General features: G+C 38.4%; 44 protein-coding genes and 3 tRNA genes. 35 read left to right on the forward strand and 12 right to left on the reverse strand.

Going from position 1 to position 46,081, the window contains the following annotated elements; genetic code table 11:
• Positions 1 to 128: 128 nt before the first annotated feature.
• From AC4BHP_RS17780 to AC4BHP_RS17790, 3 genes are all read left to right on the forward strand, one after another.
• Positions 129 to 203 (forward strand) — tRNA-Gln (locus tag AC4BHP_RS17780).
• Between the two features lie 4 nt (positions 204 to 207).
• Positions 208 to 280 (forward strand) — tRNA-Lys (locus AC4BHP_RS17785).
• A 4-nt stretch (positions 281 to 284) separates the two neighbouring features.
• A tRNA-Gly gene (locus AC4BHP_RS17790) sits at positions 285 to 359 on the forward strand.
• Between the two features lie 716 nt (positions 360 to 1,075).
• Here AC4BHP_RS17790 and AC4BHP_RS17795 read toward each other — a convergent pair.
• Positions 1,076 to 1,240: an aspartyl-phosphate phosphatase Spo0E family protein gene (locus AC4BHP_RS17795; protein ID WP_077247995.1), complete on the reverse strand. Its 165-nt coding sequence runs from the start codon at positions 1,238 to 1,240 to the stop codon at positions 1,076 to 1,078.
• Between the two features lie 154 nt (positions 1,241 to 1,394).
• Here AC4BHP_RS17795 and sigW point away from each other — a divergent pair, with 154 nt between their 5' ends.
• The 17 genes from sigW to AC4BHP_RS17880 all read left to right on the forward strand — a co-directional run bounded on the left by sigW (position 1,395) and on the right by AC4BHP_RS17880 (position 19,276).
• Positions 1,395 to 1,967 carry an RNA polymerase sigma factor SigW gene (gene sigW, locus AC4BHP_RS17800; RefSeq protein WP_375138423.1) on the forward strand — a complete coding sequence of 191 codons (573 nt, stop codon included), beginning with the start codon at positions 1,395 to 1,397 and terminating at the stop codon, positions 1,965 to 1,967.
• A 15-nt stretch (positions 1,968 to 1,982) separates the two neighbouring features.
• Positions 1,983 to 2,582, forward strand: a complete 600-nt coding sequence (locus tag AC4BHP_RS17805) for an anti-sigma factor family protein (protein ID WP_140462300.1) — start codon at positions 1,983 to 1,985, stop codon at positions 2,580 to 2,582.
• Positions 2,583 to 2,763: 181 nt separating this feature from the next.
• Entirely contained in the window at positions 2,764 to 3,588 is an 825-nt protein-coding gene (gene cdaA / locus AC4BHP_RS17810; protein ID WP_066102658.1) for a diadenylate cyclase CdaA, read from the forward strand.
• Positions 3,581 to 4,831 (forward strand): CdaR family protein, encoded by a 1,251-nt coding sequence (locus AC4BHP_RS17815; protein ID WP_066102655.1) that lies wholly within the window; start codon positions 3,581 to 3,583, stop codon positions 4,829 to 4,831. The genes cdaA and AC4BHP_RS17815 overlap by 8 nt, the downstream gene beginning before the upstream one ends.
• 81 nt (positions 4,832 to 4,912) lie before the next feature.
• Positions 4,913 to 6,259 (forward strand): phosphoglucosamine mutase, encoded by a 1,347-nt coding sequence (glmM, locus tag AC4BHP_RS17820; protein ID WP_066102649.1) that lies wholly within the window; start codon positions 4,913 to 4,915, stop codon positions 6,257 to 6,259.
• 423 nt (positions 6,260 to 6,682) lie between these two features.
• Positions 6,683 to 8,485: a glutamine--fructose-6-phosphate transaminase (isomerizing) gene (gene glmS / locus AC4BHP_RS17825; RefSeq protein ID WP_490553598.1), complete on the forward strand. Its 1,803-nt coding sequence runs from the start codon at positions 6,683 to 6,685 to the stop codon at positions 8,483 to 8,485.
• A 476-nt stretch (positions 8,486 to 8,961) separates the two neighbouring features.
• The gene (locus tag AC4BHP_RS17830) at positions 8,962 to 9,177 is read left to right on the forward strand and encodes a DUF378 domain-containing protein (protein WP_066102643.1); all 216 of its coding nucleotides are present in this window, start codon (positions 8,962 to 8,964) and stop codon (positions 9,175 to 9,177) included.
• Between the two features lie 404 nt (positions 9,178 to 9,581).
• A complete protein-coding gene (locus AC4BHP_RS17835; protein ID WP_066102639.1) occupies positions 9,582 to 10,562 on the forward strand; it encodes a LacI family DNA-binding transcriptional regulator in 981 nt (326 codons plus the stop codon).
• Complete coding sequence (gene rbsK / locus AC4BHP_RS17840; protein WP_490553600.1) at positions 10,559 to 11,458, forward strand: ribokinase; 900 nt, start codon at positions 10,559 to 10,561, stop codon at positions 11,456 to 11,458. The genes AC4BHP_RS17835 and rbsK overlap by 4 nt, the downstream gene beginning before the upstream one ends.
• Positions 11,436 to 11,825 carry a D-ribose pyranase gene (gene rbsD / locus AC4BHP_RS17845; protein WP_066102633.1) on the forward strand — a complete coding sequence of 130 codons (390 nt, stop codon included), beginning with the start codon at positions 11,436 to 11,438 and terminating at the stop codon, positions 11,823 to 11,825. The genes rbsK and rbsD overlap by 23 nt, the downstream gene beginning before the upstream one ends.
• A 21-nt stretch (positions 11,826 to 11,846) precedes the next feature.
• On the forward strand, positions 11,847 to 13,334 hold the full coding sequence (locus tag AC4BHP_RS17850) for a sugar ABC transporter ATP-binding protein (protein WP_139892853.1): 1,488 nt from the start codon (positions 11,847 to 11,849) through the stop codon (positions 13,332 to 13,334).
• Position 13,335: 1 nt separating this feature from the next.
• Positions 13,336 to 14,268 (forward strand): ABC transporter permease subunit, encoded by a 933-nt coding sequence (locus AC4BHP_RS17855; protein WP_490553624.1) that lies wholly within the window; start codon positions 13,336 to 13,338, stop codon positions 14,266 to 14,268.
• Between the two features lie 15 nt (positions 14,269 to 14,283).
• Complete coding sequence (rbsB, locus tag AC4BHP_RS17860) at positions 14,284 to 15,201, forward strand: ribose ABC transporter substrate-binding protein RbsB (RefSeq protein ID WP_066102624.1); 918 nt, start codon at positions 14,284 to 14,286, stop codon at positions 15,199 to 15,201.
• Between the two features lie 219 nt (positions 15,202 to 15,420).
• Entirely contained in the window at positions 15,421 to 17,076 is a 1,656-nt protein-coding gene (locus AC4BHP_RS17865) for an FAD-dependent oxidoreductase (RefSeq protein ID WP_175354242.1), read from the forward strand.
• A gap of 269 nt (positions 17,077 to 17,345) precedes the next feature.
• Complete coding sequence (locus AC4BHP_RS17870; protein WP_139892855.1) at positions 17,346 to 17,789, forward strand: YrvL family regulatory protein; 444 nt, start codon at positions 17,346 to 17,348, stop codon at positions 17,787 to 17,789.
• Between the two features lie 83 nt (positions 17,790 to 17,872).
• Positions 17,873 to 18,517, forward strand: coding sequence for an alpha/beta fold hydrolase (locus AC4BHP_RS17875; RefSeq protein ID WP_490553603.1), 645 nt, complete (start codon positions 17,873 to 17,875; stop codon positions 18,515 to 18,517).
• A gap of 135 nt (positions 18,518 to 18,652) precedes the next feature.
• Positions 18,653 to 19,276: a DUF305 domain-containing protein gene (locus AC4BHP_RS17880; RefSeq protein ID WP_066102612.1), complete on the forward strand. Its 624-nt coding sequence runs from the start codon at positions 18,653 to 18,655 to the stop codon at positions 19,274 to 19,276.
• A 61-nt stretch (positions 19,277 to 19,337) separates the two neighbouring features.
• Here the strand turns inward: AC4BHP_RS17880 and gsiB are convergent, their stop codons facing one another.
• Entirely contained in the window at positions 19,338 to 19,703 is a 366-nt protein-coding gene (gene gsiB / locus AC4BHP_RS17885; protein WP_490553605.1) for a glucose starvation-inducible protein GsiB, read from the reverse strand.
• A gap of 403 nt (positions 19,704 to 20,106) precedes the next feature.
• Here gsiB and AC4BHP_RS17890 point away from each other — a divergent pair, with 403 nt between their 5' ends.
• Positions 20,107 to 21,831, forward strand: coding sequence for an ABC transporter ATP-binding protein (locus tag AC4BHP_RS17890; RefSeq protein ID WP_490553607.1), 1,725 nt, complete (start codon positions 20,107 to 20,109; stop codon positions 21,829 to 21,831).
• Positions 21,832 to 21,926: 95 nt separating this feature from the next.
• On the opposite strand, the gene AC4BHP_RS17895 is transcribed toward AC4BHP_RS17890, so the two are convergent.
• Both AC4BHP_RS17895 and AC4BHP_RS17900 read right to left on the reverse strand, forming a co-directional pair.
• Positions 21,927 to 23,921, reverse strand: a complete 1,995-nt coding sequence (locus tag AC4BHP_RS17895; protein ID WP_262366037.1) for a M14 family zinc carboxypeptidase — start codon at positions 23,919 to 23,921, stop codon at positions 21,927 to 21,929.
• Positions 23,922 to 24,365: 444 nt separating this feature from the next.
• A complete protein-coding gene (locus tag AC4BHP_RS17900) occupies positions 24,366 to 25,628 on the reverse strand; it encodes a cation:dicarboxylate symporter family transporter (protein WP_066102597.1) in 1,263 nt (420 codons plus the stop codon).
• Positions 25,629 to 26,107: 479 nt separating this feature from the next.
• On the opposite strand from AC4BHP_RS17900, the gene AC4BHP_RS17905 reads away from it, so the two are divergent.
• Both AC4BHP_RS17905 and manA read left to right on the forward strand, forming a co-directional pair.
• Positions 26,108 to 26,674 (forward strand): superoxide dismutase family protein, encoded by a 567-nt coding sequence (locus tag AC4BHP_RS17905; protein WP_066102594.1) that lies wholly within the window; start codon positions 26,108 to 26,110, stop codon positions 26,672 to 26,674.
• Positions 26,675 to 26,849: 175 nt separating this feature from the next.
• On the forward strand, positions 26,850 to 27,797 hold the full coding sequence (gene manA, locus AC4BHP_RS17910; protein WP_066102591.1) for a mannose-6-phosphate isomerase, class I: 948 nt from the start codon (positions 26,850 to 26,852) through the stop codon (positions 27,795 to 27,797).
• A 25-nt stretch (positions 27,798 to 27,822) separates the two neighbouring features.
• Here the strand turns inward: manA and AC4BHP_RS17915 are convergent, their stop codons facing one another.
• Complete coding sequence (locus AC4BHP_RS17915) at positions 27,823 to 28,503, reverse strand: N-acetylmannosamine-6-phosphate 2-epimerase (RefSeq protein WP_066102587.1); 681 nt, start codon at positions 28,501 to 28,503, stop codon at positions 27,823 to 27,825.
• A gap of 137 nt (positions 28,504 to 28,640) precedes the next feature.
• Between AC4BHP_RS17915 and AC4BHP_RS17920 the strand changes: the two genes are divergently transcribed.
• Positions 28,641 to 29,177: a GNAT family N-acetyltransferase gene (locus AC4BHP_RS17920; RefSeq protein ID WP_066102583.1), complete on the forward strand. Its 537-nt coding sequence runs from the start codon at positions 28,641 to 28,643 to the stop codon at positions 29,175 to 29,177.
• A gap of 260 nt (positions 29,178 to 29,437) precedes the next feature.
• Positions 29,438 to 30,343, forward strand: coding sequence for an AEC family transporter (locus tag AC4BHP_RS17925; protein WP_490553610.1), 906 nt, complete (start codon positions 29,438 to 29,440; stop codon positions 30,341 to 30,343).
• Between the two features lie 56 nt (positions 30,344 to 30,399).
• Here AC4BHP_RS17925 and AC4BHP_RS17930 read toward each other — a convergent pair whose 3' ends face one another.
• The 6 genes from AC4BHP_RS17930 to AC4BHP_RS17955 all read right to left on the reverse strand — a co-directional run bounded on the left by AC4BHP_RS17930 (position 30,400) and on the right by AC4BHP_RS17955 (position 34,805).
• On the reverse strand, positions 30,400 to 31,383 hold the full coding sequence (locus tag AC4BHP_RS17930; protein WP_066102578.1) for an ABC transporter permease: 984 nt from the start codon (positions 31,381 to 31,383) through the stop codon (positions 30,400 to 30,402).
• Positions 31,380 to 32,282, reverse strand: coding sequence for an ABC transporter permease subunit (locus tag AC4BHP_RS17935; protein WP_139892861.1), 903 nt, complete (start codon positions 32,280 to 32,282; stop codon positions 31,380 to 31,382). The genes AC4BHP_RS17930 and AC4BHP_RS17935 overlap by 4 nt, the downstream gene beginning before the upstream one ends.
• 12 nt (positions 32,283 to 32,294) lie before the next feature.
• The gene (locus AC4BHP_RS17940; protein ID WP_140462293.1) at positions 32,295 to 32,831 is read right to left on the reverse strand and encodes a hypothetical protein; all 537 of its coding nucleotides are present in this window, start codon (positions 32,829 to 32,831) and stop codon (positions 32,295 to 32,297) included.
• 151 nt (positions 32,832 to 32,982) lie between these two features.
• Entirely contained in the window at positions 32,983 to 33,840 is an 858-nt protein-coding gene (locus AC4BHP_RS17945) for a manganese catalase family protein (RefSeq protein WP_066102570.1), read from the reverse strand.
• A 30-nt stretch (positions 33,841 to 33,870) separates the two neighbouring features.
• Positions 33,871 to 34,380 (reverse strand): DUF3231 family protein, encoded by a 510-nt coding sequence (locus tag AC4BHP_RS17950; protein WP_490553613.1) that lies wholly within the window; start codon positions 34,378 to 34,380, stop codon positions 33,871 to 33,873.
• A gap of 119 nt (positions 34,381 to 34,499) precedes the next feature.
• Positions 34,500 to 34,805: an iron-sulfur cluster assembly accessory protein gene (locus AC4BHP_RS17955; RefSeq protein WP_066102565.1), complete on the reverse strand. Its 306-nt coding sequence runs from the start codon at positions 34,803 to 34,805 to the stop codon at positions 34,500 to 34,502.
• A 125-nt stretch (positions 34,806 to 34,930) separates the two neighbouring features.
• On the opposite strand from AC4BHP_RS17955, the gene AC4BHP_RS17960 reads away from it, so the two are divergent.
• From AC4BHP_RS17960 to gshAB, 3 genes are read left to right on the forward strand one after another with little or no spacing between them, the layout of a single operon-like run.
• Positions 34,931 to 35,278 carry an ArsR/SmtB family transcription factor gene (locus AC4BHP_RS17960; protein WP_066102562.1) on the forward strand — a complete coding sequence of 116 codons (348 nt, stop codon included), beginning with the start codon at positions 34,931 to 34,933 and terminating at the stop codon, positions 35,276 to 35,278.
• Positions 35,279 to 35,298: 20 nt separating this feature from the next.
• Positions 35,299 to 36,648 (forward strand): MATE family efflux transporter, encoded by a 1,350-nt coding sequence (locus AC4BHP_RS17965; protein WP_490553615.1) that lies wholly within the window; start codon positions 35,299 to 35,301, stop codon positions 36,646 to 36,648.
• 26 nt (positions 36,649 to 36,674) lie between these two features.
• A complete protein-coding gene (gene gshAB, locus AC4BHP_RS17970) occupies positions 36,675 to 38,909 on the forward strand; it encodes a bifunctional glutamate--cysteine ligase GshA/glutathione synthetase GshB (RefSeq protein ID WP_066102556.1) in 2,235 nt (744 codons plus the stop codon).
• A gap of 79 nt (positions 38,910 to 38,988) precedes the next feature.
• On the opposite strand, the gene AC4BHP_RS17975 is transcribed toward gshAB, so the two are convergent.
• Positions 38,989 to 39,318: a four-helix bundle copper-binding protein gene (locus AC4BHP_RS17975; RefSeq protein ID WP_066102553.1), complete on the reverse strand. Its 330-nt coding sequence runs from the start codon at positions 39,316 to 39,318 to the stop codon at positions 38,989 to 38,991.
• 174 nt (positions 39,319 to 39,492) lie between these two features.
• On the opposite strand from AC4BHP_RS17975, the gene AC4BHP_RS17980 reads away from it, so the two are divergent.
• The 7 genes from AC4BHP_RS17980 to AC4BHP_RS18010 all read left to right on the forward strand — a co-directional run bounded on the left by AC4BHP_RS17980 (position 39,493) and on the right by AC4BHP_RS18010 (position 45,536).
• A complete protein-coding gene (locus tag AC4BHP_RS17980) occupies positions 39,493 to 40,245 on the forward strand; it encodes a MerR family transcriptional regulator (protein WP_490553618.1) in 753 nt (250 codons plus the stop codon).
• Between the two features lie 211 nt (positions 40,246 to 40,456).
• On the forward strand, positions 40,457 to 40,999 hold the full coding sequence (locus AC4BHP_RS17985; protein ID WP_066102679.1) for a helix-turn-helix domain-containing protein: 543 nt from the start codon (positions 40,457 to 40,459) through the stop codon (positions 40,997 to 40,999).
• A gap of 28 nt (positions 41,000 to 41,027) precedes the next feature.
• Positions 41,028 to 42,134, forward strand: a complete 1,107-nt coding sequence (locus AC4BHP_RS17990; RefSeq protein WP_066102548.1) for an ABC transporter ATP-binding protein — start codon at positions 41,028 to 41,030, stop codon at positions 42,132 to 42,134.
• Positions 42,124 to 42,915, forward strand: coding sequence for an ABC transporter permease (locus tag AC4BHP_RS17995; protein ID WP_066102545.1), 792 nt, complete (start codon positions 42,124 to 42,126; stop codon positions 42,913 to 42,915). The genes AC4BHP_RS17990 and AC4BHP_RS17995 overlap by 11 nt, the downstream gene beginning before the upstream one ends.
• A gap of 10 nt (positions 42,916 to 42,925) precedes the next feature.
• Entirely contained in the window at positions 42,926 to 43,726 is an 801-nt protein-coding gene (locus tag AC4BHP_RS18000) for an ABC transporter permease (protein ID WP_066102542.1), read from the forward strand.
• Positions 43,723 to 44,796 (forward strand): ABC transporter substrate-binding protein, encoded by a 1,074-nt coding sequence (locus AC4BHP_RS18005; RefSeq protein ID WP_490553621.1) that lies wholly within the window; start codon positions 43,723 to 43,725, stop codon positions 44,794 to 44,796. Before AC4BHP_RS18000 ends, AC4BHP_RS18005 begins: the two co-directional genes overlap by 4 nt.
• Before the next feature lie 197 nt (positions 44,797 to 44,993).
• Complete coding sequence (locus AC4BHP_RS18010) at positions 44,994 to 45,536, forward strand: REP-associated tyrosine transposase (RefSeq protein ID WP_066102534.1); 543 nt, start codon at positions 44,994 to 44,996, stop codon at positions 45,534 to 45,536.
• Positions 45,537 to 46,081: the final 545 nt, after the last annotated feature.

Raw genomic sequence — 46,081 nt, forward strand, 5'->3', positions numbered from 1 at the left:
GCGAAGTGGCTAAACGCGGCGGACTGTAAATCCGCTCCTTCGGGTTCGGCAGTTCGAATCTGCCCCCCTCCACCATTATTTTAATAAGCTTTGAGTAATGGACAAGATATTGTCCCTTTTTTTCTTTTTGGGCTATAGCCAAGCGGTAAGGCAACGGACTTTGACTCCGTCATTCGTAGGTTCGAATCCTGCTAGCCCAGCCATTTAGAGCCATTAGCTCAGTCGGTAGAGCATCTGACTTTTAATCAGAGGGTCGAAGGTTCGAGTCCTTCATGGCTCATTTTGCGGAAGTAGTTCAGTGGTAGAACATCACCTTGCCAAGGTGGGGGTCGCGGGTTCGAATCCCGTCTTCCGCTCCAAAATTTTATACGACTATTTTAAACCTTAAATGCATTGCATTTTAAGGTTTTTTTTATTATAAAAACCATTAAGCCCTGCGATAAGAAGAATTGGCACGCATCAAAAGCAAGAAATTAAACTATTCAGCTACCGTTTTATTGGTACTAAAGAGGCTCTTTACTCTTGAGAAACGATTTGCGAGACTGAACTAAGCTAATAAGGTATGATAGAAGTTAAGTGTGTACTTTTAAAACCATTATATAAGCGATCTATAGATTAAAGAGTATTAGCATAAAGGTTCGGTGAATGACATTGCCTGATCGATAGGGGAAAAGGTGCTCTTTAAGTAATGCCAGTACGTTTGAAGAAGTTAATCTGGTTATGATATATATCAACAAATCCTGTCGATTATATATAGATGTTTTATAAAGAATCTACGGTTTGTTTGAGAGGTAGGTTAATTCAAGAATAAGGCATGGGGTCAAACGTAAAGAAAAACGACATTGAATGATAAATAGTGAAGGGCACAGGAGAAAATTTATATGACTGTCTCCTGGCTGTATACTTAGTACAGTAAAAGTTGACCCTTATCCGGAATGGATGAGGCAATGAATAGGGCCTATTCATTCTGGGTCTAAATATAATGAGTGAAACTAATACCAATTGGGATTTTGTTAGCCGTCAGTGGATACCAGAGATCATCATTCCACAAAGAAAAGCAGCAACCTTTTTAGGATTACTGCTTTACATATCTTGTGTGAGTTTGATAGAGATTGATTAATGAGTCCAGTTCAGTACTTGCTTTGATGACATCAGAGTCAAGCATTGAAGTTGAAGAGGCAAGTAGTATCATTCTTTGGCGGCATTGTTCAATATCCTTCATAAGTATATGTAGTTCCAAGTCTTCACTCCTATCTGCAAGAGGTTTTGTTACCTTTATTACCCATATTTATAAAGATTAAACAGTGTGTCAATGTAAAAAACAAAAATTATTTTTTATTGAAACTTTTCTCAAGGCCAGTGCGTATAAATGCTGAAGGCCGCCAATGCGGAGGATGGACAATTTGGAAGGACTTATTAAAGAAAGAATACAGGAAGTGCTGGGTGGTAAACAACAGGCATATGAAGACATCGTTCAGTTTTATAAAGACAGAGTATTTCAATTGTGCTATCGCATGCTGGGTGACCGCCATGAAGCAGAGGATGTGGCACAGGAAGCTTTTTTACGGGCATATATGAATATACACACTTTCCAGATGAACCGAAAGTTCTCCACCTGGTTATACCGGATTGCTACAAATTTATGTATAGACCGTATACGTAAAAAGAAGCCGGATTATTATCTCGATGCAGAAGTAGCAGGTACAGAGGGGCTTGATATGTATTCACAGATTCCATCGGATACAAAGTTACCTGAGGATGAACTGGAGAGTTTAGAGCTTAAAGAAAAAATGCAAAAGGAAATTCAGAATCTGCCTGAAAAATACCGCTCAGTTATTGTATTAAAATATGTGGATGAGTTATCTCTGAAAGAAATTAGTGAAATCCTTAATTTACCGGTAGGAACCGTGAAAACACGAATTCATAGGGGAAGAGATGCACTGAGAAAATCGATGCGATCTATATAAATGAGGTGGATTAAAATGAAACAATGCCCAGAAAACATCGCAGATTATATGCATGATTATCTCGACGATGACATTAATGAAGAACATTCCAATGTGCTTCTTTCGCATATAGCAGAATGTGATGAGTGTAAGAAAACCTTTCACGAGTTGAGTAAAACAGTTGCCTTTCTTCAAAGTAACCATATTACAGCACCTAGCGGATTTACCGCAAATGTAATGAGAAATCTACCTAAACAATCGAAAAGGCGAAGGTTTGAAAAATGGCTGCAGCGCAATCCAGTGTTAATTGCCGCTTCGCTCTTTATTCTATTGATGGGCAGTAGCTTATTTTCCTATTGGGGAGAGGATGAACAGTTCTCATTCTCTAAAGACCCTAACTTGGTCGTCGAAGGACAAACTGTGATTGTTCCGGAAGGAAAGACGGTCAAAGGGGACCTTGTTGTCAAAAATGGAGATATAAAAGTTGAGGGCAAAGTCAATGGGAACGTAACGGTTATTAATGGAGATAACTATTTAGCAGGAGCTGGTGAAGTGACTGGAAATATAGAAGAGATTGATCAACTGTTTGAATGGATTTGGTTTCATACTAAGGATATAGCATCAAGAGTTTTTTAATCTATAGATAGAAATAGACCTATTTAAGGCAATCCACCGCGGATGGCCTTTTTCTTTTTCTATCAATGAATTTGGGACTGAATTCTTAGAGTTTGTGGAACAGTATGTTATAATAGTGGGGTTATACAACATAGCGGTATATACACCGTTCATGGGAAAGGACATGACTGGAGGAAATGACATGCCGTTTCTAAACAACTTTTCTTTATTAGATTATATTATAAACATAACCGACATCTTTCTCGTTTGGTTTGTTTTTTATAAATTATTGCAAATTATTAAAGGGACAAAAGCCGTACAGCTATTACGTGGAATCCTTTTAATTGTGATTGGACGCTTTGCGAGTGAAATCCTTGGCTTAAATACAATGAGCTATTTAATGGAAAATGTAATGACTTGGGGAGTTTTAGCCATCATTATTATCTTTCAGCCTGAATTACGACGAGCGCTCGAACAGTTGGGGAGAGGCCGTTTATTTTCCAGGACAAATTTTCAGGAAGAGAATGTGCAGGAGCAAACAATTGAAGCTATTATTAAATCGACAACCTATATGGCCAAGCGCCGGATTGGTGCCCTTCTTTCAATTGAAAGAGAGACGGGTCTTAATGATTATATTGAGACAGGTATACGTCTCGATTCCAGAGTGTCATCTGAGTTATTAATTAATATTTTTATACCGAATACACCACTGCACGATGGAGCGGTAATTCTGCAAAATGGCACAGTTGCTGCAGCAGCATGTTATCTTCCTTTATCTGAAAGCCCATTTGTTTCAAAGGAACTGGGAACAAGGCACAGGGCGGCGCTGGGAATAAGTGAAGTTACCGACAGCTTGACAATCGTTGTTTCGGAAGAGACAGGGAATATTTCTTTAACGAAAAACGGAGAGCTTTATCGGAATCTTTCGTTAGATGAACTGCAAAATATGCTTGAAAATGAATTGTCCATAAATAATAAAACGACCTCTTCGAATCTTTGGAATTGGAGGTCGAGAAAAGATGGATAAACTTATTTCTAGCAGTTGGTTTATGAAAATTGGGGCTTTTCTGATTGCACTATTCCTGTTTTTCTCTGTCAATAGTAACCCAATCAATAATTCCAGTAATCCTTATAATACACCTTCAAGCACAGAAACAGCCACAATTAAAAACGTGCCTGTTGAGGTTTATTATGATACCGATAATTTAATTGTCAGCGGGATACCCGAAACTCTGGATATTACGATTGAGGGACCTAAGAGTATAGTTATAACTGCTAAATCTACAATGGACTTTGAGATTTATGTAGACTTATCCGATCCTAAAATTGGTTCTCAAAAGGTACCAATCAAGGTAAAGAATTTATCGGATAAAATTAACTATACACTGACACAGGCCAATGCAACAGCAGTGGTAGAGGAGAAGGTAACAGAGAACTTCAAAGTCGAGGCTGAATTTGATAAAACACTATTAGCAGAAGGATATTCATCAGACCCGCCATATCTAAGTCCAACAGAAGTGGAAATAACGGGTGCCAAGAGCCATGTCGATAAGGTTTCTGTTGTAAAAGCAACTGTTAAAACGGACTCACATGTAACGAATGATATTCTAACTGAAGCAACAGTACAGGCATTTGATAGCAATATGAACTTGTTAGATGTGAATATTGAACCTAGTACAGTTGATATCTCGATAAATGTAAACAGTCCTTCAAAAGAGGTCAGCCTATCTGCTAAAGCTACAGGAGCACCGCCTGAAGGAGTTAAAATTGAAAGTATTAAAATTGATTCGGAGACAGCTACCATCTATGGAGGAGAATCCATTCTTAAAGATATAAAGGAGATAACGGTACCTGTTGATGTCAGCAATATTGATGAGGATACTGTAATTGAAATTCCAGTCAGCTTGCCTGATGGAGTGGTTGGATCTTCTATAGATACGGTTAAAGTGACAATTAAGATAAAGAAGGAAAATACTCAAACAATCTCGAATATACCTATTGAAATAAAGGGACTAGACAATGAGAAATATGAGGCGGAAATTCTTAATCCTTCAAAAGGGATGGTGGACCTGGCCATTGAAGGCGAGGCATCTAAGATTAAATCCCTGAAATCCAGTGATTTTGATATATTTATCGAGGTAAAAGAGTTAAATGTAGGAAACCATACAGTACCCTTAAAGGTGAATGCACCAGATGAGGTACATTGGGAACTGCCTAACAATAGTAAGACAATTACAGTGGAAATCTCAGAAAAAAGTTCAGATGGATAACAACCTACACTCTTTCATAAGACAGTTAGGTATATATAGGCAATAAAATATGAAGTGTATTAGTAGAAGGAGAGATTTTTAATGGGTAAATATTTCGGTACAGATGGTGTGAGGGGTGTAGCAAATAGCGAACTGACACCGGAGCTTGCTTTTAAGCTAGGCCGATTTGGAGGATATGTGTTAACAAAACATAATGAAAACCGTCCAAAAGTAATCATTGGCCGTGATACAAGAATATCCGGCTTCATGCTGGAAAGTGCCCTTGTAGCAGGTCTGCTCTCAATTGGAGCGGAGGTCATGCGCTTGGGAATCGTTTCAACACCTGGAGTTGCTTATTTAACAAAAGCATTAGGCGCAGAAGCAGGTGTAATGATTTCTGCCTCCCATAACCCTGTAGCGGATAATGGTATTAAATTCTTCGGATCTGATGGGTTTAAGCTTTCAGATGATCAGGAAGAAGAGATTGAAGCATTATTAGATATGGAAGAAGATCAACTCCCAAGACCAATCGGAGAAAACATTGGTAGAATCAATGATTACCTCGAAGGTGGGCAAAAATATATTCAATACTTAAAACAAACGGCGGACGAGGATTTCACAAATATCCATGTAGCCCTCGATTGTGCACACGGAGCTACTTCTTCTTTAGCAACACACTTGTTTGCTGATTTAGATGCTGATGTTTCGACTATGGGTGCTTCACCAAATGGTCTTAATATTAATGAAGGAGTCGGATCCACGCATCCAGATAAGCTGGCTGAATTTGTTCTCGAAAAGGGAGCGGATGTTGGTCTGGCTTTTGATGGAGATGGAGATCGATTAATAGCTGTCGATGAGAAAGGTAAAATCGTTGATGGAGATCAAATTATGTTCATTTGTGCAAAATACATGAAAGAACATAACCGCCTTAAGCATAATACAGTTGTTTCAACAGTTATGAGTAATATGGGATTTTATAAAGAATTAGATGTAAACCAAATCTTAAGTGCGCAGACAGCTGTTGGAGATCGGTATGTTGTAGAAGAAATGAAAAAAGGTGGATATAATCTTGGCGGAGAGCAATCAGGGCATATTATTTTCCTTGATTACAATACAACAGGAGACGGATTGCTGACAGGTGTACAGCTCATTAATATTATGAAGCTGACAGGTAAGCCACTTTCAGAACTTGCAGGCGAAATGAAAGTTTATCCACAAAAACTTGTTAATATCCGTGTAACAGATAAGCATCATGTAACGGATAATGATAAAGTGAAGGCAATTATTGATCAAGTGGAAGAGGAAATGAGCGGAAACGGGAGAATTCTTGTTAGACCGTCCGGAACTGAACCACTCGTTCGTGTAATGGCTGAGGCACCTACACAGGAACAATGCGATCAATACGTTGAGAGAATTGCCGATGTTGTAAGGGCAGAGATGGGCTTATAATAATAATCAATAACAATTAATGCATAAGGGGAACAGTTCTTCCTCTTATGCATATTTTATATATGTATAGCTGAATTATGAGATTTAAATGTATATTTTTGTAAATGTTGACGGAATGAGAGCAAATAGTGTATGCTGAAAATTGAGTTCAAAATAGAAGAGGAGGGAAGATGTTATTTAGTTATTAAAGCGCCAGGACTGGAGTAACCCAGTTGACGAGGTGGAGGTTATCGATCTTTCGGCGGATGCCTTCCGGTTGCATGCACAACTGACCCTCTTTTTACTAAATCAGTTTGGTGACAAATTGGACAGAATAAAAAGAGATGCATATATCAACTAAAAATTATTCAGAGATAAGGGGGCAAGTGTGCCCCCCTGGGCATTCTTGTTCCCTTCATCTTTTTTATAGGAGGATAAACAAGTATGTGTGGAATCGTAGGATATATTGGACATCAAGATGCTAAAGAAATTTTACTAAAAGGCTTAGAAAAGCTTGAATATAGAGGATATGATTCAGCTGGTATTGCTGTTATGAATGAGAACGGTGTACATGTGTTCAAAGAAAAAGGAAGAATAGCTGATTTACGTGAAAGCGTAGATTCATCTGTACAATCTTCTAAAGGAATTGGACACACTCGCTGGGCAACTCATGGAGTACCAAGCATAAGAAATGCTCACCCTCACCAAAGTTCGAATGGACGTTTTACGATCGTTCATAACGGTGTAATTGAGAACTATGAATTATTAAAGAGGGAGTACCTTCAAGATACTGATTTAGTGAGTGATACGGATACTGAGGTAATCGTTCAGCTTATCAGCAAATTTGTTGAAGAAGGACTTAACGTAGAAGTAGCTTTTGCAAAGGCTCTGGGTCTATTGCATGGTTCATATGCAATTGGCTTACTGGATGCACAAGATGAAGAAATCATTTATGTAGCTAAAAATAAAAGCCCATTATTAGTAGGTGTAGGTGCTGATTTCAATGTAATCGCTAGTGATGCGATGGCTATGCTGCAAGTAACAGACCAGTTTGTTGAACTTATGGATAAAGAAATTGTTCTTGTTACAAAAGATCAAATCACCATTAAACAATTGGACGGTACAGTAGTTACTCGTGAGCCTTACACAGCACAGCTGGATGCAAGCGATATTGAAAAAGGAACGTATCCGCACTACATGCTAAAAGAAATTGATGAGCAGCCTTTAGTAACTCGTAAAATCATTCAAGCTTATCAGAATGAAGCGGGTGAGCTAAAAATAGACGACGCAATTATTAATGCGATAAATGAAGCGGATCGTCTGTACATTGTTGCTTGTGGAACAAGCTATCATGCTGGCCTTGTTGGAAAACAAATGTTTGAAAAAATGGCGAAAGTACCGGTAGAAGTTCATGTAGCTTCCGAATTTGGCTACAATATGCCTTTACTATCAGAAAAACCATTGTTCATTTTCATTTCCCAAAGCGGAGAAACAGCAGATAGCCGTGCCGTACTTGTGCAAGTAAAAGAGATGGGCTACAAAGCCTTAACGATTACTAATGTACCTGGGTCAACATTGTCTCGTGAAGCTGACTTTACGTTGTTATTACATGCTGGTCCTGAAATTGCGGTTGCATCTACTAAAGCATACACAGCACAAATGGCTGTATTAACAATCCTGGCGGCTGTTGTGGCGAAAGAAAAAAATCAATTAGCAGATTTTGATGTAGTAAAAGAATTGGGAATCGTTGCGAACGCAATGGAGGCTCTATGTGATGACAAAGATAAATTCGAAATGATTGCACGCGAATATCTTGCTGTTACACGTAATTGTTTCTTTATTGGACGTTCTGTCGATTATTTCGTTGGCCTTGAGGGTGCGTTGAAGCTAAAAGAAATTTCCTATATTCAAGCGGAAGGCTTTGCCGGCGGTGAACTAAAACACGGTACAATTGCCTTAATTGAAGAAGGAACACCTGTTATTGCTTTGGCAACACAGGAAGCTGTAAACTTAAGCATCCGTGGTAACGTAAAAGAAGTGGTTGCACGTGGCGCTAACCCTTGCATCATTTCCATGAAGGGACTTGATCAAGAAGGAGACGCATACGTACTTCCAGAAGTTAACCCAATGTTAACACCTCTTATCTCTGTAATACCATTACAACTAATTGCTTACTATGCATCTCTTCACCGTGGCTGTGATGTGGATAAACCTCGTAATCTAGCAAAATCGGTTACGGTTGAGTAAGGAATCAATATAGTATAAACTCAATACCCAGCTACTCTTCGTTTGAAGGGAGCTGGGTTTTTTGAATTTGATAGAGGAAATTTTAGATGTACAATTAGTAAACTCATCCTTACTAGGTTATTTCTAAAGGTTAAGACTAAATGGGCTGTACACAAGAGCAAGTATATCTGGCTTCCCAGTACAGCCTATTTGTATATTCATACTCCCTAATTTACGAAAAATATAGAGGAGAATACAAATATAAGTTTGATAGACTAATGAGTCTGCACATTTTACATATTACTAAGCCGGTAATGATTTAATTTTGTTGAAGAGTTAGTAACTGTTTTCTCAAACAAATCACTCTTATAACGGAATACTATCCTTTAATAAAATTATACAAAACTTATATTTTTTCTATATATTTTGGTTTAAGTATCCGTGATTACGTGAATATAGTAAATGATTACAAAAAACTTACAAAGGGGAAATGAAAATTGAGTATTCTACAGAAAATAGCACTTGTATTAACGATCATTGGAGCTATAAATTGGGGGCTGATAGGTTTGTTTCAATTTGATCTTGTAGCAACTTTATTTGGAGGACAGGATGCCATTCTTTCTCGAATCGTCTATGCGTTAGTAGGTATTGCTGGTTTAACTAATATTGGGTTGCTCTTTGCTCCATCAAAGGAATCACGTATTGCGGCTTAATGATAATTTTAATCTCCCCCCTCTTTAAAGAGGGGGGGTGTTTATGGGAAGATAGATGAGCTGACCAAAGATGAGGTCCTTTTCCTTGGACCTCTATTTGCCTAATGGGTGAACCTCAGGTGAGCTAATGAATTTTTATAGAGAAGAACGTAAGCGGTATATACATATTCTTGTTTAAGTTAGAAAATGGATAAAAAGTTCAAAATTGAGTAAGACACAGATAGCCCCGTGTAGTATCTTTTTATAGCTTCCCTCTTCATCCTCCTTTTAGCATAAATTTAAAAAGGTCGGCATATCGACCAAATTCATAAATGAAAATGATTGACAACATTCTGTAAAATCATGTAATGTATTATGTAACCGGTTACATGTGGTACCGGTACCATATTTTGTTTGGAGATAAAATGGCTACTATAAAAGATGTTGCAAAGTATGCAGGAGTTTCTGTAGCGACTGTATCGAGATATTTAAATCAAGGCTACATAAGCGAAAAGGCACGTATGCAAGTAGAGGATGCAATTAAAGAATTAGGATATCGGCCCAGTATAATTGCTAGATCCTTGAATACAAAGCAGACAAATGCAATTGGGCTCATCATACCAGATATAACAAACCCTTTCTTTCCAGAGCTGGCAAGAGCAGTGGAAGACGCAGCATATGAAAATGGCTACACGGTTATTCTCTGCAATACAGATGAGCAGGCGGAGAAAGAACGCCAATACATTGAAACACTAACGAGAAAGTATATAGCAGGTATTATTTTGGCAACAAACGAGTTGGATAAGGAATATTACAAAAGCCTTAATGTCCCATTAGTGGCGCTTGATCGGTCAATTGGCGAAGGTTTTCCTACAGTAATGACCCAGAATATAGAAGGGGCGAAACTCGGATCTGAATTTTTGCTTAGGCAGCAAATCAATCATCTTGTTTGTTTACGCGGCCCAGATGGACTGAAGCCGGCTGATGATCGATTGAAAGGATTTTTACAAGCTACTGAAACCAGCCAGATTAAAACTACTATACTTGAGTGTCCATTTGATTTTAATGAGGCTGAGCAGATTGTTTTTAAATTATTGAAGGAGGACTCATCGATTGATGCAATTTTTGCCTGCAGTGATGTTTCGGCAATAGGAGCATTAAAAGCAGCCCATTCTCTCAAAATAACAGTGCCCGATCAATTGCAAATTCTCGGATTTGATGGGATTATGCTTGGACAGATGACGACACCTGGGTTATCGACAGTAGCACAAAATATTTATGAGCTTGGTTCTAAAGCAACTAAATTACTGATTAAACAAATTGATGGAGAATTACTCGAACAAATGACTGAATTTGTAGCTCCGCAATTAACCATAAGAGATTCAACAAAGGGGGCAATTCAATGATTACCATAATAGGAAGTATAAATATGGACTTAGTTTGCCAATCAGGGCTATTTCCTCAGCAGGGTGAAACAGTACTGGGAGAGTGGTTTGAAACAATTCCTGGTGGAAAAGGAGCTAATCAAGCAGTTGCTGCAGCCCGCTTAGGCAGCCAGGTTGCGATGATCGGTGCAGTGGGTAACGATAGCTTTGGTGACATGCTGATTGATAACCTTGAAAAAGAAAAAATTGATACAAATGGTGTAAGCAAGGTATCTGAAAGCACTGGTATAGCTAATATCATTGTGCATAATCAGGATAACCGCATTATTGTTGTGCCAGGTGCGAATTTTAAAGTAGATAAGACCTTGATAGACAAACACCGCAGGACAATTGAACGGTCAAAACTGGTCATCATGCAGCTTGAAATTCCGGTGGAAACAGTAGAATACACTTTGGATTTATGTTCCGAATTAAAGGTTCCCGTAATTGTAAATCCTGCTCCAGCCCAAAATTTCCGAGTGGAATGGATGGATAAGATTACGTTTTTAACACCTAATGAAACAGAATGCAATGTAATATGGGGTCTTTCAGCAGAACAAGCAGTTAGAGAGTACCCAAATAAATTAATAGTGACCTTGGGAGATAAAGGAGCTATGTATAGTGATGGTAATGAGATTATCCATGTAGAAGGATACAGAACGACCCCGGTTGATACGACGGGTGCAGGCGACACATTTAATGGCGCTTTTGCTCATGCCTATGTAAACGGAAAATCTCTTAATGATGCAACTCATTTTGCCAATATTGCAGCTTCGTTATCGGTTGAAGGATTTGGCGCTCAAGGCGGAATGCCTGGAATAGATGCGGTTGAGGCAAGGTTAAGGGGGAAGCTTGATGAAGAAAAAGGGAATCATTAATCGTGAATTAGCCGGTATTTTTGCCAAGCTTGGCCATACAGATCAGATTGTGATTGCTGATTGCGGACTTCCAATTCCAGATGGAACTGTATGTATCGACTTAGCCTATAAGCTCGGAGAACCAGGATTCATTCCTGTTTTGGAAGAGGTTTTAAAAGATTTGGAAGTAGAGCAGGTCTTTATAGCAGAGGAAATGAAGGAAACAAATCCTGATATAAACCACTACGTTCATGAATGCTTCAATGATATACAGAAGGTAACGCATGAGCAATTTAAAATACAAACAAAGGCAGCTAAAGTAATCATTCGTACCGGTGAAGCTTCGCCATATGCAAATATTATTTTACAGAGTGGCGTTATTTTTTAACAGAGGGTGGGTGAACGGCAAATGATTCAGATGTCCGGTATTTCAAAAGCATTCAGTGGTAATGTCGTACTCAGGGATGTCCAATTTGAATTGCTTAACGGAGAAATTCATGCGCTTATGGGAGAGAATGGAGCAGGAAAATCTACACTGATGAAAATCATGTCAGGTATTTATACGAAGGACAGCGGAGAGGTAAGAGTCGACGGTCAATTGATGGATTTTAAGTCGGCGAAGGATTCTGAGAACCAGGGTATCCATGTGATTCATCAGGAGTTAAATATTTTACCTGACCTTACCGTGGCCGAAAATCTATTTCTCGGCAAGGAACTAGAGTATGGACTTGGAGTTTTGAAACGTAAAGAAATGGAACAGGAAACAAAAAGGCTATTGAAAAAGCTAGGCCTGGATGTTCATCCACGGACCAGAGCGGGAGACTTATCGGTCGGGAAGCAACAAATTATTGAGATTGCAAAAGCGATTGCTTCTGAAGCCAAATATATTGTTATGGATGAACCTACTGCTGCCTTGACAGACCGTGAAATCCAAACCCTGTTTAAAACAGTTAGAGAGCTGAAAAGCAAGGGAATTTCATTCGTCTATATTTCCCACCGTATGGAAGAGATATTTGCAATTTGTGATCGGATTACGGTATTGCGTGATGGAGAATATGTAGGAGTGAAGGAAATCTCGGAGACAACATTCGATGAAATCGTTGCTATGATGGTTGGACGTCAGTTAGGAGAACGATTCCCTTCCAGAAATGCCAAGATAGGCAACAAGAAGCTGGAGGTGAAGGGTTTAAGTGCGGATAATGCCTTTCAGGATGTGTCATTTACCTTGCATCAAGGGGAGGTATTGGCACTCTCAGGATTGATGGGGGCTGGTAGAACTGAAATAGCAGAAGCTCTATTTGGACATAGGAAATCTACCCAGGGGGAGATTTTTATTGATGGTCAGAAGGTCCAAATTAAAACTCCCATAGAAGCTATGAAGCTTGGAATTGGTTTGGTGACAGAGGATCGAAAATCAAAGGGATTAATATTAGATTTCTCAATTAAAGAGAATATTATGTTGGCAAATTTAGAAAAGGGCTCTAAAGCTAGCGTTATACAGCCAGGCAAGGAGAATGAGTTTGTTCAAAATTACATAAATCAGTTACGAATACGCTCCTCTGGTGCAGAACAAATCGTTAAGTCTCTATCAGGCGGTAATCAACAAAAGGTTGTTATTGCCAAGTGGCTCGGCACTCAACCAAAAATTCTGATTCTGGATGAACCGACACGAGGGGTTGATATTGGCGCTAAGAAGGAAATCTATCACATTATCAATCAATTAGCCGAGGCTGGGGTAGCTATTTTAATGATTTCTTCAGAACTACCGGAAGTCATAGGTATGGCGGATAGAGTGCTAGTGATGCAGGAAGGTAAATTGACAGGGGTAGTAGAGAAGAAAGATATGACACAAGAAAGAATCATGCATTTTGCGACAGGGGGAGAGAAGATTGTCTAAAGTGAACTACAAAAAGTGGCTTTCCAAGCTAGGTCCGCTATTTGGTCTATTGTTATTAATTGTGGTAATTACAATCATGAATCCGAGTTTCTTGACGGTCTCAAATATTTTAAACGTTTTACGACAAGTTACAATTAGCGGGCTGATTGCATTTGGGATGACATTTGTGGTCTTGACTGGGGGAATTGACCTTTCTGTCGGCTCTACATTGGCATTGACCGGTGCAGTGGCAGCAAGCCTTCTTGCCAGTGGTACAGATCCAATCATAGCAATGGGTGCTGCTCTAATACTTGGGTTAATCCTGGGTGCAATTAATGGAGTGATCATTACAAAAGGAAAAGTTGCCCCATTTATTGCTACTTTAGCAACAATGACTATTTATCGCGGATTAACGCTTGTTTATACGGAAGGAAAGCCAGTTTCGGGGCTGGGTGACTCTCTTACTTTCCAAATGTTTGGTAAAGGATATTTATTAGGAATTCCTGTTCCTGTTGTTACAACAATTTTGGCCTTCATTATATTATATTTCATTCTCCATAAGACAACTTTTGGCCGCCGAGTTTATGCTGTAGGTGGAAATGAAGACGCTTCCAAGCTATCTGGAATCAATACGGATCGAGTGAAAATTTGGGTTTACGCAATTACAGGTCTTTTAGCCTCTGTCTCAGCATTAATTTTAACATCACGTCTGAATTCAGCTCAGCCGACTGCTGGAGAATCCTATGAGTTGGATGCGATTGCCGCAGTTGTTTTAGGGGGTACTTCGCTAACTGGAGGACGTGGTTGGATATTCGGTACATTAGTAGGTGTATTGATAATCGGAATACTGAATAATGGAATGAATTTAATTGGGGTTTCATCATTCTTCCAACAGGTTGTGAAGGGTGCAGTTATATTAATGGCAGTTCTTTTAGATCGCAAAAAACAAGCATAAAAGGGAGTGTATTAAATGAAAAAGTATTCATTAATTCTGTTGGCAGCAATGTTATCTGTTGTGTTGGCAGCCTGTTCAATGGAATCAGGAAGCAAATCAGAATCCAAGTCATCCAAGGAAAAAGGAGATATGGTTATCGGGTTCTCAGTATCTACATTAAACAATCCGTTCTTCGTGTCACTAAGCGAAGCTGCTGAAGAAAAAGCGGATAGCCTTGATGCAAAGATAACAGTAGTAGATGCTCAAGATGATGCTTCTAAGCAAGCGTCTGACGTAGAGGATTTAATTCAGCAAAAAGTTGATATGATCATGATTAATCCTGTAGATTCTTCTGCGGTTTCTTCAGCGGTTGAATCAGCTAATAGCGCTGGGATTCCAGTTATTACAGTAGACAGATCATCAGAGGGTGGAGAAGTTATATCTCATATAGCATCCGATAATAAGGCGGGCGGTAAATTAGCAGGCGAATATTTACTTACTTTAGTAGAAAAAGGTGCTCAGGTTGCTGTGTTAGAAGGGATAGCTGGTTCATCAGCTGCTATTGACCGTGGAGAAGGATTTAATGAAGCAGTAAAAGAATCAGTAGAGATTAAAGCTAGCCAAACTGCTAATTTTGATAGATCAGAAGGATTAACAGTTATGGAAAACATTCTTCAGGCTAATCCAGATATTGAAGCAGTATTCGCACAAAATGATGAGATGGCTCTTGGAGCTCTAGAAGCAATTGAAGGAAGCGGTAAAGATATTATCGTTATTGGCTTTGATGCGACAGATGATGCATTGAAAAAGGTTGAATCCGGTGAGATGGCTGCTACCGTTGCTCAACAGCCAGGTTTAATTGGTGAAAAAGCAGTTGAGGCTGCCGTAAATCATTTAGACGGCAAAGAAATCGATAAAGCTATACCTGTAGAGCTTAAGCTTATAAAAAAATAATAGATTTCTGTATATTTGTTAACTGAAAGAATAGATTTAGAGTGTCTTTACAATGGACAGTTGTCGATAGAGTCGGCAGCTGTTTTTTTGTGTGCATATTAATAAAATGGGAACTCTTTTACCCTTCAAAATCATTTGCCAGTAGATAGAAGAAAGACGTACTTTTATTGCTGTATCTTTCATATAAATATAAAACTTGGACAATATGGAGGAATGCAAATGAACTGGGATGAAGAATATGACGTTATAGTAGTAGGCAGTGGTGCGGGAGGATTGGTAGCAGCTATTACATCTGCGTATGGCGGTCTTCGCACAGCTATTATTGAAAAAGGATCTGTATGGGGTGGTTCATCGGCTTTATCTGGCGGAGGTTTGTGGATTCCAAATAATCATGTTTCGAAAAATGCTGGCTTACAGGACAGTGAAGAAGAAGCTCTTACTTATATGCAAGAAATAATAGAGGACACAGGGCCAGCATCTACGTATGAGCGAAAAGAGGCCTATGTGAAAAATGGTCACAGGATGGTAAAGTTTTTAGAGGATTTAGGGATGAAGTGGGTAGCGGGCTCATTGTATCCAGATTATTATCCTGAAAGACCTGGTGGTAAAATAGGTCGCTCCATTGAGGCGGAAATTGTTGATGCTAGGCTTTTAGCAGAGAACGAAGAGACCTTGCGAACGGGTGAGCTTGAGGCTCCGATGCCCATCTATTCCGGCAAAGTAGCCTCTTTACCAAAAGCCTTTACAAATGCAAAAGATTTTAACACGGTTGTCGGTATGTTCCTGAATGGATTTAAGCATAAGATCAAAGGTGAACATGCTATATCGATTGGAGGCGGATTGGTCAGCCGTTTACTCATAATTGCAAAGAAATATCAAGTCCCACTGATGTTATCTACACCCTTAAAGGATTTAATCATGGAGGAAGATAAAATTGTAGGGGTCGAGGCAGAAAAAGAGGGGAAACCATATTTTATCAAGTGTCGGTCAGTGATTTTGGCGGGTGGAGGATTTGAACGAAATCTGGAGCTGCGCAAAAAATATCATCATGTAGGAACAGACTGGACAGCTGCAAGTCCGGATAACACAGGAGATATGCTGTTAATCGCAGAAAAGCATAACTTAGATACTGCTTTATTGGATGATGCCTGGTGGGGACCTACAGCGATTGACGCAAGCGGTGCCCGAAAATTCCTTGTGCATGAACGTTCAATGCCACATTGTATAATAGTGGATCAAACGGGAGAACGTTATTTTAACGAGTCACAATCTTATACAGATGCTGGCCATGCGATTCTTGAAAGGCAAGAAAAGAATGGGAAAGCGATTCACTCATGGCTTATTATGGAGAGCAGACATCGAAATAAGTATTTGTTTGGTAACATGCTCCCAAGAAGAACTCCTAAAAGTGCAATTGAAAGCGGATTCTTAATTAAAGCGAATTCCATTGAAGAATTGGCGGAGAAATGCAAAATTAACATAGAGGGGTTAAAAAATACGGCTAACAGGTTTAATGATTTTTCAAAAAAAGGGTTGGATGAAGATTTTGGGCGTGGAAACTCAGTTTATGATAATTATTACGGCGATCCTACTTATAAAAATCCTAACCTAGGTGCTATTGAAAAACCGCCATTCTATGCCTGTAAAATTTATCCTGGTGATTTAGGGACAAAAGGCGGAATTGTAGCTAATGAACATGGGCAAGCTCTTCGCAATGGATTACCGATAGAAGGGTTATATGCAACTGGAAATTGTTCAGCATCCGTTATGGGACGTGTATATGCTGGTCCAGGTGCCACATTAGGACCATCAACGGTATTTGGCTATATATCCGCTAACCATATTAAAGAGAAACTACTAGTATCAGCTGAATAAGCCTTAGAGCTCGATATTTCACCAACGCACTCTGTATTAAGTATTAAAATCAACTCCGGTTTGAAAGTCTTCCTCTACTTGATAAAGGAAGACTTTTTGAGTTCGCTAAAATTCTTTCTTATTATTAGTTAAAATGATTTTTTCTATTAAATCAGCCATCATACATGCTTGTTTTTTTCCAAGATTTATATAAAGACGGTGCCTCCCTAACAAGATGAAGCTTATAATAGACTCAGGACATATTGTACTTGAAAGTAGGAATGTAATTCATGAGTTCGAATGAAGATAAACCTTTTCGGGAGATGGGGATAAAAGAAAAGATTACAACTGTGGTGATTATCTGCCTAATTGTACTCATTCCTTTGTCGTTTGTGTTGGGTGTTACTTACTTTAGTTTTGCGGGCTTTTTTAGATTGTTTGGGGGAGAGTATGACTCTCGATTTACACTCTTCCTATTTGTTGTGTTTCTCTTTTTGCTTGGTTTGGTGTTGGATTTGTTTTCAATGGTGCTTGTTAAATTATCAAAACTCTATATATCTGGGACCTACCAATTATTCGCTGTGAAGTTTCTGTTTAACTGTATCTTTAGTTGGCTGACTATTTATACAGTAGACGAATTTATGGGTCGCATTACAGTTCCTTTTATAGTGGAAATAATCGTGGTTATTTTTATGTTCTTCCTTGAAGAGGCTTTAGAGCAGAAGGAAACTTGAAAGACTATTAATATTTAAATACATATAATTGGTAAAAAATTTTATTATTAATCTGCTTAATTTTTAATTGGGAGGAGATTGTGATGGAAGAGGTTAATAGTAACGAGGTTTCAGGATATAAAGAAAAGCGAATTCGTTATTCCATTTTCAGTACAAATAAAGATTCACGTAGCCTGGTCATTATGTTTCCTGGGTTGGGATATACGGTTCATGGACCTCTTTTTCATTTTGCCACAGGGTTATATTTAAACAAAGGGATAGATGTATTGCAATTAGAGTACCCATATGGAGATTCTTTTTATGAGGATTTCACCTACAAACAGCTAGTTGAAGCGGTTATCTATGATTCCGGAGCAATGATTGATCATGCTCTGAAGGATAGAGAGTATGAAAATTTCTACCTGATTGGAAAATCACTTGGTACGATCGCGATGAGCAATGAGCTGAAAAAATCTCAATTCAAGGATGCAAAAGCTGTTTGGCTGACACCTTTACTAAAAAGAGATGATGTATGGAGTGCTATGAAAGACAGTTCTGTCAAAGGATTATGCTTTATTGGCGACCATGATCATCAATATATAGAGGATAGATTCAAACAATTGGATTATCATCTAAGTATGAAAACAAGGCTCTACCCAAAGGTGTACCACGGCATGGATTATGAAGGAGATATACTTAAGTCGATAGATGTATTAAAGGATATCATAGGTGAGATTGATCAATTTTAATTTCCATATAGGATGGAAAGTTTAAAAGCTTCATGCTGGGAGAGAAAGAATTTAAATCGTTTATGTGAATGAAATGCATAGGGACTATACCTTTTTTACATAATAAGAAAAATAAACAACTTAGGAGGATTCTTTATGAGAAAAAGAAGTATAGCAGTACTATTGGCATTCCTATGTATGTTCAGTTCACAGGTTCAGGCGGAAATTGGTCCTAAGGAAAAGGACTATTATGATAATTATCGAAGTATTTTGCAGGTTATGAAGGAAAGTATGTCTGAGGCTCCTAAAACAGGGGATCCATCGCTCGATTTTTTGTATGAAATGATTCCGCATCATGAAGCAGCTGTTTCTATGGCAGAAAATTTATTAAAATATGATGGTGCCAATAATCAGCTGAAAAGACTGGCAGATACGATAATTAAGGAACAGTTAAATGGTATAAGACAAATGGAGGAACTGAAAAATAAGCTAAAAAATAATCCTCAAGTGAATAAGCAGGCAGAAGCTGCTTATCTACAGACCTATAATAACATTTATAGCTCAATGATCACTCAATTGGAGGCTGCGAAACCAACGGGAAATGTTAATAGAGACTTCCTGACTGAAATGATTCCACATCATGAGGCTGCTATTGAAATGGGCAAAAATATATTAAGGTATACTCAAAATCCTGAATTAAGGACAATCGTACAAAAGATGATTGTTACACAACAAAGGCAAGTTGCAGAAATGAATAATTTATTAAAAACTATTCGATAAGCATAAAGAAGGTGACGTGAGAGTAAATCACGTCACCTTCTTGCTTTTTTTAGCATTCATATTAATCGTTATTGCGTGCTTCTCCGCCTTTTTTGCCGATCTCGCGGTAGAACTCTTTATCATGGTTATCGGAAGTAGCTTCTCCGCCCTTTTTACCGATTTCTTGGTAAAACTCTTTATCATGATTATCAGAAGTGGATTCTCCACCTTTTTGTCCGATTTCTTGGTAGAATTCTTTATCATGATTTTCGGAAGTAGCCTCTCCGCCTTTTTGTCCAATTTCTTGGTAGAATTCTTTCTCATGGTTTTTCGAAGTAGCTTCTCCGCCTTTTTTGCCAATTTCTTGGTAGAATTCTTTGTCTTGCTTTTTAGATGTAGCTTTTCCGCCTTTGCGTCCTGCTTCTTCTCTAGACATTTTGTCTGCCATAATAAATCGCTCCTTTGGGTTTATTTTAATTGTTTTGTTGTATACTCTGTATATTTCCAACGTGAGTATAGTAAAAACGCTAAATTGAGTCTTTAATTCAAATGTAACGTGTTTGTAAATAGTTGAAAAAAAGAATCCTTTTTGAGGAAATTGAAATGTATTAGTAAGTCTGTAAGCCTAATAGAGTCAACAATTCGGTTCATAAATTTCTATGTTTATACCAATATGCTTTGAACTATTTTATTAATTTAAAAGTGTATTTAAAAGATTGAGAGTTATAGGATATTCGAATTGTATTGAAGAATAAGTAAATCTATTCCTTTTTAAAACAGAATTCGCATTTATATTTGAGAGATATTGATATAATGGATGAGTTGAGACTAGAAAAGAGAGGAATAAAAGGATGCTGGGGAAATTTTTTTCATATTATAAACCGCATAAGCGGCTATTTTTGATTGACTTTACTAGTGCCATTATAGTTGCGTTGCTGGAGTTGGCTTTTCCGCTGGCAGTCCAATGGTTTGTTGATGAATTGCTGCCGACAGGAAATTGGAGCATGGTCGTGACGGTCAGCATTTTATTATTAGCTGTTTATTTACTGAGTACATTCCTGCAATTTATTGTGAACTATTTGGGGCATAAGCTAGGAATAAATATTGAAACAGACATGCGACAGGAGCTCTTTAATCACGTTCAGCGGCAATCATTTCGATTTTTTGACAACACAAAAACCGGCCACATAATGAGCCGAGTGACAAATGATTTATTTGATATTGGTGAATTTGCCCACCATGGACCTGAGGATCTTTTCATCGCAATTATGACATTCTTCGGTGCCTTTGCCATCATGTTTAATATTAATCCTACTTTAGCGATCGTGGCGGTTATTCTAATTCCATTTTTAATATGGCTGGTGACATTCAGCAATATGAAAATGAACGCAGCATGGAAGAATATGTACGGAAGTATTGCTGATGTAAATGCTCGGGTGGAAGACAGTGTAGCAGGTGTGCGCGTTGTTCAATCGTTTACTAATGAAGCGTTTGAAATGGATCGCTTTGAATTGAATAACAGGTTATTCCGTTCTGCCAAGCTTGTTGCATACAAGGTGATGTCGTGGACACATTCTTCTATTTATATGATAACAAGGATGCTGACATTGTTGGTTCTTGTAGTAGGAGCCTGGCTCAGCTTTAATGGAACATTATCTTATGGAGAGTTGATAAGCTTCGTATTATATACGAATGTATTAATTAAGCCTGTTGATAAAATCAGTGCACTGCTTGAGCTATATCCAAAAGGAATGGCAGGCTTCAAGCGTTTTCGCGAGCTTATTGAACAGGAGCCAGATATACAAAATAAAGAAAATGCCATCTCAGTAAGTGGTTTGAAGGGGGATATTTCCTTCAGTCATGTTGATTTCAGCTATGATGAATCCAAACCAGTCTTACACGATGTCAATCTTGATTTAAAGGCAGGAGAAACAACTGCATTTGTTGGTCCATCCGGTGCCGGAAAAACCACGATATGCTCACTTATCCCACGTTTTTATGACGTGGATGCAGGGTCTATTAAAATAGATGGAATGGACATTCGCGATATGACAACTGAGTCACTCCGTAAACATATTGGAATTGTACAGCAGGATGTTTTTTTATTCACAGGAACCATTCGCGAGAATATTGCTTATGGGAAACTGGATGCCTCATTTGAGGAAATTGTAGAAGCGGCCCGAAAAGCTCATTTGGAAAAGATGATTGAACAGCTGCCGGATGGATACTATACGCAGATTGGCGAGCGGGGGTTGAAGTTATCTGGAGGGCAGAAACAGAGGCTTGCAATTGCACGTATGTTTTTAAAAAATCCGCCAATCCTTATTTTAGATGAGGCTACATCTGCCTTAGATACGGAAACGGAAAGAATCATTCAGCAATCGTTAAATGAATTGGCAGCGAACCGTACTACGTTAGTAATCGCACATCGCCTGGCAACCATTCGTAATGCCGACCGTCTGATTGTTGTAACTGAGGATGGGATAGCTGAAGATGGGTCATATGAAGAATTGCTGAATCAAAATGGGATATTTGCAAACCTGCATAGAATTCAATTTGGGAAAGAGACTGTTTGATAAAACATTAAAAAAACAGGTAGAAGATGAACGGCGTCTCCAATTGTTTAACAATCGGGAGCTTTGTTCAGACAGCTACCTGTTTTTTTGTATTATTAGTTGTTTACAATCTGCCTTGGAGTGCCACCATTGTGCGGTGAGTTTGGTTTAGAGTTCGGTTGGGCAGGCTTCTGTTGGTCAAATGATGATCTGTTCTTTTCGTTGTTTAATTGATTAGCTTTTTGTTTTTCTCTCACTTGTTGTTTGGCTTTTTCATTCTCTTTGGCTTGCTGCTCTTTTAACTCTTTTGCAGCCTTCTCTTTTTCTTGTTCCATTCTTTTTTGATCTTCAGCTTTTTTGGCAGCTTCTTCTGCCTTGGTGAGAGCGTCTGTTACTTCTTTCTGTAATTCAGCTATTTTAACTTTAAAGTTATTTTCCCATTTCATATAAGTTGGGTACTTACTTAGATTCTTTTTCTTTAAATCTATGGATTTTTTCTCAAGTGCAGGCAGCTTGTTTAAGTTCTTTTGGGCGTCCGTAAACTTATTTTCCTTCACTTGTCCTTCTATTAAAACGAGTAAGTTATAGCGTTCCACATCATATTTAGTGTCTTCAGCCGTACGTTTTGCTGGTGTAACATATTTCTGTGTAAACAGAGTACGAGCACCTTTGCCATAAAGCGGGGTCACTTTTTTCTGCATTTGCGTAATAGTTTGGTTTAATTTTTTATGTGAATCAGGTAATTTTGAGCTTACTATACCATCATTTATCATTTTGACTACTGCTTTGTCAGCAGTTTGAAGAGTGGATCCATATTTGACCGCATTCATAAAGGTCAATGAACGTGATGTATATGTTTTCATGGCGGTGATATCTGCCTTAATTGATTTCGTATGCTTGCTTGGCAGTTTATTTACTTTAGATTGCAGGGCTTTAATATCCTTTGTCACTGTATTATAGAGCTTCTGGTGAGCGTCTGTTATTTTTAGGTTAGAGGTACTCTTAATGTCAGTATAATAGTATTTTTCGAGTTTCTTAGCCGTTTTTAATTTAGCAGCGGAGTCTTTTTTCAATGTGGCTGCCGACTTTTTATCCCGTGCGTCTTTTAGCTTTATGCTCTCCTGTGCAACGTATAGGCCTACTCCCTGATTTTCTTTCCAAATCTGAGAAAACTGTGACACGGGTAGGTTTGTTTCACCTGCAGGTTTCCCAATCTCAGGTGTAAAGCTAGGCCTTTTTTTAGTACTGATAAACCAATCCGAAAATCCACCGCCTGAAGGGTTTTTGCCTGGATACACCAATGAGTAGCCTGTCATTTTGCCAATCTTCTTAGCGTATACATGATCTCTATTATAATTGGTTTTACTTTGTTTATAATTCCAATACAGAATACGGCCGCTGCTATGATAGGCAACAGTCATTTCTGGATTAATTTGATTAACAAATTTTACAACAGCCTTTACTTCCTTCGCTGATTCAGGTGCTTTCCCTTTATAGTTCTTGTAGCTTGGAGATTTCGGAGAGTTTTTGATTTTACCCCAATCTGCCTTATATTGTCTATTTAAATCAATCCCTTTGGCATTTGCCTTCCATCGTTTAAAGTTTTTGCTTCCATTATTCATTTTGATAATTGCTTTATGAGTGCTCTTAGGAAATGCCTTTAAACCTTGTTGCTGAAGAGTTACTCCATCAGGATTCACCATTGGAACAAACCAAATAGTGGAGGAATTAAGAAGACTTTTTGCGTTGTATCCGCTGATTTTTTTATTGCCCTTATAGGCCGCTGCATATTTTTCAATCATGTACATATTTAAGCTGGTCGTCAGCCATTCACGAGCATGATGGGAACCATTGATAAAAACATTGGTACTTCCCTTTCCAAGACCTACAGCATATATTTTTCTGCCGTATTCAGATGCACCAATTGTCTTTACTTGTACCAAATCCGGGTAAGCTTTCTTTAAGGTTGTAATGTCTTTCCCCATTTGTGTGTATGTATACGTCTTATTCGGATTGACAATCGTTTTCGAAGCAGCTTTCGTTTCCCCGGGTAGCTGAATCAAAAGTGAGAGTACTAGCATCATGACAATTAACTGACTTATTCTTTTCAAATATCCCCAACCCTTTCTAGTTTTGTAATCATTAACCATCTATAAGTATATTATATTTACTTAGTTAGCAGAACTTTAAGATATAGGATTGTCGAAAATTTGGTTATTTTGGAGGGATACCTAGAGTTTGTTGTCTAGCTACTAAATTTTATAGGTCAATATCACTGTTAGAAAGAATAAGACAATGGATACAGTAAATTCCTATTCATTTTTATATAGAGAGGTATAGAGACATTGTTGGGGGGATTTTTTATCCAGTAGATTTATAAACAAGAAGTTTTGCTTCCGCCATTTGCAGGGTAGATATACTCTCATTTATAGTGAATCTTTGGAGGTGCGGATTTGGCTATTCTGTCTATACCAATTTTAACAGCAGTTTCAGTTTATGAACTCCAAAAAACAGCCTGGACGTTTAATCAGTCCAGGCTGTTTCAACTTATTCTATTAAATTGCTTCTTGCTGTGATTCAGCAGGAGGGGAGAATGCTTTTTCTGATTTGGAGATTACCACTGATGCAAGAGCATTACCCAGTACGTTTACAACCGTTCTACCCATATCAAGGATACGGTCAATACCAGCGATGAACGCTAAACCTTCAACTGGAATACCTACAGTACCTAGGGTAGCTAATAAGACAACGAAGGAGACTCCGGGTACGCCTGCTATACCTTTAGAGGTAATCATTAACACAAGCATTAGAGTTACTTGCTCCATTATGGATAAATCAATATTGTACATTTGTGCAATAAACAGTGCTGCTAAGGCTTGATAAAGAGTAGAACCATCCAGGTTAAAGGAATAACCTGTTGGAATAACAAAGGTAGCAATATGCTTTGGACAGCCCTCTTGTTCCATCTTATCCATGATTCTAGGTAAAACGGCTTCAGAGCTTGCTGTAGAGAAAGCAAGGATTAGTTCGGCTTTTAACACTTTAAACAATCTGAAAATACTGTAGCCGACTGCCTTGGCAATTAATCCTAAAATAATGATCACAAAGAAAATCATCGTTCCATAGACCGTTATAACTAACTTACCTAAGGGGATAAGAGATTCCAATCCAAATTTAGAAATTGTAACACCAATTAATCCAAATACACCAATCGGTGCAAATTTCATAATGAGGTTAGTTATATAAAACATAATCTGGGCCACGCCATCAAAGAAGTTATAAACAGGCTTTGCTTTATCACCTACAGCAGCAACACCAAGTCCAAAAAGGACAGAGAAGAAGATAATAGCAAGCATATCTGTTGTAACAAATGCTTCAAATGGGTTGGCTGGGACAATATGAACGATCATATCAATAATAGATTGATCTTCCTTAGCTTCAGCAGACCCAACATAGCTGGATATATCCGTTTGCTCCAAATTTTCCATGTTTACGCCTTTTCCGGGCTGGAAAATATTTGCGGATACTAGTCCGACAACAATGGCTACCATAGTTACACATACAAAGTAAAGTAACGATTTACCACCAAGTTTCCCGACTGCTTTTATGTCTCCAACGCCAGCTATAGCAACAATAATACTTGAGATAATGATAGGTACGACAATCATTTTAATTAAATTGAGGAAAATATCTCCAAGCGGCTGTAGGTACGTTTGTGCAGTTGTGTTCTCATAAAAAATTGCACCAACAATAATTCCTAATACTAAGCCGATTAAAATTTGAGTAGCTAATGAAAATTTAAGTTTAGATGTTTTCATATAGTTAGCTCCCTTCTTTGGATGTTTTTTAGGATAAAAGCGTTTCGTGTTGAAATTCTTACTTCCTATCTATCATAAAGAGGAATATTAAAAGAGTGCGGATAGAAAGAGAGAGCAAGAAATATGAGTAGTTAGCTATGTAATAAACTAACTAAATCCTTTTAGACAGAATTAACAAAACAATAGAGGTATTACCACGGAGAGGCAAATTTAACAGCTAAGGGTATTAATGGCACAATAAACACATTTTAACACAAATGTTCAGAAAAGAGGAAATTTGAGAAACCGAGCATTTAAGATAGTATATTTAGGACTGGTAAATTAAAAGGTAAGGGTAGACTTCATTACAGAACTGTACAAGAAAATATATACATCAATGTTATTTAATAGTTGTTTTCAGGACTTAGGACACATTTTTAAAAATAATTGTTTATTTTTGGGAATGGATGGTATGGAGATACAAAAGGAGGAAGCGATCTATGTTAAAGAAAAAAGGGATGTTCTTCGTACTGTTCATACTAATTTTATTGGTAGCCTGCAATAAAGACGTAGCCGAGCAAACAACGAATGATACAAAGAATAGTGGCTCGGATAAGGTAGAGAGTAAAGTGATAGATATATACAATAATAAAGAAGAGAATATTGGAACAGCAGAGCTTAGTGAGGTAGCGAAGGGAGTAGTGATAGAACTGAAAGCAGATGGACTGCCGCCAGGACTGCATGGATTCCATTTTCATGAAACAGGAAAGTGTGAGGCACCTAGTTTTGAGACTGCAGGCAGTCATTTTAATCCAACTGATGCGAAGCATGGCATGGAGCACGAGGATGGTCCGCATGCCGGCGATCTTCCTAATTTAGAAGTGGGTGAGGATGGGTCCGTTAATGTGACGGTAAACGCAGAAAATGTGTCACTATCTAAAGGGGCCGATGCTGCTTTAGTAGATTCTGATGGAACCGCCTTGATTATACATGAAAATCCAGATGACGGAAAAACTCAGCCAACAGGCGATGCCGGTGATCGGTTGGCGTGCGGAGTCGTAAAATAAAATGAATCATAGGAAGAGTGTCATAAGGAGAGAAATATCAGGTAGGCTGAATCGTACTGGTTCAGCTTTTCTTTTTAACCAGTAATTTTTTATAAAAAAGAGATTAGACAGGGGTTCTCTCTTGAATTATAGTAAATAATATACATATTAATCCCGTATTGGAGGTATTACATCAATGACAGAACCTCTTTTTTTAAAACCTGTCTTTCAGGAGAGAATTTGGGGTGGAACAGAGCTGAAAACTAAATTTGGCTATGAGATTCCATCTGAACATACAGGTGAATGCTGGGCGATATCCGGTCATAAAAACGGCCCGTCCATTATCGAAAATGGCCCTTATGCAGGCAAGACTTTAATCGAATTGTGGAATGAGGAACGCCATTTATTTGGTGAGATGGAAGGGAATGTGTTCCCTCTGTTAACAAAAATATTAGATGCCAATGCAGATTTATCCGTGCAGGTTCATCCGAATGATGAATATGCAAACATTCATGAAAATGGTGAACTTGGCAAAACAGAATGCTGGTATATCATTGATTGTAAGGATGGCGCTGAAATGATTTACGGGCATACCGCGCAATCCAAGGAAGAGTTTGCTTCCATGATTGAGAAGGGCGAGTGGAATCATTTACTGCGTCGCGTTTCCATAAAGCCAGGAGATTTCTTCTATGTTCCAAGTGGAACGGTCCATGCTTTATGTGAAGGGACGCTTGTACTTGAAACACAGCAGAGCTCAGATACAACCTACCGTGTATATGACTACGACCGCACGGACCAAAACGGACAAAAACGAGAGTTGCATATTGAAAAATCAATTGATGTGAGTATGGTGCCGCATCAGGATGCAGAAGTGCAGGTTTCCAAGACCGTATTGCCAGGGGCAGAATTGACTACGTTTGTGGAAACGGAGTTTTTCTCAGTTTATAAATGGGATATTAGTGGATTATCTTCATTTGACCAGAATCAGCCCTTTATGCTTTTTAGTGTTATTGATGGAGAAGGGGCTCTTAGAATGAATGAGGAGACTTATCCGTTAGAAAAAGGTGCTCACTTTATTCTTCCATCGGGTACAGGTAATTTTGAACTTGAGGGGAATCTTTCCTTGATTGTGTCACATCCATAAAGAGAAGCGTAAGGGGAATATCCTCTTACGCTTTCATTTTTTCTGTGAATCGCTTTGTGATTTGCTGAGGTCTTGTTATTGCACCGCCTACAACAACAGAATGGGCACCAACCTCTAAACAGCGCTTAGCCATTTCAGGAGTTAGAATATTTCCTTCTGCAATGACTGGGATTTTGACGGTTGATACAAGATCCCGCAATAATTTGAAGTCATCATTATAAATGAATTTCCCCTTTGAATAAGGTGTATAACCAACTAGTGTGGTTGATATACAATCAAATCCAATTCGTTCTGCTTCAATTGCTTCGCCCAGAGTGGAGATGTCAGCCATAAGTAATTGATTAGGGAAGTGCAGGCGAAGAGATTGGACAAAAAATTCAAGTTCCACATTAGATGGTCTGGGACGATAAGTTGCATCCATCGCGATCATATCTGCTCCGGCAGATACAATATCGCTTACCTCTCGGAGCGTCGGAGTGATATAGACAGGTGAATCAGGATATTCACGCTTCACAATTCCTATAACAGGTAAGGGGACCTCCTGTTTGATTGCAACGATGTCATCATGTGAGTTGGCGCGTATTCCGCCAGCACCCCCCTGCATGGCAGCAAGCGCCATTTTCCCCATAATCATTGGGCTGTGCAGCGGTTCATCTTCAAGTGCTTGGCATGAAACGACTAAACGTCCTTTGATAGCCTGTAACATATGTAATCAAGACCTCCTGTAATAAATATACGAGTTACTATCCAATTCTATTTTACACAGTTGAGCTAATCATGTTTAGGATAATTAATTAAATATTATCCTGCGTTGTAATCTGTTGAGAGAGGAGTTGATTTTGTATGAAAAATATTTCACTTTATATGAGTGCTACATTAAGAGATATACCAGAAGCTATCTTACCAAGCGGTTTTAATTTTCGACTGTTCAGAGAAGGTGATGAACAATATTGGGCTGAAATCAATACGGCTACAAAGGAGTTTACCAATATGAAATCCGCTCTGAAACGGTTTGAGTCTGAATTTATGCCATATAGGATAGAGGCGAAAAAAAGGGTAATCATTCTTGAGACAGACGAAGGAAAACCGGTGGGAACCGCTGCTGCCTGGTTTGGCGATTTTAACGGTAAACAAACTGGCAGGCTACATTGGGTTGAAATACTGCCTGAATATCAGGGAAGGAAATTAGGTAAACCCCTTGTAATAAAGGCACTCGAAATTCTGAGCTCTTTCCATAATGAAGCCTATCTGAAAACCCAGACAACGAGTCTGACTGCTATCCATATTTATCTTAAACTCGGGTTTAAGCCGGTCATCAGAAACGCTGAGGATCAGGAGGGGTGGAACTTAGTGTTTTCTCATTTTCAATGTAAAAAATAGCGGTCCTGTTGACTGCCTTTTTAGATATGGATAAAAAATATATCAAGAAGATGATAAACATCTTTTTCGAATATTACTTGCAATAAGTGTGCTTGGAACAAATTATCCATACCTACGAGATAAGCTAATGTACATACTATCTAGTGAAACCGCCGTATGGAAAAGATTCCCGTTTCGTGGAAACGGGTGGAATTGAGGGGCATTCTTTTTTGTAAGAATAGTAGTGATAGAATTAATAATAGTGTAAAGGAGGGAACTCGTTGAATCAGGAATTTTTATATATTGTCATCATTATTGCACTCGGTTACCTTCTAAAAAGGACTGGAATTCTAAAGGAATCTGATGGAGAGGTAATTTCGAGAATCATCTTTAACATCACCTTGCCATCCCTAGTCATTGTATCCCTGCAAACCTCCACTATAACGGTATCTTTATTGGGAATCACTCTTATTGTTATTCTTTACGGGATTCTTTCTACAATAGTGGCCTATTTTGTGTTTAGGAATGAGACACGTGAGATTAAAGGAACTTTTATGATGCTTGCCTCAGGATATAATGTCGGACTGTTCGCCTTTCCGCTTGTTGAGGCCTTTTGGGGCACAGAGGGATTACTGTATTTTGGTATGTTTGATGTTGGTAATTCTTTTATTGTATTTGGATTGGCCTATATAGTAGGAAGTTATTTTTCTGAAAATGGAATGAAGCTGGAGGGGCGCGCCATCCTTATGAAATTTGGTAAGTCCATTCCTTTAATGACATACATTGTTATGAGTATCTTGAATTTTGGTCATATCCAGCTTCCATCGGCGCTTTTAGAAGTAGCAACAATCATATCTAAAGCGAATATGCCACTGGCCTTATTGCTGCTCGGAATATATTTGAAATTTTCTTTTGAAAAACAGTATATACGCCCAATTATAAAATACTTATCATTCCGATATGGCTTTGCATTGCTGGTCGGTATTTCATTATATTTTGTTCTTCCAGTTGATGATATGTTTAAATACACGATACTACTCGGTTTAGTCCTGCCAATTGGCCTCGCTGTTATACCGTATGCCCATGAATTTAAATATCGAACGACAATGATGATAGGTACGGTCTCAAATTTATGTATCCTCATCAGCATGATCTTAATGTATTTATTTTCCCTGTTTATTTTATAAGTACAATAGAAAACCCCTTTTTCAGCTATGTGAAAAAGGGGGCCTTTACATCTATATTAATTGATGGGGGTTACCAGTTGGAAGCCATCTTGCTCGATTTTTACCGGATGAGCCTGCTCCTTTGTTTTGTGGATAAGAGAGCGGTCTGCCAGCACGCTTTGAATTCCTCTCAGCATGAGGTTCAGAGAAAACAAGCTAAGTATAAAACCAAGTGATGGGCCAAGGACAATCCATTTATTGTAACGCAGTTCATGATAGGAGAGACCGATCATCCCGGACCATTCATGTGAAAGAGAGGTGGCAACATTATAAGGATCACTCATTGGAGCACTAAGGTCTATTGTTTCATAACCCCCAATCACGCACATAAAAGCGCCTAGCTGAACTAGCAGCACTAATGATTGGGCGATTTGCTGAAGAAAAATGACAATCAACCTTGATCTTAAATGATGCCTAATATGGACCTTTACAATCCACCATTTAGATCCTCCCAACAGACGGGATGCATCGATGAATTCATTTTTTAAGTAATACCGAAGTTCATCTCCTATTACGGAGGTTAAAGGAAGAAAGGTAATCAATGAAAGCATTAAGCATTGCTGAAAAATCACATCTATTCCACTTTCAGATATAAAAAACATCATGGCAATCAATATGGTTGGAATAAAACGGAATGCTCGAGTCAAAGGTTCTATTACCCAGTTGAAACGCTGATGATACAATCCATATAAGATTCCACTTCCCATTCCTAAAAACATCCGCAAAAGTCCAATTAATACAGCAATGAATAATGTATATTTAGCTCCTTCAATTACGTTCCAAAATGTATCCTGACCAAGTCTGTCTACACCGAAGGGATGCGTTAAGCTTGGTGGATAAGCCGGTTGATCAACAAGTTTTCCATCTTCATAAATAAGCTCAGGCGGAGGCTCGAGATGCGGTTTAATCCAAGCGGGATAGAGAAGGCTGGTTACAATAAGGATGAATAAAAATAGAAAACCAATCATAAAAGAAGGATTTTTAAGTAATTTTTTTATCATCCGTGTTCACCGCCCATCACTCGTTTTACAATCGTTTTCCCCCATATATCTAATAAATAGAAGGGGATAAATAAGAAGGTCAATCCTACAGCTATAAACTTGATGTCCAGCCCGTTTATAAAGGAGAATAGTCCATCCATATTTAATAAGCGCTCCAGAATGAGCAGGCTTGAGATGATGAACCACAGTAGATATTGCAGATTTGAAAAAATAGTGATTGTCGTGTTGCGAAGGATATGTTTGAAAAATATCTCTCTTTTGGACAAGCCCTTTGCATAAGCATATTCCACATACATCTTTTGTTGCTCTTCACTGACAGATAAATCAATCATTTGGAATAGCATAAAAATCGGCAAGATAGATAGAGCGATAATAGGTAGAAGGTAGACATGATCTTCTCCTAAAGCAACGGGATCCAGAATGAGCAAGCCTGTTTTTTTGAAAATCCATATTGAAAATAATTGAATCGCGAAGATCATGATGACATCTGGGATAGACTGAATAAAGAAGGCAATTTCACGAAAAAAATTCTGAAGGATTCTTGGTGAAAAGTAATGGAATACTTCAAATAATAGAGCGGCAATAAATGTTGCTAGTAAAGTGCCTCCTAAAATAAGAAGTGAATAAATAAACGGGTCTTTGAGACTGACCCAGAACAGTGAAAATTTCGGTATTCCTTGAGAAAAACTATAGTCTACCATGATTTGAATTTGATCGATAAATAAAAATGCCTCATAAATATCCTTGGCCTGGTTTGAGAAAGCCTTCCACCAGCTAATGGATGGATCTGCATTATTCCATACCCATAAAGAACTAAAAAAAAGAATAATAAGGTTTATAGCCAGAATGGTTAATATAAAATCTAATAAATGGGCAGAAATTTTTTTAAACTGTTTCATATGTATATTCACCTACTCCAACATGCTTTCTATATTGGCAAAATCTGAGACCAACTCCCATGACTTGTGTTGGCTTTTGCCATCTGTTTCTTTATCAAAGGTTGTCAAAATTCCATACATAACAATCCCGTCCACTTTTTTTCCGTCATATGTATAAGACCTGTATCCCAGACTGTCTTCTCTGATATACTCTCCAGATTCTCCATATATCTCTTTTACAGAAGCGGGTTGTTTATCAGGTACAAAGAGGACTTCAAGTTTATACTGCTCTGAAATTTTAGGGCGTTTGAATTCATATTTTATGTAGCCGTCTTCTTTGACTTTTGTTTCACCTTCCCATGCGATTTGGTCACTGCCGTTTTCTTTTAAGGTCACATGGAGAATAGAATTTTCATGAAGTGTACTTGAAAGTGATAAAATAACACTTCTATCACTATATTCCTTTATTGATCCCATAATTAAAACATCCTGTCTCAATTGGCCTCTGCATCCTATTAAACTGCAGAATAGGGAAATTATGAAAACTCCCATAACCCACTTCTTAAGCATCTCAATCTACCCCCCCTTTTTATCCCGGTATGTTGGCACTATAATGTTCATTCTATCCAAAGATTAATCAATATGTAAACAAAATATTCGGAATTTTTAATTAATCGATTGATTAAAAAAATACAGCTTCCATTTGGAAGCTGCATTCCTTTTATCTATTTAAATCGCTTATCCCTGGAGCGTGCTCGTTTGGCATTTCCGGTAGCTGTGGAACAGGGAATCCTTGCGGTGGAGGAGTGACTGACAAGGTTCCACCGTTTCTGCTCGGTGTTTGTCCCTGGAAAACTTCGGCGATTCTAGTTGGATCTAATCGGAAGTTAAACTGAGCATTATGGAAGCCCATATCCACGAACTTTTTGCATTCAGGATATTTATTTATATCATAATTTGGAACAGGGAAAATTTTGCCCCAATCCACACCTAAGGTTTCAAGTGCTTTAGCAAAAGCATTTTGATGAGCATTATCCCGGACAATTAAAAACCCGAGAGTCTCACGAAACGTTTGATTATTACTCATTTCATATATTCTTGTTTTCTGAAGTACACCTGTTGATTCGAGCATCAAATTATTCAGCAGATTAGCAATTAAATTACCATGGTCATAAACCCATGAGCCATTCCATGGATTGCCGCCTGCATCTACTGGAAGAGATGACTGAGCTCCCATAATATAATGGTGTGGATTGGCATGTTTGATTGCTTCATCTAGAGGAGCTCCATCTGAGCCACCATCACCAGGTTGTGAAGAAAGGCCAGAATCATTTAATAGTTGATTAATGGTGTTCTGAACAAGCTCGACATGACTGATTTCTTCTAAAAAGATCCCTCGAAGCAAATCCTTATACTGAGTGTCTTTGCCCCTGAAATTGTTACTCTGAAAGAAAAATTGCATCATTGTGCGCATTTCACCAAATTGACCGCCTAAGGTCTCCTGTAAGACTTTAGCAGCAGCAGGATCTGGCTTATCTGGTTTAATTATATTGATTAGCTCTTCTTTGTAATAATACATGCAGGCTTCTCTTCTTTCTTAATGAATTTATTAGTCAGTTGTCGTTACAACATGAAGAGGAGGCGGAACTAACCAGCCTTTTTCTTTGTTTATTTTTAATAATGCGGCCCCGAATTGTGCCTTTTTCATATGGAATTGTCCAAACATTAAGCCGATGTCTTCACGAATACATTGAGCCATTGCCTGAGCACAGGCAACGAGTCCAGCAGCAATATCAGCCAATACAAGTCCAGAAACCTCTTGATCTGTAAACCGTGCACCAGGAGGAATAGCCTCGATTTGGCTTTCCGGTTTTTCAGGTGGTGCAGGCGGCAGAGCAATACCATTATGTTTTAGTAATTCCTGCAGTTGTTTTACATCTGATCTAGCATTGGCGATCATGTCATCTAATAAATCTTTTAAATCATCATCACCAGTATGGTTTTTAAGGGTTTGAAAGCCAGGAATCATGGCCTGTGCACCCATTAATTGTGACCATACAGCAAATACCTCACCATAATGCATTGGTTCTTTTTGCGGATTTCCACTTAAAATGCCCATTAATCAGTCGACTCCTTATATTTAAATTTGAAGAACTCATCTGTTAATATGAACCAATTAACTACCAATTATACGTAAAAGAGGCAACCGATTGAACGGCTGCCTCTACATTGAATATTTTAATGATGGTGTCCATGTCCGCCTTTATGAGGGTTTGTTATTTCAAAACCTGGTTCAGGTAGATGGAAGTACTTAATCCACACTCCATCCAGGAATTCTTCTCGCTTATCAAGCAAGACATCAATATCCTTATCAGTCTTAACAATTTCGTCATGCTCAGTTGGTGTACTCAATTCAATATCATAGTGAGCATGGTCGCCATGCATATGGGAAATCACTACACGAATCATTTTCCCGTCGGCTTCCTCTGTACTCAATAATTTTTTTAATTCTTTGGCGGCATTCCGATTTATTTTACAATTCATTCTATCTCCTCCAATCTACTAGATCTCTTATAAGTGTAACTTAAAAATTTCCATTATTAAAATAATGAAGTATAATATAACCATAAAACTAGTTTTATGGTTATGTGAAGAGGAGGGGAATGTAAATGTCTTGGGTAATGAAAACAGATCATCGAATGCGCTGTATATGCGAAGAAGGTAAACAACAGCTACCAGCCGTTCATAATGAACAATCATTACTGGAGCTAGCAGAAATGTTTAAGGCACTTGGTGATTCTACTCGCCTGGAGATTCTGTCATTATTATTAATTGAAGATTTATGTAAATGTGAAATTGTTACAGCTCTTTCGCTTCCTAATTCCACGGTCAGCCATCATATTAAAATTATGGAAAAAGGCGGAGTTATTAAAGGAAGAAGAGAGGGGAAATATACAATTTATCGATTATGCGAAGAAAGGCTGGAGTCAATTATCAGCTTTTTACGTAAGCAGTAAAAAAGATAGGGGGAAACAAGATGAAGGGTGCTTATAACTTAACAGAAAATGCAATCTCCTCATCTCTTCTGAAGCTTTCCGTTCCTATAATAGCAACAAATTTTATTCAAACCACATATGGAATGGTCGATATGATTTGGGTTGGCAAGCTTGGCAGCGGTCCAGTTGCTGCCATAGGTACGGCAAGTTTCTTCGTTAATTTGGCGCTGGCACTTGCAACAATGGTCTCGATTGGGAGCGGAGTCAAAATCGCTCATTGTATGGGGGCGAACCAAAAAGAGGAAGCGGCAGAATACATAAAAAACGGGTTTATCATGTCACTGATCCTGGCTATTTTATATACGCTTGTTGTATTTATCTATAAAGATTCATTTATTGGCTTCTTTGAGCTGGGCGATTCTCAGGTGGAGAGAATGGCTGTGCAATTTTTAGTCATCTCTATGATTGGTGTTATATTTTCTATTATAAATTTACTGTACAGTATGATTTTAAATAGTATGGGAAACAGTAAAACGCCATTTCGCGTCTACACTATTGGTTTTCTCGTTAACATGATCTTGGATCCTTTTTTAATTTTTGGGATCGGATTTATACCTGGAATGGGGGTTGTTGGAGCTGCGCTTGCAACATTAACAGCAAACATTATTGTTACGCTCCTTTTCTGGTTTAATTCTAAACGATTCATATCATTAGGGAGCCATACAAATTGGAATGGACGTAAGATGATAGAAGTAATTAAAATGGGGATTCCAATTACAGTCCAAAGAGTAGTATTCATCGGCATATCCATCATTATTGCAAAGATTATTGTGCAATGGGGAGCAGAGGCGATTGCTGTTCAAAAAGTTGGTATCCAAATTGAGTCGATTTCCTACATGACTATTGGGGGGCTGCAGGGTGCGATTGCCGCCTTTATTGGACAAAACTATGGTGCAAACAAAATGGACCGAATCCATGCAGGGTATAAAATAGCATTGGCTATGACCATAGGGTTCGGTTTACTTACGTCACTACTATTTATCCTGTTTCCAGAGCAGCTTTTTTCTATTTTTATCAGTGAGCCTGATAGTATAAAACTCGGAGCAGACTATATGAGAATCCTTGGATACTCGCAGGTATTTATGTGTATGGAGCTTTTAACAGTCGGAGCATTTAATGGGTTGGGGAAAACCTATATTCCGCCTATTTTTAGTATCACCTTTACAGTGCTCAGAATCCCGATGGCCATCCTTCTTTCCGTTCCATTTGGATTAAATGGGGTATGGATGAGTATCGCAATCAGCAGTCTTTTGAAGGGTGTTGTATTGGTAATTTGGTTTATGTTTACATTGCGAAAAATAAAAAATAAGACAGCAAGAATACACGCATAAGAACGGTTGGTAAGGAGAGTACATATATGACAAATATAGACCATAGACTTCTAAAGCTCATGAAAGAAAAACACCTATCGGAAACATTGTTTAGGGGAAATTTTGGCCTTGAAAAAGAAAATAATAGGGTTCATAAAAATGGGACATTAGCTTTAACACCACACCCGTCTTCATTCGGTGACAGAGCAAAGCACCCGTACATTACAACCGACTTTTCTGAGTCTCAGATAGAGATGGTGACTCCGGTGTTCCCGACGATTGATGAGGCGTTTGAATTTCTGGAAAATATACATGATATTGTGAGTTTAGAATTATCTAAGCAAGGAGAATACTTATGGCCAGGCAGTAATCCTCCTATTCTTCCCGATGAATGCTTGATTCCAATCGCCAAGCTGGAAAACGATCAGGAGACCGAGTACCGATATAAACTTGCACAGAAATACGGAAGAAAAAAGCAATTAATAAGCGGTATCCATTACAATTTCTCGTTCTCTGACGAACTATTGCACGTATTGTATGATGAACAATCCAGCCATAAAACATATAAAGAGTTTAAAAATGATATTTATTTAAAAATCAGCCGTAATTTTAACCGCTATCGAGATTTATTGGTTGATGTGACTGGGGCCAGTCCAGTGTTTCATAATACTTATAACCAAGACTGCGTCTTAAGGGCAGAGCAATTAAATCAAGGAAGTTATTATCTCCCTCAAGTTCATTCATTTAGAAACAGCGTATGTGGTTATAAAAATCGAAAGGACTACCAGGTTTCCTATCAATCAGTTGAAGAATATGTTGAGGATATTCACAATTTGATTCAGAAACATGAATTGTTGAGCGCAAAAGAATATTATCATACGCTCCGCTTGAAGGCAGGTGCTGGTGAAGATCCCCTGCAAGGTCTTTTAGATAAAGGGATTCAATATATTGAGATTCGGTTGTTAGATTTGAACCCTCTGTTTAAAATCGGTACAAGTAAAGAGAATCTCTATTTCATTCACTTATTTATTTTGTATATGCTTCTGCTTGAAGAAGAGGAAAAGACCGATTTGAATTATTTATCCATCATAGCTGGAATGAAGGAAATGGCACGAGAATTATCTCTAGCTGATAAATACATCCATATACTGGTCGAAGTTGAAAATATGCTAATTGATCCGGAACTCTCTTATGCAGCAAGAATAAAGGAAGGTATAAAGCAGTCATCCTACGAATTGTTTCATATGAAACATTCTTTTGATTATTTACACGAAAGTGAAAAACATTCATTCACTTTATTGGGATATGAGGATATGGAGCTTTCAACGCAAATTTTAATTAAAGATGCTATTAAAAGAGGAATAGGAATCGAGATTGTTGATCGAGATGAAAACTTTATTGCTTTATCTGATGGGAAGAAAACAGAGTATGTGAAGCAGGCGACCAAAACATCGCTCGATTCATACAGTACTGTTTTGGTTATGGAGAATAAGCTTGTTACGAAGAAGATTCTTCGAAATGCTGGGATGAGAGTTCCGAATGGAGGGGCCTATCAATCTCTAGAGGAAGCAGTTATGGATTATGAGAAATATAAGGCCAAGCAAATTGTAATCAAGCCGAAATCAACAAATTTTGGTTTGGGAATTACGATTTTCAAAGATTCATTTTCAAAAGAGGACTATGAAAAAGCATTAGGGATGGCTTTTCTTCATGATCGTACTGTGTTGGTTGAGGAATTCCTCAGTGGAAAGGAATATCGGTTTCTTGTAATGGGAGATGAAGTGACAGGGATCCTTCATCGTGTCCCAGCCAATGTGAAAGGTGATGGACAATCCAGTATTGCTGAATTGGTTACAGCGAAAAATAAAGATCCTTTACGGGGAAAGGGCTATAAAACACCCTTGGAGAAGATTCAGTTAGGGGAAAGTGAAGCACTTTTCCTAAAGGGACAGGGAAAGGATTTCGATTATATCCCGGCGGAAGGAGAGCTTGTTTATTTAAGAGAGAATTCTAATATCAGCACTGGCGGGGATAGTCTAGATCTTACTGATGCTATATCAGGGAGCTATAAGGAATTGGCCATTCAAGCTGCAAAAGCTGCTGGTGCTACAATCTGTGGAGTCGATATGATGATTGATGATCCGACTGCCAATGTCAGTGAACAAAATTATGGAATTATCGAACTTAATTTTAATCCTGCGATCCATATTCATTGTTATCCTTACAAAGGAGAAAATAGAAGAGCAGGGGAGCGAATTCTTCAATTACTTTTTGGGAAGTAAAAAGCGGCCGCAACAGGTTTAGTAATATCTGTTGCGGCCTTTTGCTAAATATAAGAAAATAAACTCCTGCCATATTGATTTAGGCAGTCATGCTGAGACAAGCATCAGCGCATTTGAAGCAAGCCCCGGCACATTTTTGGCAATGGTCATGATCGTGCTTTTGACATTCCTCGCCGCAAGCTTTACAAATCACTGCACAAAGATTACAGATTTCTTTTGCAAAAGGACTGTTAGATTGCATTGATTTAACCGCCAATGCACAAATGTCCGCGCATTCTCGATCCAGGCGGATGCAATCTGCCATCATCTTCATGTGATCCTCTTCTAAGCAAGCATCGAAACATACATTACAAGCATCTATACATTCAATACAGGCATCTATACAGACTTGGTACATGTCTTTATTCATAAAAAAACCTCCTCATTAAAAATGGTTATATCCCTATCTATTCACATTCCCTTGCTGGAAGGGAATAAACTCAATATGGATGTTGACGTTCGCTAATCTCATTAAAATATCTAAAATGCTTTGACTCTAACGTTACGTCATCATTTACGATATAGGAAGGGAGGGGTGAGAGAGGTGTATAAGATAAAGGAAGTCTCCGAGCTTGCTGGAGTCAGTGTTAGAACTTTACATTATTATGATGAAATTGATCTGTTAAAACCAGCTCATATTGAGGAGAATGGATATCGTTTATATAATGAGGGAAATTTAGCACGCCTTCAGCAAATATTATTTTTTAAAGAAATGGACTTACCGCTAAATAAGATCAAAGCTATTCTGGATGATCCCCAATTTGACCACTTGGATTCCTTGATGAAACATAAAAAGGTTCTGGAGGAAAAGCAGAAGCGGCTGGAGAAAATTATTCAATCCATAGATCAGACCGCCCAGGCAATTAAAGGAGGAAGGAAAATGTCAAGGCAGGATATGTTCGAGCCATTTGATATGAGTAGAGTTGAAGCACATATAAAAAAGTATGAAAAAGAAGTTAAGGAAAAGTATGCAGACACGGAGGCATTTCGCCAATCCCAGCAAAAAACAAATGGCTATCAAGCAGATGATTGGAAGGCAATTGAAATAGAAAGACAACAAATTTATCAGTCTTTAGCTGAATTAATGGACCGGGATCCTGCGGATAGTGAGGTTCAACAAATCGTCCAAGAATGGCGAATGCATATTTGTAAACATTTTTATAATTGCACACCGGAAATATTTAAAGGGCTTGGCGAGATGTATATTTCTGACAAACGTTTTACTGATAATATCGATAGTACAAAGCCGGGGCTTGCCCGATATTTACATGATGCTATTCAAATCTATTGCCGCTAATTAAATAGAATGACGTATAGGTGCCTGAAAAGATAGGCACCTATTTTTTATAAAATTTAAAAATCTTATTTTGCTATATATTTTTGTTGATGTTTCCTAAAAATGTTGTATAATAATCTGAGTTTGGTAGTAAACATTAAGTTTGATAATAATAAACTTTCTCTAGTTAGAGTTTACTTATAATAAACGAAATTGAGGTCATACCATGTTAATGGAAATCGGAAGCAAAATTAAAAATTTAAGATTAAAAAAAGGTCTGACTCAAGAAGAACTTGGTGAAAGAACAGATTTAAGTAAAGGGTATATTTCACAACTTGAAAGAGGTCTCAGTTCACCATCTATCGAAACATTCTTCGATATACTCGAGGTTCTCGGCTGTACCCCAAAGCAATTTTTTGATGAGGAAGAACGTGAACAAAAAGTAGTATACGGAAAAAATGATACGACAGATTTTATAGATGAAGATCGGGGTTATCAAATCCAATGGCTTGTTCCAGAATCAAATGAAAAAGAAATGGAACCCATATTGCTTACATTGCAGGAAAAGGGAGAGTTCAAAAAATTTGAGCCCTCACTTTCAGAGACATTTGGCTATGTATTAAAAGGGAGAATCATGATAACACTCGGCAGAAGGACATACTTTGCCAAGGCAGGAGAAGCAATTTATTTTAACGCAACCGAAGAACATCAGATAATTAATGATTTCAACGGGATTTCAGAATTATTGCTTGTAGCGACGGATTCTTATCTATAATTAATATCCACAAGAAGGAGTAATGAACATGAATGATCATACAATTATTCGTTTTGAGAACGTCACGAAGCAATATGATGACGATCCAGCGGTATTAAATGATGTTAGCTTTGAAATTGAAAGAGGGAAATTCTATACACTCTTAGGACCATCAGGTTGCGGAAAAACGACGATTCTCCGCTTAATTGCCGGATTTATGCAGCCCTCTGAAGGAAAGATTTACTTTAACGGTAAATTAATAAATAATGTCCCGGCCAATGAGCGCCAGGTAAATACAGTATTCCAGGATTACGCCCTATTTCCACATCTAAATGTATTTGAAAATGTTGCATTTGGTTTACGCATTAAAAAAATGAAAAATGCAGACATTGCCAAGAAAGTGACAGAAGCATTACGCTTTGTTAACCTGGCTGGTTATGAAAACCGTGAAATTAAAGAAATGTCCGGTGGACAGCGTCAACGTGTAGCCATTGCCCGTGCGATTGTAAACGAACCGGAAGTAATCTTACTTGATGAACCTTTATCGGCGCTCGATTTAAAGCTTCGTACTGAAATGCAATATGAATTGCGTGAGCTTCAACGCCGCCTTGGTATTACCTTCATCTTTGTTACGCATGACCAAGAAGAAGCATTGGCGATGAGTGATGAGATTTTTGTTTTGAACAAAGGCAGAATTCAGCAAAGCGGTACGCCAACTGATATCTATGATGAGCCTGTTAACCGATTCGTCGCAGACTTTATCGGAGAATCCAATATTGTTCCCGGTAGAATGATTGCCGACTATATAGTAGAATTTGCAGATAAACGTTTTGACTGCGTAGACGGCGGTTTCAGAGAAAATGAGTCTGTAGAAGTGGTAATCCGTCCTGAGGATTTAGAGATTACTACACTCGAACAAGGAAAAATGCAGGTACGCGTTGATTCCCAATTATTCCGTGGTGTTCACTATGAAATTTGCTGTTTTGATGAAGCAGGTAATGAGTGGCTAGTACACTCTACGAAAAAAGCGGTTGTTGGGGAAGAAATTGGGTTGAGTTTTGATGAAGAAGCCATTCATGTCATGCTGCCGGGGGAAACGGAAGAAGAATTCGATAAACGCTTAGAAGCATATAATGAGGCCGGCCATGAAGAATAAAGCGAAAACTCTCTATCTGATTCCATACTCTATTTGGATTGCATTGTTTGTTGTATTCCCGATTATCCTGGTTGTCTATTACTCCTTTATTGGGATTGACGGCCAATTCACGTTGGATAATTACAGCAACTTCTTTACACCAGTCTATTTGAAAATGACATTAAGTTCTTTTTGGTATGCTTTCTTAGTTACAGTTATTTCTTTATTAATTGCATACCCAACGGCATTTTTATTAACGAAAACAAAGCATAAGCAATTATGGCTCTTATTAATTATCTTACCAACCTGGATTAATCTACTTTTAAAAGCATATGCCTTTATTGGTATTTTTGGCACATATGGTGCTGCCAACGCCTTTTTAGAGGTTTTTGGAATAGGAACAAAGCAAATTCTATTTACTGATTTTAGTTTCATCTTTGTTTCTACCTATATATTTATACCGTTTATGCTATTGCCAATTTACAATGCGCTAGAGGAAATGAACCAATCCTATGTAGATGCAGCCAGTGATCTTGGAGCATCCAAATGGATGACTTTCCGCCGTGTCATTTTCCCTCTGACACTCGACGGAGTGAAATCAGGTGCACAGGCTGTCTTTATCCCAGCCCTGTCATTGTTTATGATTACTCGTTTGATTGCAGGTAACCGAGTGATTACATTGGGAACAGCAATTGAACAGCATTTTCTCGTTACGCAAGATTGGGGAATGGGAGCTACGATAGCGGTATTCCTAATTATCGCAATGGCATTAATCATGATTCTGACAGGCAGAAGAAAGTGAGGGATGGACAATGAAAAAGAAATTTAAGCTATCAAATCTATATCTAATCTTAGTGTTTGCCATCCTTTATGCACCAATTTTCTATCTGATGTTCTATTCATTTAACAGCGGCGGAAAAATGCATGGCTTTGATGGTTTTACGCTGCAATGGTATAAAGAAGTATTCGCCGATACGCGATTGCTTATTATTGTGTTGAATACACTGGTTATTGCTCTGCTTTCAGCTACAATTTCTACAGTGATTGGTGTTTTTGGAGCACTGGCCATACATGAGGTACGCAAGAGAAGGACGAAAAATACATTACTTTCCTTGAACAATGTTTTGATTGTAAGCCCTGATGTCATTATTGGTGCTTCCTTCTTAATTATGTTCACCATTATTGGGATTAAACTTGGCTTTATGTCCGTTCTTTTATCCCATATTGCTTTCAGTGTTCCGATTGTTGTAATTATGGTATTGCCTAAACTTCAGGAAATGAGCCCGACATTGATCGATGCGGCTCGTGACTTGGGGGCGAGCCAGTGGAATGTGCTGACAAAGGTTATTCTGCCTTACATCACATCCGGTATTTTTGCTGGTTTCTTTATGGCATTGACCTATTCACTGGATGATTTTGCCGTAACCTTCTTCGTGACAGGGAATGGATTCTCCACACTATCCGTAGAAATCTACTCCATGGCTCGTCAAGGTATATCGTTAACGATTAATGCATTATCAACCTTGCTATTCTTATTTACAATTTTATTGGTTATTGGATATTACTTTATTACACAAAGAAGCACCAAGCCGCGAATGGGGGTTAAGGAATGAGCAAGCTAACCCGTACCCTGATTCTGATTTTGGTTGTATCATTCGGCCTTTTATATTTGATCAATCGATTAAATGCACATGAAGGATATGCCGGAGATAATACCTTAACGGTTTACAACTGGGGAGATTATATCGATACGGATTTAATTGAAAAATTTGAAGAGGAAACAGGCATTAAAGTCATATACCAAACCTTCGATTCAAACGAAGCGATGATGACGAAAATCGAGCAGGGCGGTACGTCCTATGATGTAGCCGTTCCTTCAGAATATGCAATCAGCAAAATGAAGGAAGAAGACCTGTTGATTGAAATTGATCATGGTAAAATACCAAATTTAAAGCACATTGATTCTCGCTTCCTCGACCTTTCCTTTGATAAGGGAAATAAGTATTCCATTCCATATTTTTGGGGAACAGTCGGAATTGCTTATAATACAAAGCTCCTTCCGAATAAAGAATTCAAAAGCTGGAATGATTTATGGGACGAAGAATTAGAAAATAAAATCTTGCTTGTTGATGGTGCTCGTGAAGTTATTGGAATGGGATTGAATAGCCTTCATTATTCATTAAATGACACAAATGAAGAGCATTTGCAGGAAGCTAAGGATAAATTAGATACATTAACTCCGAACATTAAAGCAATCGTGGGTGATGAGATCAAAATGCTTCTCGCTCAGGAGGAGGCAGCAGTCGGGCTGGTTTGGTCCGGTGATGCAGCTGATATTATGTGGGATAATGAAAACATTGATTATGTAGTGCCGGAAGAAGGCTCTAATCTCTGGTTTGATAATATGGTTATTCCGAAAACATCCAAAAATGTGGACGGAGCACACCAATTCATTAACTTCATGCTGGATCCTGAAAATGCTGCTCAAAACGCAGACTATGTAGGCTATTCCACACCAAATAATGCAGCGTTAGAAATTTTAGGAGAAGAAGTTTCAGGGGATGAACGCTTCTATCCACCTGCTGAGCTAACAGACCGACTTGAGGTCTACGATAATCTCGGCAAAAAGATGCTCGCGCATTATAATGAACTTTTCCTTGAATTTAAAATGCATAAAAAATGACACTTTGAAAACCGATTTCACCTGGGGGTGGGGTCGGTTTTTCTGTTTATCTAAAGAAATGATTTTCTTGAAGTAGCCAGCAAACCAGAATGTAAAAGAGGGACGTAAAATTATGTTATATTTTTCACAATCCAAAAGGAATTTTGCCAGCCATGAACGAAAGAGTAATGTATTAACTTATTAAGGAGGAAAAATACTTGTCCAACACTCTGAATCAATTTGAAATAACTTCAATTTATCACATTACCAATAGAGGGGTTAGAAAGGAGCCAATATTCCATAATATGATCGATAAGCATAGATTCATGATTATTCTTGCTGAAGCCCATAGTAAATATGATTTTAAACTCCATGCGTACTGCCTTATGAACAACCACTTTCACCTTCTCTTAGAAACCTCCAATTCTCCTTTAAGCAAAATCATGCAAACCATTCAACAAAGATATGCCATGTATTTTAACCATACCTACAAATCTCAGGGGCATGTATTTCAAGCAAGTTACTATTTCAGAATCGTTGATAGCTCAAATGATTTTTTAAATGTCAGTAAATATATCCATATAAATCCTGTTGTGGCAGGATTGGTTACAAACCCTCAGGATTATCAGTGGAGCAGCTATGCCACATTCTCCAATCACTCACCTCGCAATCATCCACTAATCGAAACGGATACTACCTATTCTTTTTATCCAAATAATTCAAAAGAATTATATAAAAAATTCATTGAAAAACAATCATAATGGTTGTCATAGACTAAAAGGTGCTCATTCATTGAGCACTTTTTTTGTGGAAGAGCATATGAGCATTTCTGGTCCACCTTTATGCAGTCATAAAAAGTTCCCTATATTATGTGGAAGGTGGGTGAAAGGCAGGTGAAGTCCGGGGGAAAGCTGAGCTCTAGCCGAGCTATGAGGCACCTATGGACCGGCTATACCGGGGTAAAGGTGGGTGAAAGGTGGGTGAAGTCCGGAGGAAAGGACCTATTCCCGAGCTATGAGGCACCTATGAACCAGCTATACCGGGGTAAAGGAGGGTGAAAGGCGGTTGAAGTCCAGAGGGAAGCACCTATCCCCGAGCTATGAGGCACCTATGAACCAGCTATACCGGGGTAAAGGAGGGTGAAAGGCGGTTGAAGTCCGGAGGGAAGCACCTATCCCCGAGCTATGAGGCACCTATGGACCAGCTATACCGGGGTAAAGGCGGGTGATAGGCGGTTGAAGTCCAGAGGGAAGCACCTATCCCCGAGCTATGAGGCACCTATGGACCAGCTATACCGGGGTAAAGG

It is taken from the genome of Pradoshia sp. Z4_20 (assembly GCF_058216035.1).

Excerpts from the sequence above, each read along its gene's own strand:
- AC4BHP_RS17995 (WP_066102545.1), top strand. The coding sequence starts at position 42,124 with ATGAAGAATAAAGCGAAAACTCTCTATCTGATTCCATACTCTATTTGG.
- rbsK (WP_490553600.1), top strand. The coding sequence starts at position 10,559 with ATGATTACCATAATAGGAAGTATAAATATGGACTTAGTTTGCCAATCA.
- AC4BHP_RS17965 (WP_490553615.1), top strand. The coding sequence starts at position 35,299 with ATGAAGGGTGCTTATAACTTAACAGAAAATGCAATCTCCTCATCTCTT.
- rbsB (WP_066102624.1), top strand. The coding sequence starts at position 14,284 with ATGAAAAAGTATTCATTAATTCTGTTGGCAGCAATGTTATCTGTTGTG.
- rbsD (WP_066102633.1), top strand. The coding sequence starts at position 11,436 with ATGAAGAAAAAGGGAATCATTAATCGTGAATTAGCCGGTATTTTTGCC.
- AC4BHP_RS17875 (WP_490553603.1), top strand. The coding sequence starts at position 17,873 with ATGGAAGAGGTTAATAGTAACGAGGTTTCAGGATATAAAGAAAAGCGA.
- AC4BHP_RS17915 (WP_066102587.1), bottom strand. The coding sequence starts at position 28,503 with ATGTTACAGGCTATCAAAGGACGTTTAGTCGTTTCATGCCAAGCACTT.
- AC4BHP_RS17940 (WP_140462293.1), bottom strand. The coding sequence starts at position 32,831 with ATGCTTAAGAAGTGGGTTATGGGAGTTTTCATAATTTCCCTATTCTGC.
- AC4BHP_RS17805 (WP_140462300.1), top strand. The coding sequence starts at position 1,983 with ATGAAACAATGCCCAGAAAACATCGCAGATTATATGCATGATTATCTC.
- AC4BHP_RS17905 (WP_066102594.1), top strand. The coding sequence starts at position 26,108 with ATGTTAAAGAAAAAAGGGATGTTCTTCGTACTGTTCATACTAATTTTA.
- gsiB (WP_490553605.1), bottom strand. The coding sequence starts at position 19,703 with ATGGCAGACAAAATGTCTAGAGAAGAAGCAGGACGCAAAGGCGGAAAA.
- AC4BHP_RS17945 (WP_066102570.1), bottom strand. The coding sequence starts at position 33,840 with ATGTATTATTACAAAGAAGAGCTAATCAATATAATTAAACCAGATAAG.
- AC4BHP_RS17935 (WP_139892861.1), bottom strand. The coding sequence starts at position 32,282 with ATGAAACAGTTTAAAAAAATTTCTGCCCATTTATTAGATTTTATATTA.
- sigW (WP_375138423.1), top strand. The coding sequence starts at position 1,395 with ATGGACAATTTGGAAGGACTTATTAAAGAAAGAATACAGGAAGTGCTG.
- AC4BHP_RS17990 (WP_066102548.1), top strand. The coding sequence starts at position 41,028 with ATGAATGATCATACAATTATTCGTTTTGAGAACGTCACGAAGCAATAT.
- manA (WP_066102591.1), top strand. The coding sequence starts at position 26,850 with ATGACAGAACCTCTTTTTTTAAAACCTGTCTTTCAGGAGAGAATTTGG.
- AC4BHP_RS17985 (WP_066102679.1), top strand. The coding sequence starts at position 40,457 with ATGGAAATCGGAAGCAAAATTAAAAATTTAAGATTAAAAAAAGGTCTG.
- AC4BHP_RS17865 (WP_175354242.1), top strand. The coding sequence starts at position 15,421 with ATGAACTGGGATGAAGAATATGACGTTATAGTAGTAGGCAGTGGTGCG.
- AC4BHP_RS17870 (WP_139892855.1), top strand. The coding sequence starts at position 17,346 with ATGAGTTCGAATGAAGATAAACCTTTTCGGGAGATGGGGATAAAAGAA.
- glmM (WP_066102649.1), top strand. The coding sequence starts at position 4,913 with ATGGGTAAATATTTCGGTACAGATGGTGTGAGGGGTGTAGCAAATAGC.
- gshAB (WP_066102556.1), top strand. The coding sequence starts at position 36,675 with ATGACAAATATAGACCATAGACTTCTAAAGCTCATGAAAGAAAAACAC.
- AC4BHP_RS17815 (WP_066102655.1), top strand. The coding sequence starts at position 3,581 with ATGGATAAACTTATTTCTAGCAGTTGGTTTATGAAAATTGGGGCTTTT.
- AC4BHP_RS17835 (WP_066102639.1), top strand. The coding sequence starts at position 9,582 with ATGGCTACTATAAAAGATGTTGCAAAGTATGCAGGAGTTTCTGTAGCG.
- AC4BHP_RS18000 (WP_066102542.1), top strand. The coding sequence starts at position 42,926 with ATGAAAAAGAAATTTAAGCTATCAAATCTATATCTAATCTTAGTGTTT.
- AC4BHP_RS18005 (WP_490553621.1), top strand. The coding sequence starts at position 43,723 with ATGAGCAAGCTAACCCGTACCCTGATTCTGATTTTGGTTGTATCATTC.
- AC4BHP_RS17950 (WP_490553613.1), bottom strand. The coding sequence starts at position 34,380 with ATGGGCATTTTAAGTGGAAATCCGCAAAAAGAACCAATGCATTATGGT.
- AC4BHP_RS17960 (WP_066102562.1), top strand. The coding sequence starts at position 34,931 with ATGTCTTGGGTAATGAAAACAGATCATCGAATGCGCTGTATATGCGAA.
- cdaA (WP_066102658.1), top strand. The coding sequence starts at position 2,764 with ATGCCGTTTCTAAACAACTTTTCTTTATTAGATTATATTATAAACATA.
- AC4BHP_RS17930 (WP_066102578.1), bottom strand. The coding sequence starts at position 31,383 with ATGATAAAAAAATTACTTAAAAATCCTTCTTTTATGATTGGTTTTCTA.
- AC4BHP_RS17955 (WP_066102565.1), bottom strand. The coding sequence starts at position 34,805 with ATGAATTGTAAAATAAATCGGAATGCCGCCAAAGAATTAAAAAAATTA.
- AC4BHP_RS17850 (WP_139892853.1), top strand. The coding sequence starts at position 11,847 with ATGATTCAGATGTCCGGTATTTCAAAAGCATTCAGTGGTAATGTCGTA.
- AC4BHP_RS17920 (WP_066102583.1), top strand. The coding sequence starts at position 28,641 with ATGAAAAATATTTCACTTTATATGAGTGCTACATTAAGAGATATACCA.
- AC4BHP_RS17880 (WP_066102612.1), top strand. The coding sequence starts at position 18,653 with ATGAGAAAAAGAAGTATAGCAGTACTATTGGCATTCCTATGTATGTTC.
- AC4BHP_RS17900 (WP_066102597.1), bottom strand. The coding sequence starts at position 25,628 with ATGAAAACATCTAAACTTAAATTTTCATTAGCTACTCAAATTTTAATC.
- AC4BHP_RS17890 (WP_490553607.1), top strand. The coding sequence starts at position 20,107 with ATGCTGGGGAAATTTTTTTCATATTATAAACCGCATAAGCGGCTATTT.
- glmS (WP_490553598.1), top strand. The coding sequence starts at position 6,683 with ATGTGTGGAATCGTAGGATATATTGGACATCAAGATGCTAAAGAAATT.
- AC4BHP_RS17975 (WP_066102553.1), bottom strand. The coding sequence starts at position 39,318 with ATGAATAAAGACATGTACCAAGTCTGTATAGATGCCTGTATTGAATGT.